Annotated in this window: 41 protein-coding genes, 3 pseudogenes and 1 riboswitch; of the genes and pseudogenes, 20 read left to right on the forward strand and 24 right to left on the reverse strand. The window is 41.6% G+C overall.

The window, feature by feature from the left end; all coding sequences use genetic code 11:
- Positions 1 to 23 precede the first annotated feature (23 nt).
- The 3 genes and pseudogenes from AAEZ02_RS13785 to AAEZ02_RS13795 form a co-directional block, all read right to left on the reverse strand.
- Positions 24 to 530 carry a histidine phosphatase family protein gene (locus AAEZ02_RS13785; RefSeq protein ID WP_351123666.1) on the reverse strand — a complete coding sequence of 169 codons (507 nt, stop codon included), beginning with the start codon at positions 528 to 530 and terminating at the stop codon, positions 24 to 26.
- A 2-nt stretch (positions 531 to 532) separates the two neighbouring features.
- Positions 533 to 1214, reverse strand: a pseudogene (locus AAEZ02_RS13790) (phosphotransferase family protein); the annotation flags it as partial.
- Positions 1202 to 1393, reverse strand: a complete 192-nt coding sequence (locus tag AAEZ02_RS13795) for an SDR family oxidoreductase (protein ID WP_351077541.1) — start codon at positions 1391 to 1393, stop codon at positions 1202 to 1204. The pseudogene AAEZ02_RS13790 and the gene AAEZ02_RS13795, both read right to left, overlap by 13 nt.
- Before the next feature lie 721 nt (positions 1394 to 2114).
- Here AAEZ02_RS13795 and AAEZ02_RS13800 point away from each other — a divergent pair.
- Complete coding sequence (locus tag AAEZ02_RS13800) at positions 2115 to 3764, forward strand: methyl-accepting chemotaxis protein (protein ID WP_351077538.1); 1650 nt, start codon at positions 2115 to 2117, stop codon at positions 3762 to 3764.
- An 88-nt stretch (positions 3765 to 3852) separates the two neighbouring features.
- On the opposite strand, the gene AAEZ02_RS13805 is transcribed toward AAEZ02_RS13800, so the two are convergent.
- Positions 3853 to 4167, reverse strand: coding sequence for a hypothetical protein (locus AAEZ02_RS13805; RefSeq protein WP_101031052.1), 315 nt, complete (start codon positions 4165 to 4167; stop codon positions 3853 to 3855).
- A 194-nt stretch (positions 4168 to 4361) separates the two neighbouring features.
- On the opposite strand from AAEZ02_RS13805, the gene AAEZ02_RS13810 reads away from it, so the two are divergent.
- Both AAEZ02_RS13810 and AAEZ02_RS13815 read left to right on the forward strand, forming a co-directional pair.
- A complete protein-coding gene (locus AAEZ02_RS13810) occupies positions 4362 to 4856 on the forward strand; it encodes a putative 4-hydroxy-4-methyl-2-oxoglutarate aldolase (protein ID WP_101031054.1) in 495 nt (164 codons plus the stop codon).
- Positions 4857 to 4882: 26 nt separating this feature from the next.
- A complete protein-coding gene (locus tag AAEZ02_RS13815) occupies positions 4883 to 6706 on the forward strand; it encodes an AsmA family protein (RefSeq protein ID WP_351077533.1) in 1824 nt (607 codons plus the stop codon).
- Positions 6707 to 7020: 314 nt separating this feature from the next.
- Here the strand turns inward: AAEZ02_RS13815 and AAEZ02_RS13820 are convergent, their stop codons facing one another.
- Together AAEZ02_RS13820 and gloB are read right to left on the reverse strand one after the other, a co-directional pair.
- Entirely contained in the window at positions 7021 to 8574 is a 1554-nt protein-coding gene (locus tag AAEZ02_RS13820; RefSeq protein WP_124013032.1) for a lytic transglycosylase, read from the reverse strand.
- Between the two features lie 142 nt (positions 8575 to 8716).
- Complete coding sequence (gene gloB, locus AAEZ02_RS13825; RefSeq protein WP_124013033.1) at positions 8717 to 9496, reverse strand: hydroxyacylglutathione hydrolase; 780 nt, start codon at positions 9494 to 9496, stop codon at positions 8717 to 8719.
- A 366-nt stretch (positions 9497 to 9862) separates the two neighbouring features.
- On the opposite strand from gloB, the gene AAEZ02_RS13830 reads away from it, so the two are divergent.
- Positions 9863 to 10642 (forward strand): methyltransferase domain-containing protein, encoded by a 780-nt coding sequence (locus tag AAEZ02_RS13830; protein WP_124013034.1) that lies wholly within the window; start codon positions 9863 to 9865, stop codon positions 10640 to 10642.
- A gap of 25 nt (positions 10643 to 10667) precedes the next feature.
- Here the strand turns inward: AAEZ02_RS13830 and rnhA are convergent, their stop codons facing one another.
- Entirely contained in the window at positions 10668 to 11141 is a 474-nt protein-coding gene (gene rnhA, locus AAEZ02_RS13835; RefSeq protein ID WP_124013035.1) for a ribonuclease HI, read from the reverse strand.
- A gap of 77 nt (positions 11142 to 11218) precedes the next feature.
- Between rnhA and dnaQ the strand changes: the two genes are divergently transcribed.
- Together dnaQ and AAEZ02_RS13845 are read left to right on the forward strand one after the other, a co-directional pair.
- Positions 11219 to 11947, forward strand: coding sequence for a DNA polymerase III subunit epsilon (gene dnaQ, locus AAEZ02_RS13840; protein ID WP_101031066.1), 729 nt, complete (start codon positions 11219 to 11221; stop codon positions 11945 to 11947).
- Positions 11948 to 12018: 71 nt separating this feature from the next.
- Positions 12019 to 13296, forward strand: a complete 1278-nt coding sequence (locus tag AAEZ02_RS13845) for a TIGR03503 family protein (RefSeq protein ID WP_351123684.1) — start codon at positions 12019 to 12021, stop codon at positions 13294 to 13296.
- Between the two features lie 479 nt (positions 13297 to 13775).
- Here AAEZ02_RS13845 and AAEZ02_RS13850 read toward each other — a convergent pair whose 3' ends face one another.
- Entirely contained in the window at positions 13776 to 15917 is a 2142-nt protein-coding gene (locus AAEZ02_RS13850) for a TonB-dependent receptor (protein ID WP_124013037.1), read from the reverse strand.
- Positions 15918 to 16181: 264 nt separating this feature from the next.
- A riboswitch (TPP riboswitch) is annotated at positions 16182 to 16281 on the forward strand.
- 209 nt (positions 16282 to 16490) lie between these two features.
- Between AAEZ02_RS13850 and thiC the strand changes: the two genes are divergently transcribed.
- From thiC to AAEZ02_RS13890, 8 genes are all read left to right on the forward strand, one after another.
- Entirely contained in the window at positions 16491 to 18509 is a 2019-nt protein-coding gene (gene thiC / locus AAEZ02_RS13855; RefSeq protein WP_351088742.1) for a phosphomethylpyrimidine synthase ThiC, read from the forward strand.
- 5 nt (positions 18510 to 18514) lie between these two features.
- Complete coding sequence (locus AAEZ02_RS13860; protein ID WP_124013039.1) at positions 18515 to 20233, forward strand: bifunctional hydroxymethylpyrimidine kinase/phosphomethylpyrimidine kinase; 1719 nt, start codon at positions 18515 to 18517, stop codon at positions 20231 to 20233.
- Entirely contained in the window at positions 20230 to 21072 is an 843-nt protein-coding gene (locus AAEZ02_RS13865) for a HesA/MoeB/ThiF family protein (RefSeq protein ID WP_164839475.1), read from the forward strand. Before AAEZ02_RS13860 ends, AAEZ02_RS13865 begins: the two co-directional genes overlap by 4 nt.
- The gene (thiS, locus tag AAEZ02_RS13870; RefSeq protein ID WP_124013041.1) at positions 21059 to 21286 is read left to right on the forward strand and encodes a sulfur carrier protein ThiS; all 228 of its coding nucleotides are present in this window, start codon (positions 21059 to 21061) and stop codon (positions 21284 to 21286) included. The genes AAEZ02_RS13865 and thiS overlap by 14 nt, the downstream gene beginning before the upstream one ends.
- Before the next feature lie 2 nt (positions 21287 to 21288).
- Positions 21289 to 22104 carry a thiazole synthase gene (locus AAEZ02_RS13875; RefSeq protein ID WP_124013042.1) on the forward strand — a complete coding sequence of 272 codons (816 nt, stop codon included), beginning with the start codon at positions 21289 to 21291 and terminating at the stop codon, positions 22102 to 22104.
- Positions 22101 to 23216 carry a 2-iminoacetate synthase ThiH gene (gene thiH / locus AAEZ02_RS13880; protein ID WP_124013043.1) on the forward strand — a complete coding sequence of 372 codons (1116 nt, stop codon included), beginning with the start codon at positions 22101 to 22103 and terminating at the stop codon, positions 23214 to 23216. The genes AAEZ02_RS13875 and thiH overlap by 4 nt, the downstream gene beginning before the upstream one ends.
- 87 nt (positions 23217 to 23303) lie before the next feature.
- A complete protein-coding gene (locus AAEZ02_RS13885) occupies positions 23304 to 23591 on the forward strand; it encodes a chemotaxis protein (protein ID WP_101031084.1) in 288 nt (95 codons plus the stop codon).
- 2 nt (positions 23592 to 23593) lie between these two features.
- Positions 23594 to 25051, forward strand: coding sequence for a putative metalloprotease CJM1_0395 family protein (locus AAEZ02_RS13890; RefSeq protein ID WP_351123670.1), 1458 nt, complete (start codon positions 23594 to 23596; stop codon positions 25049 to 25051).
- Between the two features lie 236 nt (positions 25052 to 25287).
- On the opposite strand, the gene AAEZ02_RS13895 is transcribed toward AAEZ02_RS13890, so the two are convergent.
- The 8 genes from AAEZ02_RS13895 to cmoA form a co-directional block, all read right to left on the reverse strand.
- Positions 25288 to 26187, reverse strand: coding sequence for a LysR family transcriptional regulator (locus AAEZ02_RS13895; RefSeq protein WP_124013045.1), 900 nt, complete (start codon positions 26185 to 26187; stop codon positions 25288 to 25290).
- A gap of 108 nt (positions 26188 to 26295) precedes the next feature.
- Positions 26296 to 27426: a DUF3541 domain-containing protein gene (locus AAEZ02_RS13900; protein ID WP_124013046.1), complete on the reverse strand. Its 1131-nt coding sequence runs from the start codon at positions 27424 to 27426 to the stop codon at positions 26296 to 26298.
- Positions 27404 to 29206 (reverse strand): hypothetical protein, encoded by a 1803-nt coding sequence (locus AAEZ02_RS13905; protein ID WP_124013047.1) that lies wholly within the window; start codon positions 29204 to 29206, stop codon positions 27404 to 27406. The genes AAEZ02_RS13900 and AAEZ02_RS13905 overlap by 23 nt, the downstream gene beginning before the upstream one ends.
- Positions 29169 to 30125 (reverse strand): alpha-L-glutamate ligase-like protein, encoded by a 957-nt coding sequence (locus AAEZ02_RS13910; protein ID WP_101031094.1) that lies wholly within the window; start codon positions 30123 to 30125, stop codon positions 29169 to 29171. The genes AAEZ02_RS13905 and AAEZ02_RS13910 overlap by 38 nt, the downstream gene beginning before the upstream one ends.
- Positions 30125 to 31633: a UUP1 family membrane protein gene (locus tag AAEZ02_RS13915; RefSeq protein WP_124013049.1), complete on the reverse strand. Its 1509-nt coding sequence runs from the start codon at positions 31631 to 31633 to the stop codon at positions 30125 to 30127. The genes AAEZ02_RS13910 and AAEZ02_RS13915 overlap by 1 nt, the downstream gene beginning before the upstream one ends.
- A gap of 8 nt (positions 31634 to 31641) precedes the next feature.
- Entirely contained in the window at positions 31642 to 32409 is a 768-nt protein-coding gene (locus AAEZ02_RS13920) for an ATP-dependent zinc protease family protein (RefSeq protein WP_351077504.1), read from the reverse strand.
- Positions 32410 to 32434: 25 nt separating this feature from the next.
- Complete coding sequence (gene cmoB / locus AAEZ02_RS13925) at positions 32435 to 33427, reverse strand: tRNA 5-methoxyuridine(34)/uridine 5-oxyacetic acid(34) synthase CmoB (protein WP_124013051.1); 993 nt, start codon at positions 33425 to 33427, stop codon at positions 32435 to 32437.
- Entirely contained in the window at positions 33424 to 34155 is a 732-nt protein-coding gene (cmoA, locus tag AAEZ02_RS13930) for a carboxy-S-adenosyl-L-methionine synthase CmoA (protein ID WP_124013052.1), read from the reverse strand. Before cmoA ends, cmoB begins: the two co-directional genes overlap by 4 nt.
- A 396-nt stretch (positions 34156 to 34551) precedes the next feature.
- Here cmoA and AAEZ02_RS13935 point away from each other — a divergent pair, with 396 nt between their 5' ends.
- The 6 genes from AAEZ02_RS13935 to ruvB all read left to right on the forward strand — a co-directional run bounded on the left by AAEZ02_RS13935 (position 34552) and on the right by ruvB (position 42384).
- A complete protein-coding gene (locus AAEZ02_RS13935) occupies positions 34552 to 37377 on the forward strand; it encodes a diguanylate cyclase domain-containing protein (RefSeq protein WP_351123673.1) in 2826 nt (941 codons plus the stop codon).
- A 172-nt stretch (positions 37378 to 37549) separates the two neighbouring features.
- The gene (gene aspS, locus AAEZ02_RS13940) at positions 37550 to 39325 is read left to right on the forward strand and encodes an aspartate--tRNA ligase (RefSeq protein ID WP_101031106.1); all 1776 of its coding nucleotides are present in this window, start codon (positions 37550 to 37552) and stop codon (positions 39323 to 39325) included.
- A gap of 125 nt (positions 39326 to 39450) precedes the next feature.
- Positions 39451 to 40203 carry a YebC/PmpR family DNA-binding transcriptional regulator gene (locus tag AAEZ02_RS13945; RefSeq protein WP_351123676.1) on the forward strand — a complete coding sequence of 251 codons (753 nt, stop codon included), beginning with the start codon at positions 39451 to 39453 and terminating at the stop codon, positions 40201 to 40203.
- Positions 40204 to 40210: 7 nt separating this feature from the next.
- Positions 40211 to 40732 (forward strand): crossover junction endodeoxyribonuclease RuvC, encoded by a 522-nt coding sequence (gene ruvC, locus AAEZ02_RS13950; protein WP_059743772.1) that lies wholly within the window; start codon positions 40211 to 40213, stop codon positions 40730 to 40732.
- The gene (gene ruvA / locus AAEZ02_RS13955; RefSeq protein ID WP_351123679.1) at positions 40729 to 41346 is read left to right on the forward strand and encodes a Holliday junction branch migration protein RuvA; all 618 of its coding nucleotides are present in this window, start codon (positions 40729 to 40731) and stop codon (positions 41344 to 41346) included. The genes ruvC and ruvA overlap by 4 nt, the downstream gene beginning before the upstream one ends.
- 33 nt (positions 41347 to 41379) lie before the next feature.
- Positions 41380 to 42384 (forward strand): Holliday junction branch migration DNA helicase RuvB, encoded by a 1005-nt coding sequence (gene ruvB, locus AAEZ02_RS13960; protein WP_101031112.1) that lies wholly within the window; start codon positions 41380 to 41382, stop codon positions 42382 to 42384.
- Between the two features lie 150 nt (positions 42385 to 42534).
- On the opposite strand, the gene gloA is transcribed toward ruvB, so the two are convergent.
- The 8 genes and pseudogenes from gloA to AAEZ02_RS14000 all read right to left on the reverse strand — a co-directional run.
- Complete coding sequence (gene gloA / locus AAEZ02_RS13965; RefSeq protein ID WP_124013057.1) at positions 42535 to 42945, reverse strand: lactoylglutathione lyase; 411 nt, start codon at positions 42943 to 42945, stop codon at positions 42535 to 42537.
- Positions 42946 to 43401: 456 nt separating this feature from the next.
- Positions 43402 to 43649: pseudogene (locus AAEZ02_RS13970) on the reverse strand (endonuclease III); the annotation flags it as partial.
- Between the two features lie 878 nt (positions 43650 to 44527).
- The gene (locus AAEZ02_RS13975; protein WP_101031116.1) at positions 44528 to 44977 is read right to left on the reverse strand and encodes a hypothetical protein; all 450 of its coding nucleotides are present in this window, start codon (positions 44975 to 44977) and stop codon (positions 44528 to 44530) included.
- A 581-nt stretch (positions 44978 to 45558) separates the two neighbouring features.
- On the reverse strand, positions 45559 to 46221 hold the full coding sequence (gene nth, locus AAEZ02_RS13980) for an endonuclease III (protein ID WP_101031118.1): 663 nt from the start codon (positions 46219 to 46221) through the stop codon (positions 45559 to 45561).
- 59 nt (positions 46222 to 46280) lie between these two features.
- Positions 46281 to 46976, reverse strand: coding sequence for an electron transport complex subunit E (locus AAEZ02_RS13985; protein ID WP_101031120.1), 696 nt, complete (start codon positions 46974 to 46976; stop codon positions 46281 to 46283).
- Positions 46969 to 47616, reverse strand: a complete 648-nt coding sequence (rsxG, locus tag AAEZ02_RS13990) for an electron transport complex subunit RsxG (protein WP_101031122.1) — start codon at positions 47614 to 47616, stop codon at positions 46969 to 46971. Before rsxG ends, AAEZ02_RS13985 begins: the two co-directional genes overlap by 8 nt.
- 2 nt (positions 47617 to 47618) lie before the next feature.
- Entirely contained in the window at positions 47619 to 48671 is a 1053-nt protein-coding gene (gene rsxD, locus AAEZ02_RS13995; RefSeq protein ID WP_101031123.1) for an electron transport complex subunit RsxD, read from the reverse strand.
- A 2-nt stretch (positions 48672 to 48673) separates the two neighbouring features.
- A pseudogene (locus AAEZ02_RS14000) lies at positions 48674 to 49106 on the reverse strand (hypothetical protein); the annotation flags it as partial.

Below are 49106 nucleotides of genomic sequence, written 5' to 3' on the forward strand. Positions count from 1 at the left end.
TGCTGACACGCTCGGTGATACAATTAATGATAACTTTCAGAAATTAAAACCTGCAGTTTGAATTCACTTGAGTATAAGCCACTGGCCACTCTCTGGCTAAAGTGCTGCCAAGATTCGCTGTAATCATGAGTATTAGGTGCTTGTTGCCATTGTAAAATGGCTTGGCTAAATAACTCAACAAATGCTCTCGTAGGTGAAGCTTGCTGGTGAAGATACTGCTTCATGGCTTCTGGTTTGGCTAATTCTGGGCGATAGACTGCAATCACGTTTTCATGATTAAACTCATTCCACTTTGAACTGATCTGTAATGGGTCGTGTAATAAGGGGGGTGATAAGGTGGCTAAGCACGCATCACGAGTTTGTTGATGGCGGGTCATGTTGCCACAAATAACACGATTTGGGCGAATAGTGCGTTGATTAAAATGTTCAGCCAAGAGCCTAGCTTGGGTACGTCCTAAGTTCGACAAGTTGTCGTAATTATGGGCACCAAAACTGGCTTGGCCGTGACGGATTAAATAAATGTTCGCCATGGTTATCCTTTTTGTTTCATTGCACGTTTGCAACGCCACATTAAATAATGAGGCAAAATCCAAAACGGTTTAAACGCCGGATTACGAGTTTGCTTGTGGAGGTAGCGATAATAAATTTGTTGCACAATACCCGCTAAACGGAACAAACCAAACACTGCATAAAAGCGGAAATCATCAATGATGATATCCATTTTATCGCAATAATATGCAACCACTTGTTGACGCGTTAGCATGCCGTCAAGATGTGTCGGTTGGCGGCGGGTCATCTGCGCTAAAAAATCATCATCCGCTTCAACCCAATAGGCTAGGGTGTTGCCTAAATCCATCAACGGATTGCCGAGCGTGGCAAGCTCCCAGTCTAATATTCCTTTCACCTTGCCTATGTTATCGGGGTCTAACACTACGTTATCAAACCGAAAATCATTGTGGGTTAAACAAATGGTTGTTTGTGCGGGTTTATGCTGTTGTAACCAAGCCATAACACGTTTCCTGAGGGTGCATTCCATATTTTAGCTTGAGCATAGCGCTGGCTCCAACCATCAATTTGGCGCAGGGTGTACCCTTCGCCTTTTCCTATGTGATTAAGACCAGCGGCCTCAATGTCAACGTTGTGCAATTCGATCAAACATTCACATTGGTGCACATCGTTGTGGTTTGTTGTTTATCGACTTTTAAGCCTTTAGGTCATTACCTTGTGATTGTGTCAGTAACCAAAACGGCTTATTGTTTTCGCCTTTAAAGGTTATGTCAGTCACTTGCGATGCATTAATCTGTGACTTATCAAAGCGCTTGTCCATGATTTTCCATGGGGGTAATTGGGTACGTAAACTACTGCCAAGATTCGTTTTAAAAAAACAGGCCATAATCTGCATACATTGATATTGTCATCGCAAAGCTCTAAGTGCAATGTTTCTGACTGCGGCACCACCGCGGCTTTTGAGACGTTATAGTTCGACATAAAAGGAATGGGGGAGGTTAAGGCGGCTTGTGATAACAGATATAGCGCGACAGTTAACCAATGGGGAAGTGGATTTTGCCATTGATGTGACTCGAACTGTTAATTTCCTTTTAGCCCATAAAAGCTCCTTTCTGATCCTTTTTGTGTGTTGATTGACCGCCGATGTCATAGTATCAATGTCATAGTATCGATGTGGTGGTGAATCATTTATAAGACTGTAGCAGAAGGTGACTGAGTGACAAGGTGTGAAATTGCCAATGCTTTGTTGAATGACCGTTATCAACTCGATTGGCCGATTGCTGATGTTAAGGTCACTAGATCTGTTGGGTTAGCGTCACGACACAGTAGTGATATAGTCGACTATCGGCTAATTGAACCCGCCACTGCGGCACGGTATCATGCCCGAAAACGGGCAAGGAGAATACGGTAACCCTTAGATGATAAAAAATTAAATAACTGATTATTATATTTATTTTTATATAAATATTGATAATTGCCTTGTAAACAACAATTAACCGACTGAGTACACTTTAGGCTTCTACTATTGTTGCCTAGCCTGAACCAACATAAATTCCAATTCTAATATCAAACCAGCCTAATAATAATAATAATCAAATGGTGCCTATATGAACCCAACCAATATGTTTTTTCGCAAAACGACCATTGCTAACCGTTTACTGGGGATGTTGGCATTAGCTATTATTGCCACGATTGTGGTTTTTTGGTTTTCATTAACCCGAGTTGAAAACGTGTTAATTAACGAAAAAGAAGCCAAACTGAATGCTTTGGTTGACGTCGCTACCACCATAGCAGACAAATATTATCAAGATGCGCAGTCTGGGATCATCACTGAAGATGAAGCTAAAGTCATGGCCTTGGCGGCAATCGATAAGTTGAGATATTCGGGCAATGAATATTATTTCAGCATTGATACTCAAGGGGTAATGATCCAACATCCTTTTGCCAAGAAACTTGTCGATACCAACGTGTTATCAATGAAAGACCCAAACGGTGTAAAACTGTTCGCACAGATGATCCAACGGACAGAGCAACAGGATTTTGCCCGGGTGGATTACATGTGGAACAAACCACAGCAAGAGCAAGCTAGCCCGAAAATGTCCGTGGTCAAGCGTTTTAGACCTTGGGGCTGGATCATCGGTACAGGTATTTATGTTGATGATATTCAAGCCGACAAAAACCATTTTATTACCCAATACTTAATATTACTCACGTTAGTTTGGTTACCAGTCATTTTGCTACTGTTTTTTATTATTCGAAGTATCTCTGTACCTATGATGGAAACCATCAACGCGTTTAAAAATATTGCTAAAGGTGAAGGGGATTTGACCTTACGTTTATCTGAAGAGGGAAATGATGAACTCAAACATATTGCGCATCATTTCAACGTATTTATTAATAAAATCCAGAACGTTATTGTATCGGTGAGTCAGTCGGTTGATGAATCAAGCCGTTTAGCCAAAAACATGTCAATCATTGCACAACAAGCCAATCAAATTTCGACCAATGTACAAGCCGAAACGGCAAATGTTGCGACCGCCATTAATCAAATGTCAATGACCGCATCTGAAGTGGCTTCTAATGCACAATTAGCCGCAGACAGCACCCATCATGCTGACACTGAAGCAGATAAATCTGCTACCGTGGTTGATAACGCGATGCAAAAAATTTCAGAACTATCCAATGAGTTGGCGACAACAGAAGATGTTGCAAAAGGCTTACAAGTGAGTTCCGGTCAAATTGGGCAAATTCTTGATGTGATTGTGGGCATTGCCGATCAAACTAATTTACTCGCTTTGAATGCCGCTATCGAAGCGGCTAGAGCCGGCGAGGCGGGTCGGGGTTTTGCGGTTGTTGCAGATGAAGTTCGTACTCTTGCTAGCCGAACCCAAGCTTCAACAAGTGAAATTAATCTTATCGTCGACGCAATCAGAAGTGCCATTAACAGTGTTAATGCCTCTGTTGCCAGAGCCAAAATAAAATCATCCGAAACGGTCAATGAAGCTCAGCAAGTTGTTGGTGCGCTTGATAATATTAAGTCTTCAATTGAGCAAATATCGCAAATGAATGTTCAAATCGCTGCTGCGACAGAAGAGCAAAGTACGGTTATAGCAGAGCTCAATATGAATATTACCCGTATTAATGACATGTCATTAGAAAATAGAACTCAAAATGAGCTCATTAATAATGGCAGTATGGATATTGAACAAGGTGCGATTGAGTTGCATGAGCTTGTGGATCAATTTAAGGTAAAATAACAGCTTGCTCATCGGGCTGATTGATTCAATTAGCCCGATTGATATGGTGATATTCTATAACGAAATTGACACAGTTAGTTCATCAATATTAACGTGATAATTGCACCATAATATTGATGACATCTTGATACGAGATATTGTATTTGCGTGAAAGATTAATGATTTTAGTTTTATAAGTTTGAATATGCTCTTGTTTAAGTAAGCCTATTTGTTTTTGTTCAACAATAGAATTTACCGTATCTTGCAAGATTAATAAGCGGCGCAAACTAAAGTCCAACGAATCAATATACGCCGTCATTTGCTGTTTATTACGCGCATTTCCAAGGTTTGTTGTGGTGCGTTGTTCGAAGTCTAACTCATCAAACGCATCCATCATTTGTTGTAAATTTAAATCTTCACTCATAAGTATGATTTTTTACGTTATTTTTGGAAATTATATGCATTTTTATCGAATAAGTCACTCTTTAACTTAGTTTGTGGATAGGTTCATAGACTAAGTTAACAGTACTTTTTTGAGTATAATAATGTATCGTTAACAAAACTTGTTGAATTGCCTAATAATTAGTAATCTAAGATTCAGATTTTCAAGGAGGACTTATGTTAGATCTATTACCGGACTTATTCGATCATTACCCTGAACAATTAATATTATTGTCTAATCCATGGCAATCCTTTGGTGCCAAGCCTATATTTTATGGTGAAGTGGTGACCGTAAAATGCTTTGAAGACAATTCCAAGGTAAAATCTGAATTAGCTAAAAATGGGCAAGGAAAAGTATTGGTTGTTGACGGTGGTGGTTCAACCAGACGTGCGCTACTTGGTGACATGATCGCTCTAAATGCATGTAAGAATGGCTGGGAAGGTATCATTATTAATGGTTGTATTCGTGACGCTGGAACCATCAACACCATGCAAATTGGCGTGCAAGCTTTAGGCACTAATCCAATTAAAACGGATAAAAAAGACGTAGGTGAAGTCAATGTGAAAATTGAGATTGCGGGTGTCAGTATTTTTCCTGGAATGATGATCTACGCTGATTTAAATGGTGTTGCTGTCAGTAGACAGGCATTGGATTTAACTATTTTAGCTTAAAATAGCGACAGACAAGGAAGAGCAAAATGAAAGTAATAAAGTGGTTTTTAGCGATAGTGCTAACCTTAGTGGTAGGTGTGACAGTCTATCTGACAATGTTTTTCGATTTAAATAATGTTAAACCGCAAATTGTCGATGCCGTAAAGAAACAAACTGGCCGCGACTTACAAATCACCCAAGACTTAAGTTGGAGTGTGTTTCCCTCTTTAGGAATAAAGCTCGGGGGTATTTCGTTATCTAATCCAGATGGGTTTACGCCTGCATCAATGCTTGATGTTAATGAGGCAGTGGCCAGTGTGGCACTGATGCCATTGTTTAGCCAACAGATTGAAATTGATTTATTAAAGCTAGACGGATTAACACTACATTTAGTGACTCAAAAAGACGGCAGAACCAGTTTTGATGGATTGGCGGCAAAAACCACTGCAGACAAGCCAAAAGCGACAGCAAGTAGCGACACAAAAGCAAAATTGTTGCAGACGTTGGACATTGGCGGCATTGAACTGACCAATACCAATATTAATCTCATTGATATGGCCAGCAATACCACCCAGACCTTCAGTTTAAAAAGCTTTACCTTAGGTCAATTCAGCCTAGGTCAATTCGCTGATTTTGCTTACGAGTTTTCTGCGACGCTTCCTGATATGCAGTTAACATCATCTGGCCAGGGTAAAGTTAAAGTCGACCAAGCATTAAAGAATGTCACTATTAATGATTTTGCTATGGTACACAAAGCCCAAGGCGACAGCTTACCGGGAAAAGCGGTTACCGCAGAGCTCACTACACAAATGACGCTGGCATTAGATGCCAAAACCATAGCGCTGCAATTGACCAAAATATCAGCTATGGACTTAGCCGCAACCGGTGATGTTAAGGTCAACTATGGCACTAGCATTCCGAAAATTGCGATGAATCTAGACGTTGGTGATATTGATGTGGATGCACTACTGCCACAGCAAGAAGACCAGGCCGACAAGCCAGGGGAGAAAACCGACACTGCGCCGAGCCAAGAACCTGATTTATCAGCATTAAAGAGTATGGATTTAATCTTAAATTTGACCGCTAAATCAATAAAAGTCAGTAATATGCTGACGCAAAATTGGCAAATGAAACTGGCTATTAATAAAGGTGTATTAACCTTATCGTCGCTCACTGCCAATTTATATGAAGGTAAACTAGCGCTTAGCGCTAAGTTAGACGCTCGTAAAGCGGTGCCGACGTATCAGTTTGATAAAAAATTGACTGGCGTGCAAATTCTTCCATTATTAACGGATGCGGCAGAAGTGGATTTGATTTCTGGTACAGCGAGCTTTGAAGTTAACGGCAGTGGCGCTAGTTTGATCCCCGATAATATGAAAAAAAATCTCGAAGCCGTGGGTAAGTTTGAAGTGGCAGATGGCGCGCTCTATGGGGTTAATATTCCGCAGATGATCCGCAGTGCACAGCAAAAATTAAAAGGTGATTTATCGGCAGATAAAAAAGAAGCCTTAAAAACCGATTTTACCAGTTTAACCGGCAGCTTTACGCTTAAAGACGCTGTCGTTAACAACCCTGACTTAACGATGGCTTCACCGTTAATACGTTTAAAAGGTAATGGTACGGCAAACATTGCTACTGAAGCCTTGGATTACACGTTAACCACCAGTGTGGTGGGTTCCTTATCGGGTCAAGGTGATGCTGTTGATGAATCACTCAAAGGTGTTGATATTCCATTAACCATTAAAGGCACATTCCAAGATCCTAAGTTTGGTATTGATACCAAAGCGTTATTAGAAGGCCAATTTAAAGATGAGGCCGACAAAGCCAAAGAAAAGCTAAAAGAAGGATTGTTTAAAAAGCTTGGCATTTAATTGATCGTCTTTGGATACTAGTGGCTGTAGGTCTTCTTTACGACTACAGCCTTGTGAAGGCGACTAGCGCTTATGATATACAATTGGTTATCTTGGTAAGCAAGATGTACTTAAGTCGCGGTAATGACAGTGCAGATAAAGCATCAAAACGTCATTGAGCACGATGAACAGATTAGCATTTATCTGCCCACATTTTACTGCATAAAAAAAACGGACAGGTTATCACTTGTCCGTTTTTTTATGTGAGGCTTGAAATCAGCACTGTGTCAAATTTTCAAGCTAAGATCACCACAATCACCCATTCGCTACAGTGACTAGCTATTGGTCATGATCAGTTTTAATATTTGTCCAGGTTGGATCAAGGAACTGCTTTGTAAACTGTTCCATTCGATTAATTCAGCAACGGTAACCTTGTATTTAAGGGCAATACGCGATAATGAATCACCTGATTTGACTCGATAGTTAACGGTTTTCTCATTGCTAGCGTTGCTATTGGCGACTTCATTAGGAAAAATAACTAACGATTTACCTATGGTTAATGTCGATTTTTTCTTAAGATTATTCCATTTAACTAATTGTGCCACGTTCACTTGTTGTGACTGTGCAATTTTCCATAACGAATCACCAGACTTAACGGTATAAACTTGTTTATTTGGGCTAGATTTAACCACAGTTCGGCGAGCCAGCACTTGGTCCGCGATCATCGTCGCTAAATCGGGATCTTTTGCTGCAACAGGAATAATTAAAAACCTACCGGCAATAATATTATTGCCTTTAATGCCATTACTGCTTCTTATTAACGTTGCAGTCGTCTCAAATTGATCGGCGATTTCGCTGATACTGTCACCAGACTTAATTTTATAACGAACCCAGTTAATGCGAGAGTTTGGTTCAATAGTGGCTAATGCTCGTTTAAAGGTTGCCGCTTTATCACTAGGCACAATCAATTGATGTGGCCCTTGTGGTGCCGTTGCCCAGCGCTTTAAACCCGGATTAATCGCTTTTAAATCATTGATGTCTATTTGAGCGAGATCTGCCGCTAAGTTAATGTCTAATTGGCTTTCAATATTGACCACTTCTATTTGTGGCGAATTATCGATAGCAATTAAATTGATACCGTATTTGTCAGCATGTTTAATCACATCTGCCAATGCTAATAATTGAGGCACATAGTGAGCGGTTTCTCGTGGAACAGATAATGACCAGAAATCGGTAGATTTTCCGCGAGCTTGATTATGTTTTATTGCATTGAATATTCGGCCTTCACCAGAATTATAAGCGGCAATGGTATATAACCAATTGTGATCCATTTTGGCGTAGAGGTATTCCATTAAATCTAAAGCCGCTTTTGTGGACGAGGCTATATCACGGCGTCCGTCGGACCACCAATTGGTTTTCACTCCAAAAGAAATCGCGGTCGGTGAGGTTAATTGCCATAGACCTGATGCGTGACTTGGAGAGTAGGCTAGTGGGTCAAATCCACTTTCAATAATCGGTAATAATGCGAGCTCTAAGGGTAAATTGCGTTGTTCAAGCTGTTCAACGATGTAATACAGATATGGCTTAGCACGTTGGGTCACAATCTCCAAATGCCGCGGATTATCGATGTACCATTGGCGGTAATGATCCACCAATGTATTCTCGACAATAGGGAAACGCATTTGATTGCTGATCCTGAACCATAAGTTGTTAACTTCAGCAACTTGTTCTTCAATTTGATCAAGGGATACCGTCGCCGATTTTTTACTTTTAGCGTTAGATGTAACCGTCTGGGTTGTACTATCAGAACTTGGCTCTGAAGTGTAGAGTGTTTGGCACCCTGCTACAGCCAGCATACTGCCAGCTATAATAAATAAGTTAGCTTTCATTTGAAGATACACTTCCTCAAGTTTTCAGGCATTAAAATGGAACATACCAAATGCCTTCAAGACTTTTTTGGTCATGCTAATTCAATTTCGCATTGTAGATTAATTATTTTAACTTGTCTTATTAAACTGTTTTCATGTTGATCTAAAAGTTGTTTTTCCATAATCTAATTTGTGTAAATGTTTGAATAGTATCTATTTCTTTTTCTTTTAGTTGGGCCGCAATTGCGTTCTGAGTCTCATGTAGGTGGCAACGTAAAAAAGGATTGATGGCTTTTTCTGTGCCTATTGAGCTCGGAATAGTAGGTTTTTTTTGTGCTCTTAATCGTTTGACCTTGTCTGCATAATCAATTAATTGCTGATTATTTGGTGTGACATGTAGCGCAAATTTAAGGTTTGCCTCGGTATATTCATGGGCACAATACACTTTGGTGCTATCGGGCAGCTGTGCAAGCATTGAAAGTGATTTAAGCATTTGTTCCGCGGTTCCCTCAAATAAACGTCCGCAGCCCGCGCTAAATAAAGTATCACCACAAAACAGGCTTTCCTGTAGATAATAAGCAATATGTCCTAAGGTATGTCCCGGAACCGCCATTATGGTTATTGGATCGAGATGGGGAACATTGAGAGTGGATTGTGATCCAACGTTAAGAGGATGAGTTAACGCTGCAATTTTTTCATTATCAGGACCATATACATTAAGCGCATGCTTGAAATGTTGCTGTAACATTTCAATACCGCCGGTATGATCAGCATGATGATGAGTGATTAAAATTCCGACTAATTTAAGATCTGTTGTTGAGATATAATCAATAACACTTTGACCACAGCCAGGGTCAACGACGTAAGCATAGCGACTGTTTTCTTGATGAATTAACCAAATATAATTATCGTTAAATGCAGTAATAGTATGAACGTTAAGCATGATCTTACTCAAGTGATGATTGACTATCAGTTAGGGTAACGGATATCGTGAGACAATACCAAATTCATGGGTTATCGGGTAACACTTCGGCCATTTAGTGTGATGTCACGACATCACTGGATTGAAGGCACCGTTATCCTAGGTAACCGCTTCCTTGTTGTCTTGTTTGATAAAGGCGTCACTATTATTTCAACCATGAGTGAACTAAAAAGCTTGATTGACTCTGAGTGATAACAACGTTAATCATGTTGGTATAGTGTTAATTTATGCCATGTTAGACAGTATTAATGATCGGTAGCTGAAAATTAAATAAGCTATGGTAGAGTTGACTCAGTAAATCTGACATTTTTAAAGTTGGCGGGCTCCATGTTAAAACCCCATATTTGGCAAGACTTACCTTTTGGTGAATTGTTACAAGCCGAGATAGAAGCTAAATTAGCACCTTGGTGGCCGCGCATATTTGGCTATCATTTACTTAAAGCAGGGGCGTTAAGCAGCCAGCTAAACAGTCTACATTGCAATATTGCACGACACTTTAGTGTTTATGACGGTGCGGATGCCAGTATTCAGGCCGATCCTCATCATTTACCGGTACAGCAAAGTGCCATTGATGCTGTGCTAAGTTGTTTTTTACTGGAATTTGAATCGGATCCCTATCAAATTTTACGTGAATTCGATCGGGTGCTCATTAGCAGTGGTTATATTTTTATTGTTGGGTTTAATCCTATCAGTCCAGCTTTTATCGGCAAAATCCTGCCAAAATATCAAACTCAATTACCTTGGAATGGGCAATTTTTTATGCCATCAAGAGTTAAAGATTGGCTCGGATTACTGGGTTATCAAGTTTTAGCGGATGAACGCTTAATGTACCATTCGTTATTAGGGCAAAGCGGTGTCAATATGCCTTATCAAGCCAACAAACCTCAACAAACACCATGGTGGCAAAAAAGTATTGCTAATTGGTTGCCCAGTACCGGCAGTGTCTATTTAATCGTGGCTCGAAAAATGACCACACCGCTTACGCCAATAAAAGATAAATCAAAGCTAAAAGCACCTAATTGGTCAACCGCACCAACAGCAGGCCGCACTGGATTAACTCATACCCAACGTATTAAAAAACCATTGTTAAAACCGACAAAATATTAGCAATACATAAATCATAGTTAAGCCATTACTCTGGCTTATAACCCGTATCGGCTTGTTGAGGCTTAGCTTCGGCGGCTTTTCGAGCCAATACGTCACAACGCTCGTTTTCAATATGGCCTGCATGGCCTTTTACCCAGTGCCAGTCAATTTTGTGTAATTGACTGGCCGCATCTAAACGCTTCCATAAATCGACATTTTTGACCGGTTGTTTGGTTGAGGTTATCCAACCCTTTTTCTTCCAACTATGGATCCAAGTCATAATGCCTTGACGCATGTACTGGCTATCACTGGTTAAAATAATATTACATGGTTCATATAAAGCTTCTAAGGCAATAATCGGGGCTAAAAGCTCCATGCGGTTATTGGTCGTTAATGAGAACCCATCGGCTATTTCATGGTGTTGATGTTTATATTTCATTACCACGCCATAACCGCCAGGTCCGGGATTTCCTAAGCAAGAGCCATCAGTAAAGATATTCAGCTGTTTGAGTTCGGCCATCAAATTGTTACCATAGCGAAATATTCGCGCCAGTATACTCAATTTATACCAAGGCGAGGGCTGAATGAGTAAAAAATATGAACATAATTTCCAGTGCTAGTCGTCAAGTCATTCTCGATACCGAAACAACCGGTATGAACCAAGCTGGTGGGCCAATACATATTGGTCACCGAATTATCGAAATTGGTTGTGTTGAAGTGATTAATCGTCGCTTAACGGGTCGAACGTATCACCAATATATTAATCCTGGTCAAGCGATTGATGAGGAAGCTATTCAAGTTCACGGTATTAGCAATGATCGTGTTGCTAACGAACCGCGGTTTCACCAAATAGCGAAAGATTTCATCGATTTTATCGATGGCGCTGAAATTGTGGCTCATAACGCCAGCTTCGACGTGAGCTTTATGGATCATGAGTTTTCGAAACTCAATCCTATCGGGCCGAAAACCAAAGATATTTGCAGTATTTTAGACAGTTTGGCGATTGCGAAACGTTTACATCCAGGCCAAAAAAACAATCTAGATGCACTGTGTCGACGTTATGGTATCGATAACGGTCGCCGTACGTACCACGGCGCGTTACTCGATGCAGAAATTCTTGCTGATGTTTACTTAATCATGACGGGTGGACAAATTAAGTTTAATTTGTCTAATGAAAAAGCAGGCTATGAAGCTGGCGGAATAAAAAAAATCGATCCAGTTGCGTTTAATCTTAAAGTCGTCGGTGCGTCTGCCGATGAAATACTATTACATGAACAACGACTTGATCTCATTGCGAAGTCAGGTAAATGTCTCTGGAGAGGGTAAACCAACCTTATATGATTGCCACTCGCACCGGTTATCTTGCAATTGCTTGTTTATTTTCGCTTGGTCTCATCATGGCTTGGCAACCTTATGCCCAAGCTTCAATGGTCATAGCATCCCAAGCTGCAGAACTTAAAAATCGTTTTCGAATCGATCATATGGTTGATAATCTAACCTTGGTGATTCAACGCACCTATGGTTCTGCTCCTGTGGTGGTGATTTTACCTGATGGCAGTAAATGGTATTCAAATCGTCATCCCCAGACCGTAAAATGGGTGGATGGTCTTGCTGCCGATATGATTTATATCGAAAAGCCGATGCCAGGGCCTTGGCAGTTACTCGGTAATGTGGTCCAAGGCTCGACCATCAAAAAAATCTCTAAGTTGGACATTGAGGTACAACCCTTGCCACAACCCCTATATCAAGGGGAAAGGCTGAAAGTGACCGCTAGACTCTTGGGTGATAAGTTAACCATGAGAATGCCGGGTTTAGATTACATGGTTGAGTGGACGGCTCGTTTTACCAGTGAGCGCCTTGCTAGCGATAATAATTTTGCAACAGGAACCATTATTGTTGGCGCGTATCAAGACAATGGTGAAAAGTTAGATGAAGTGCCAGACGATGGTATATTTACCGGTAACCCTAATTTACAACAACCCACCGGCCATTATGTGCTCAATGTCACAGCACGAAATGATGTGTTCGAACGCGAATATGTGATGCCTTTTGAGCTTTCGCCACAACCGATAAACGTTAAAATGGAGCCCAATAGCGACCCATTAAAAGACATATGGCAAATACAATTATCGGTTGATGAATCTGTTGTTTTGTTAGCACAAACTCATTTTGAGTTTGAATTAGTGGGGCCTGCCGGGTTAAAACTGCCGATCACATTGCAAACAGTGACCAGTTCAGATCAAATTTTATATCTACCTAAAGTGACCAAGTTTGGTAGTTATCGGGTTAAAGGTTATGTGGTGTCGACAACAGTCGATGGCCGTGAAATCGTCCTTAATTTACCAGAAATGTTTTTCAATTTAATCGAACCGGCTGCGCCTGCGCCAACAGCCCAAGCGCTGGCTGAAAAAGCGGCCATTCAGGCTGCCATTGAAGAACAAGTGGCCAAGGATAATGCCATGTTTTGGATTATTACCATTAACGGGGTACTCTTTTTAGTCGGCGTTGTTGGTTTGGTGGTGTGGCGTAAAAAGCAGACATTGGCAAAGGCGATGGCAGCGGCAGAACAAAGGTTAAACAAAAATCGAGTCGATGAAGATAAGCCCAAAGACAGTATTCTTCAAAGCGTCGACTTAGATGATATTGATTTGAGTATCCCAGACGATAAAACCTAAGCCGCCAACTCGAGTATTGTTTTACCAAATATTAGCGGCTGACAATGGACAATATGTTTTGTGTCTATCTAGCACTCCGTGAAAGGTTAGGACGCTTTATTAGAGATAGTCGGTCTATCACAAGTATCGAAGACAAATGTGTAGTCCCATAAGCTCCGTCAAAATAAGACTAAAATCTCTACATCACGATAGACGTTTTTGCTTTAACACCAACAGCAGCAGTAGCTCAGTTGGGCCCACAATGTGATTTATATTGTTTGGCCCTAATTCCATGAGTGAATTCCATGAGTGAATTCCATTCGTGGTTTTTTCGCTTCATTATTAATGGGCCGCGGTCTGTCACTAAGGGCTCTGCGGGGTCATTCATTTAAAAATCAGTGGCAGATTGGTAATGCTTCAAAAAAGTGTTACTAACGTATGAGGATGCCACGACTTAACCAAACGTAAACTTGATTTTTTTAGCACGCCTCTGGTGTCAATTAGAATGCGAAACTAACATTGAGCTCCAATGAGCGGCCTGCACCGGCTATTGGTTCAAAGCCGTTACTGCTGTCTGCTTTGTATTGTGCAACACTGACACCGCCCAGCGGCAATTGATAATAGTCATCGAGTAGGTTGTTCACTGCGATGGTCATTGTCACATCTTGCCATTGAATACTGCTGCTTAAGTTAAGCCGTGAGTAACAGTCTGTTGAGTTTTCTAAACGCTGACTATCAACGCGATCTTTGCTTGCAACCCATTGCCAGCTAACACTATTTTGCCAATCCCCCCGTTCTTGCTGTAAAGCCAACTCAGTTTGCAAAGGCTTTATTTGATATAAGGGCTCGTTACTGTCATTTCTTTCCCCGCGAGTCGCACTGACATTAGCGACCATTAGCCACTTACCACTGCTGTTTTCTGCTAGTTGATATTCAGCATCCATACGTGCGCCAAACAGGGTGGCGTCAACATTGGCAAATTGTAAAATATTACGCCGAGTATTGGCCATTGTGGTTTTGTTAAAATGACCTACCACATCGGCATCGATATAGTCTTTAATGGTGCTATACCAGGCGGTTGCACTAAAAGCTAAATCGTCTTGTACCAGCTTGTATGCTGCACTTAAGGTATGTGCCGTTTCGGCGCTAAGATCAGGATTACCAATATAGCCATTTGCATCACCGTACCAACCAATCATAGTCGTGGCCATGGTGCTTTGACCCCAGCTATAGCGTTCATATAAATTAGGCGCGCGGCTCTTTCTCGCTAAGCCTAATTCAATGACTTCGGTATCACTCAATTGATAACGCGCAAGCAGGGTAGCGTCGATAATATTGTCATTGCGCTTACGATAAAGGTCATTGAACTCGTTAGCTGCGGTAGCATTCACATTTGTCATGCCCATCATGCTCATGGTGTTGTAGGGTTGTACTTCACCTGTGCTTGTTGACACATATTCATAGCGTACACCAGCCGACAGCCACCAACGACGATTTAAGGTTTGCTGCCATTCACCATAAAGAGCTGCGCGTTGACGCTTGCCGTCATTAATATTGATATAATCATTGGGCCCCATCATGGTAGAACCATTAATAGCAGGCCAAGTATCATCAAGTTGATAAACATAATATTCTTGCCCAATCAGCAAGGTACTGTCTGAACTTATGGGTAATAGCCAATGCAGTTGGTAGCTGTAATCTTTACCTGTGGTTTCCATTGGCATCATGCCGATTTTTTCGTCAGTAAAAAATCCCATTTCATGTTCAACACTGTGCCAATTGACTTGGGACGTGAACAGACCTTCGTTATCGAGTTGCAATTGATAGCGGGCTAAAGCGCCATAACTGTCATTGTTAGTCATGTCCATATATTGGTTGGCAAAACCTTGATAAGGAATATGCTGATGTGTGAGTTTAATGGCAATTTGTTGGCTATCGTCTTGCCAAGCTGCGGTTAAGGCATGATTTTGTGATTGGTATAGCGTGTCTAATACTTTATCGCCATGACCATCGGTATAGCTGTTTGCATCTTCAAATGAGCCTTGATAACTAACACTGAGTTCTTTGCTTGCTAGGGTCGCATTGACACCAGCTAAAAAGGCGTCGCTAGCGCTGCGATAACCTGCAGCCACATTACCGCTGTGCCATGTGACCGTATCGCTATTCGCAAAAATGGGATTTAAGCTACTGATTTTTATCACACCGGCAATATTATCGCCGCCAGCACTGACAGGAGATACCCCCGCGACCACCTGCGCAGAACTGATTTGATTTGCAGACACATAGGAGAGCGGCGGATTCATGTGATTGGCACATGATGCGGTAATGTCGCTGCCATCAATAAGTATCTTAATGCGATCGCCCATCATGCCATTTAAAATAGGTAAGGCTGATACGCCACCGGCTTGTGAAAAATCGACGCCTTGTTTTTTGAGTAGATTTTCTGCTGAGCCTAACAGGTCTTTATGTGCAGTTTGTTGTCCGTGTACCGTGACGTGTTCAATGCGAGAGCTATCTTGTGCAGTGTACTGCTTAGCTATCACTTGTGGCGTAATGGCAACACTGATCGCCAATGCGATTGATGAGTAAAGCCAAGGAGTATTGCTTAATACATTAAGTGTTTGCTCAGTCGATTTTGTCAAAACGATCACCTTTTTCGGTCAAGGATATGTACCATTGATGAATGCTATTAATGGTACATATGAGATTTGAAAAAATTATAACCTGCTAATAAACTTAATAAATGCGGCATATTGTCGCACCTTTGTTTAAACTTGCGTCATAGGATGAGTTAATATTTTAATGACACATGAGTCAGGCTATCCACTACGCCGATAAGTGATGATATTGGTACTATTTACACATTAAGGTCTTGTTATTTTGATACAAGCTTGCTTATACTGGCGGACATCTTGTCGGAGTGCCATTATGGCTGAGACCGTTTATTCGGGATCCGTTGAACCTGATCAGGCTAGAACCTGCGAAGGAAACAAGCGTAATAATCATGATTATTGAGGAAGATAAATAAAGTATTAACAACAGAATAAGTGATGCTTAATCCCGGGTCTATTTATCGGTTTTGATATCCTGTTAGGTTATTATTTTACTATTTTTTACATATGATTATTAACGTGAACAATAGCGTTTGTATTGTTCACTGCTGCTATCAACACCTCTCCAGACAAGCAACTCTACTCTTAATAATGAGGTTGCTAATGTCAAATCCAAACCGTCGTCAAACTCGAGCTAACGCTCAACAATTTATAGATACCCTTAAACCGTTACAACACCCTAATTCTGAAAAAGTCTATTTACCCGGCAGCCGCGCGGACATTAATGTTGCTATGCGCCAAGTTAATCAATCTGATACCGTGATGGGTGGCAGCGATGCCGAGCCCATCAAGCAAGCTAATCCGCCTATTATGGTGTACGACTGTGCCGGTGCTTATTCTGATCCCCGAGCCAATATCAACGTCCGCCAAGGTTTGGCTAAAATTCGCCAAGCTTGGATTGATGAACGTGCTGACACCGAACAATTATCCGCAGCAAGTTCTGGTTTTACGCAGCAAAGACTCGCCGACGATGGTGTAGACCATTTACGTTTTGATGCTCTTGTTGCCCCGAAACGCGCTAAAACAGGCAAATGTGTGACCCAAATGCACTATGCTCGCCAAGGCATTATCACCCCAGAAATGGAGTATATTGCCATTCGTGAAAACATGGCTCGCAGTGAGGTTACAGACAGTGTACTGACTCAAAAAGCACCTGGGGAAGCTTTTGGCGCGCATATCGGCCAGTTAATTACCCCTGAATTTGTTCGCGATGAAGTGGCTCGAGGTCGAGCGATTATTCCGCTTAATATTAATCACCCAGAAACTGAACCTATGATTATTGGGCGTAACTTTTTGGTTAAAGTGAATGCCAATATTGGCAATTCAGCAGTGACATCTTCAATTGAAGAAGAAGTTGAAAAACTGGTGTGGTCCACTCGTTGGGGCGCAGATACGGTAATGGACTTATCGACAGGGCGCTATATTCATGAAACGCGTGAATGGCTTATTCGTAATTCTCCAGTGCCTATTGGCACAGTCCCCATTTATCAAGCATTAGAAAAGGTTAATGGGGTTGCTGAAGATCTTAATTGGTCAGTGTTTAGAGATACCTTAATTGAACAAGCTGAGCAGGGAGTGGATTATTTTACTATCCACGCCGGCGTGTTATTGCGTTATGTGCCGATGACGGCTAAACGCTTAACCGGTATTGTGTCGCGTGGCGGTTCTATTATGGCTAAGTGGTGTTTAAGCCACCATAAAGAAAGTTTCTTATATGAACATTTTCGCGATATTTGCCAAATTTGTGCTCAATATGATGTGTCGTTGTCATTAGGCGATGGCATGCGCCCCGGCTCTATTGCCGATGCCAATGATGAAGCCCAATTTGCAGAATTAGCAACCCTAGGTGAGTTAGTTAAAATTGCATGGCAATATGACGTGCAAACGATTATTGAAGGCCCTGGTCATGTGCCGATGCAGCTGATTAAAGTCAATATGGAAAAACAATTAGCCCATTGTGACGAAGCGCCATTTTATACCTTAGGCCCACAAACCACCGATATTGCTCCTGGTTATGATCATTTCACCTCGGGGATTGGTGCTGCCATGATGGCCTGGTACGGCGTGGCAATGTTGTGTTATGTCACCCCCAAAGAGCACCTGGGTTTACCTAATAAAGATGATGTAAAGCAAGGACTCATCGCGTATAAAATTGCTGCCCATGCGGCAGATGTGGCTAAGGGACATCCTGGGGCTCAAGTGCGAGATAACGCCTTATCAAAAGCACGTTTTGAATTTCGCTGGGAAGACCAATATAACTTAGGTCTTGATCCTGATACCGCACGGGCTTATCACGATGAATCATTACCGCAAGAGTCAGCTAAAGTGGCCCATTTTTGTTCGATGTGTGGACCCAAATTTTGCTCAATGAAAATCACCCATGAAGTGCGCGAATATGCCGCTAATCTTGAGCAAGCACAAGCGCTTAAGATTGAAGTTGCTTCAGCTAGCGCTTATCAAAGCCACCCTCTAGATCAACATTCAGATCAAACTCAAACCTTGAGCCAAACTGAGGCGATGGCGCAAAAGTCGGCGGAATTTAAAGCCGCTGGATCGGCGATTTATCATGAGGTTAAACCGGTTGTAAAAGCCGATATCGACTTAACGGCTGAGGTTGAATAATCACTATGAATTCAACGACGCTTGTCAGTGAATACATAACGCCAACACCACCTATTGTTTGGACTATAGCCGGTTCAGACAGTGGTGGTGGGGCTGGTATTCAAGCTGATTTATTAACCATGCAGGATTTATCGTGTCACGGGTGTAGCGTGATAACCACCTTAACCGCGCAAAACTCCGTTAGTGTAAGCCTGGTTGAGCCTGTTTCTGAACCTATGCTATTGGCACAATTTGCGAGTTTACTGGCTGACTTACCGCCAGTTGCGATTAAAATCGGACTGTTGGCATCCCAAGCTCAGGTAGACCTATTGGCGGAGTGTTTGACTCAAATGCGAATGACGCGAAAGATTAGGCCGTTTGTGATACTTGATCCTGTGATGGTCGCCAGCAGTGGTGCTAGCTTTAATCCTATGGATCTCGATTTTAGTCCTCTTATTGGCTTAATTGACTTATTAACCCCTAATCAACATGAATTACGCCGCTTATGTCGTCATTCCGTTTTGGCACAACATCGAACTGATGAGATAGATGTTGAACCGCCTGTTGAGTCATCTAATAGATCATCTATTGAAATAAACACCGTTAGCACTTTGCAACAGCAGATGATCAACAACGCTAAGTGGTTATCAGATAGCTTTAACTGCCATGTACTCGCCAAAGGAGGTGATGCCCTGTGGCAGCACCAATTTGCGATAGATATTTATGTGAGTAAAGCCGTAAAGGGCGCCAGTATTGCCCACGATAATGCATCATTTACATTAACCAGTCCGCGGATAACCTTGAGCAATAATCATGGCAGTGGTTGTACATTATCATCTGCTATTGCATGCTTTATCGCCCATGATTTGGTGGTGCATGACGCTATCGTATTGGCAAAAGCTTATGTCAGTAAAGGCTTAGCATTAGGCTTCTGTCCTGGGCAAGGTGCTGGTGTGTTAGCCCGAACGGGTTGGCCCGATGATCTAGAGGTTATGCCGTTAATCAACTTAATCACATCAGGCAATCTAGCTCAAGCTTTTACGGTTAAGCGCGCGGCGCATAATGGCTTTACAGGCTTGCTTCAACCGTTAGGTATTTATCCCGTTGTTGATGATCTTAATATCCTAAAACAACTGCTAGTAGTAGGTTGCAAGACAATCCAATATCGCACTAAGCTCGATCCAGATGCAGACTGTCAGCCGCGATTACCACTGGAAAACAATATCATCACTGCGATTAAACTGGGTCGCGAGTTTCATGCTCAGTTATTTATCAATGACCATTGGCAATTAGCGCTTAAACACGGTGCTTTTGGGGTTCACTTAGGTCAAGAAGACATGGCAAGTGCAGATTTAAGCGCGATTGCCGATGGTGGACTTGCATTAGGCTTATCCAGTCACAGTTATTTTGAAGCCTTGTTAGCCCACCAGTATTCACCATCCTATATTGCCCTCGGGCATATTTTTGCCACCACCACTAAAAAAATGCCATCAGCCCCCCAAGGGGTCAACAAGCTGACTCGTTATGTCAGCTTATTTTCGCGTCATTATCCAACCGTAGCGATTGGCGGAATCAATCTCAGTAACCTTGCGTTAATTGCTAAGACAGGGGTGGGTGATGCTGCGGTTGTCAGGGCTGTGACCACTGCTGTAGATCCCGCCAAGGCTTATCTAGCCTTGCATCACAAATGGCTACAGCTTACACGGTCGTTACCGCAAGTGAATTTATCTGCGGAGGGCGTATGAACACTTTATCTGATAGGCACTATATCCAGTACTCGCGCACCATGTTACTGAGCAATATAGGGGAAGCGGGTCAACTTGCCATTATGAATAGCGCGGTGGTGATTGTCGGCGTTGGTGGATTAGGCCATGTAGTGGCGCATTACCTCGCGGCAGCAGGTGTTCAGCACATGCTGTTAATTGACCACGATGTTGTTGAGTTATCAAACTTACCAAGGCAACTGTTGTTCACGGCCGCAGATATTGGCCAAGCAAAAGTCAAGGTTGCAAAAAAGGTGCTAAGTGCTGCTTACCCTGAGATCAACATCGATGTGCTAGCGGGAAAAGTCACGGCCCAGCATTTTAATAAGCTTGCCAAGCAACAGATGAGTAAAACCGTGGTGTTTGACTGCACTGATAATGTCAGTGCTAGGCAGCTTATTAACCAAATGTGTGTTGAGCATCAATTGACACTGGTTAGTGGGGCGATCAGTGGTTATCAAGGACAAGTGTTTTGTATTGATTTTTCATGTTCAGGCTCAGATTCAGACCCATATTCAGACCCAGGCTCAAATTCACCATGCGGTTGCTATCGTTGTTTATATCCACTTGATATGGACATGGCGCAAAATTGTACCCAAGCAGGCGTGCTTGGGCCTGCTGTGGGTATTATTGCCAGTATGCAAGCGCTGGTGGGCATACAACATATCAGTAATACCTTTACCCAATACGGTATTTTACATCATTTTAATGCTAAGGATTTACGCTGGCAGCATGCCAATATGACTCGAGACCCAGACTGTGAAATGTGTCATCAGCAGGCATTAACTCAGCATGCGGAGCAGCCTAATGACACATATTGATAGCCACTCTCAGATAACGTTGCAACTCAATGGGGTCGAACAAATCGTTCGGGCTAATTTGAATGTAGCCGAATTATTGATTTTATGTGATTTACCCACTCAGTCTGTTGCCATCGTCGTCAATGATAGTGTTGTACCACGAAGCCGTTGGATGCATATATTGTGTCAAGCGAACGACAATATTACGGTCTTTTCTGCCGTTGCTGGAGGTTAATAATGTTGACGATAGCCGATCATCAATTCTCGTCGCGTTTATTTACCGGAACGGGAAAGTTTGCAGATCACAACACTATGTTACAAGCGATAGCCAGTTCGGGGTCGCAGTTAGTGACTTTGGCCATGAAGCGTATCGATTTAACACGCGGCCATGATAATTTACTCGGGCCATTGCAAAGTCTGGGGGTAAAATTACTGCCCAATACTGCTGGGGCGCGTAATGCAAAAGAAGCTATTTTTGCCGCTGAGCTGGCTTATGAAATGCTCGGTACTAAATGGATTAAACTCGAAATTCATCCCGATCCTAAATATCTACTGCCCGATCCCATTGAAACACTGATAGCGGCCCAATACTTGTGTGAGCAAGGCTATATTGTTATGCCTTATGTGCATGCCGACCCTGTGTTATGTCGGCGACTAGAAGAAGTCGGTTGCGCCGCAGTCATGCCTCTTGGCAGTCCCATTGGCAGCAACCAAGGCTTAGCGACGGAAACCTTTTTACGCATCATCATCGAACAAGCCACTATACCAGTGATAATCGATGCTGGAATTGGCGCGCCATCACAAGCTTGCAGGGCCATGGAAATGGGCGCCGCTGCAGTATTGGTTAATACCGCGATTGCCAGTAGTGCTTATCCTCAGAAAATGGCCAAATGCTTTGCTGATGCGGTTGCTACCGGAAGACAAGCATATCTTGCCGGATTAGGCGCAGTAAACCATCACGCTGATGCGACAAGCCCATTAACGGCTTTTTTGACTGATTCATCAATAAAGGTACCAATCCCGACAGCTCATATTATGAGAGATTCAACATGACGTATTCTACGGTCTTTTCGCAATTGGCTCCCGATGCGTTATCGATGAAGCTGTATTCGACTACCGCCAAAGAGGTCGAGTTAGCGTTACGTAACCCTAGCGGCAATATAGACAGTCTTTTAGCGTTATTATCGCCGGCGGCAATGGCATATATTGAACCAATGGCGCAGCAAGCTGCCCAGCTTACACGGCAACGATTTGGTGCCAATATTGGTCTTTTTTTGCCTTTGTATTTGTCTAACCTGTGCGCTAATGAATGTGATTATTGTGGTTTTAGTATGAGCAATAAGGTCAAGCGTAAAACGCTTACTCAGGAAGAGTTAGCCGCAGAAATTGCGATTATTAAACAACGAGGCTTTGATTCGATATTATTGGTGTCTGGCGAGCATGAAACCAAAGTTGGAATGGGATATTTTGAGTCGATGTTACCGATAGTTAACTCGGCTTTTAATTACGTGGCGATGGAAGTTCAGCCGCTGGATACTCATCAGTATCAACGTCTAGGACAGTTAGGGGTCGATGCCGTTATGGTGTACCAAGAAACTTACCGGCCACACACTTACGCTAAACACCATACTCGCGGTAAAAAACAAGATTTCATTTACCGTTTAGATACCCCAGACCGAGTGGCAAAAGCGGGGATTGATAAAATTGGCTTAGGGGTGTTACTAGGACTCGATGATTGGCGATTAGATGCATTACTCATGGGCTTTCATCTAGATTACTTAGAGAAAACCTATTGGCGCAACCGATACAGTATCTCGTTACCTCGTTTACGCCCCTGTACTGGCGGTATTACGCCGAAAGTTGAATTAACCGATGCAGGCTTAGTACAAATGATTTGTGCATTTAGATTGTTTAATCCGCAGCTTGAAATCAGTTTGTCGACTCGCGAGCTACCGTCGTTGAGGGATAATTTACTCCCTTTAGGCATTACCCACATGAGTGCAGGAAGCTCAACTCAACCAGGTGGTTACATGACACCAGACAGTCAGCTTGACCAATTTGAGATCAGTGATAGTCGCTCTGTTGAACAAGTTGTTACTCAAATGAAACTACGGGGGATTAATCCCGTATGGAAAGATTGGGAGATGGGTTGGGTTAAAGGCTAAAATATAGGTTAGTTGTGTTTGAAAACTATACATATTAGTCGATTTAGCCCATACTAAATCGACTTTTTAGGATCAGGAGCGGTTATTATGCAAGTTCAATCAGCGTATGCATCAGGTGTACAAGGATTGCAAAGTGCTCAACAAGGTTTAGCCCAAGCGACAACATCTGTTGCAATGCCAGATCAACAAAAACCGGCGGTGCCTAGCTCATCGACACAAGAGACTGTGACATTAAGCTCTCGTGCTGTTGGACAAACAGATACCACAGCGGCCTTAGTGTCTGCGACTGAATCATCCAATCAAGCTCAAGCATCCTCGAAAGTGATTGAAGTGGCATCTGAGACAGTTGGTAGCTTGATTGATATCCAAGTGTAATCATGAGTGCGTTAATGGTTTCCGCTAACACAGGGTCAGTTATCAATGCTGCCCAAATAAACCATCGCAATTCATTATCCGCACCAGAGGCTCAAACGACTGGCTCTCAAGCAACTAGCTCTCAAGTAAGTAGCACTAAAATAAGTAGTTCTAAAATAAGTAGCACTCAAACAAATAACGCTCAAATCAATAACGCTCAAATCAATAACGCTCAAGTCAATACTACCCAAGCGATAACAACTAAATCCATAGACACCCAATCTGCAGCCGTTCAGTCTAATTGGGTTAACAATAGTTTGGTTAACAATAGTTCGCTTAAATCCAGCTCTAACTCAATTCAAGCAGCGGCTACATCGACATTTAACGCGTCAAAAGACCTCAAGGTTAATTTACCCAGTACGGATACTCAGCCGGGTTTTTCGTCTAGCATCTCAGACAAAAATGACATTCAGTCTAAAAAAAACGTCGGTGCTGATCCACTCCACAGTTACCATTTTAAAAGTGGCCCACTCAATCTGGCTGGTGTATTGAATCGTTCACAAACTCAAGTGCCGGCTCCGGGCGTTGTTGCACCAACATCAGTTGGTACAGGGATATCAACCAGCACGAGTAAAAGTGATACGGCTAATACACAACAACCAGCGGTTAATCATATTAATAAGCCATCGGTCAGTTCAGCTACACCCATAAATGACACTGCGGGAACTGCATTGTTAGATGATTCCAAAGCAACTGCAGAGCCTCAAGCATCAAACACCCAAGATGAGGCCGCAGCAAAACAAGTTGAGCAAAAGGTAGCAACAAAACAACAGCAAATAGAGCGAGCTGAAACAATACAGATCGACCAACTCACGCAGCGAGATACCGAGGTTAAAACGCACGAAAAAGCCCACGCAGCAATAGGTGGCAGTTTAGCCCAAAGTCCAAGTTATCAATATGAAAAAGGCCCAGATGGGCGTCGCTATGTTGTCGATGGTGGAGTCAATATTGATGTGTCGACCGTAGATGGCGATTCCCAAGCAACGTTAAGTAAAATGCAGAAAGTGTATGCAGCAGCAATGGCCCCTGTGCAACCGTCAATGGCGGACATTCATGTTGCGGCGCAAGCATTAAAAAACATCAATGATGCAAACCAAGAGTTAATTCAACAAAGCCAACAAAACACTGGGTCTACACAAAAAAGTCAAAATACCTCTGAGTCCGGTAACCTTTTTACGGCCTCAGATAATCAGTCAGGATCCACTTCAATAACTCATTCCCACAATCCTATCACGCCTAATAGCCGTACTTTAACGATAAATGACACCCTTGGTGCCGATGAGACTAATATGAATTTATTATCCTCCAGGCGGCCATTATCAGCAGAGCAGGGCCATCTTACTGTTGCAAATGAAACGGTTGTAAAGGGTACCCATAAGGCTGAAATAAACTCAGCTCGTCAAATCGAAATTTACGTGTAATACCCACCTTTATCTATGCCTCATCAGGTATTAAGTTAACATTCGCTAAGCCTAGAAAAGCTACCATGCTGAGTGGTTAGATTATGTTGCGTATTGTGAGTCTATTGCAAGTCAATGCAACATAAGTAGCTGAACAAGTGGCTGTTTGATAACCGTTTATTATCCCGACCGAGGTTAACTAGATTAAAGTGACATTTAGACTTACTTAATGGGAAGAAAACATCTTCTGCTGATAATTAATCATTAAATGGTAAATTATGTTGTTTTAAAATTAAGTTTTCTAATAATTTACAGGCCGGCCCTTGCTGATCGCGATTCGGTATTACTAAGTTAAGCATTATTTTTCGCTGATAACTGCCGCGCAAATGTAATCGGATGAGTTGTTTATTAGCAATTTCTTGTTCGACTAAAAAACTGGGTATCCAGCAAAAACCTATATTACGTGCCAAAATTATTTTTGCTTCATGAAAGTTAGATACGGTCCAACGCTGTTCTGCTTTTAACCAACCAATATCATTGGTGGCATTTATTCCTGTATCTTTAATCACAATTTGCAAGTGCTGGGCTAATTGCTTGTCATCTTCAATTAACGCGAGTTGTGACAGTGGATGCTCGGGATGACACACAAGTTCAAAACTTAATTCACATAACGGTTCAGCAATATGGCCTTTAGGGGGGGTGGCACAGATAGCAATATCGACCTGATTATTTTTTACTAATTCATGAGTGCCTGAAATCACCGAATCAATAATCGTTACACGAGTGCCGCGACTTTCAGGTAAAAATGCTGTTAATGATCCAACAAGATCGTCCATCGGATAAACAATCTCTCTGGCAATGGTTAGGTTAGGTTCCCAACCTTGGCCTAAATTGCTGGCTAATTGTTCAAGCTCTTCAACCGATTGAGTTAAATGACGGGAACGACGCAGTAATACTTCACCTTGTTCAGTTAAATAGGCTTTGCGGCCTTTTACTTCGAGTAGGTTAATGCCTAATTGGTGCTGTAACTTGGACACGGCATGGTTGAGTGACGATTGGCTTTTATTGAGTTTCTCTGCTGCCTGCGCATAGCCTCCAAAATCAACGACTGCTTGGACGATCCGCCATTGCTCTAGCGTTGATTTTGCTCGGCTCATTAAGTGTTCTCTTTACAGGTGACAGAAATTGAAGGAAAAAACCATAACATCTTTTTATGTAAACAAGACAAATGGGGCACATTTGTCTTCAATATATACAGGTCTTATTTAGTGTAATTTAGTATCACTCGCAGATGCTTTAGGCTTAACTAATTTAGGTAGATGTTTCTTAGTACTAGCAATATCATTTAAATATGGGCCTTTATGTAATGTGTCAGGCCAATCTAGTAACATCATTGCCAACACATTTCTGTGTTCGCCGCTGGATAAGTCCGCTTTACCATGAGGTGATAGGATCATCATAGTGTTTGGATCGTAGGCTGCAATGACATGTTTTTTCACTTTATCGACAACAGGATTTGAACCATTGCCAGTGATCAAGAAACTAATACCCACTTCAGTAATAATATCTTCTGTAGTGTCCGTTAAAATACGATCGATATTCTTTTCGAAGTAATCTAAAATCCACTGATGTTCTTTTGGATCAACTGGGTATTGATAATACCCGCTGGCTGAAAAAATAAAGTGAGTCATGCCATAAATTTTATTTTTGTATTGGCCTTTTTCAAGCTGATCATCTTTGCTGTTTGGGTATGTGTTAATAAAGGCCTTTTTGTAAGCCTCATAATAGTCGCCAACACCAATTTGTTTCGCCCAGTACACATAGTTTATTAATTGTGCAGCCCAAGCTTGGATCATCTGTTTATCGGTTAACGCGGGTGCTAAGTTGGCATTTTTTAGGGTTTTTATCATTAAATCATGACAAGGTCCGGTAAAGCCAAACTCATCGACACGGCTGGCATAACGTAATAAGACATTGCTATACAACATAAAGTTAGGGTAGGGGGCGATGGCTTTTTTACGTGCTTGGCCACGTGGGCCGTTACCTAATTTATCCACTGCAATTTTTGATTCACTTTTAATAAAACCTGGTTTATCCAGATTACAGGAATAATAGGCTTGGCGTTCAGCAATGGTGAGTAGGTCGATTAATGACCCGTTGGCATATTTGGTTTCACCCGTCATACGGAATTGACGAATGGCATAATGTCCTTGGACTCGTGGGGGTAACGAATAAAGATTGGTCTCTAAATTGGCTTTAATCCCATGATAAACTTGTTCAGACGTTAAATTATGAGCTACTTTTTCAACGGGCTTTGTTGCGAAAACCACACTACTAAACAACGTAGCTGACAATAGTAAGTACCAGAGTGCTTTACTCTTGTGTAGTACCAGCATGTTTAAATCTCCTGATGAGTGAATGTGGGTCAATCGGTGGGCCAATAAGCTGCTCAAGTTTATCGTTTAAGGTTAAATCTGTTTCGTTGACAACTAATAAATTAAATATATCCCTGGTCGATATTGTAGGGGGGGTCTGGGCAATGACTAATTGAGCCAATGCAGTTTGCCATAGAGGAAGATAATGATTAATGCCTTCATTAGCAATAGCTTGATAACTATATATTGCATCAGTAGCATTAGGCCATGGCTGGCCAAAACTTTGTTCAAATTTGTCTGATAGTTGCTGATTATAAGCTAACCAAATATCTTGATCAGTCCGCTTCAAATCACCTTCATACTGATAAAATGCCAGCGCGACTTTTGCTCTAAATACCCACAGTTGTTTCTGGTAATTTGCGGCGAGTTCGCTACGTTCAGACTGTAAGGGCAAGCTAAGTTGCTGCTTAATGTAGTGAACTAACCATTGCGTTGCAATAGCATGGGCATCGCTGTTTTGGCCTCGATGGTTGAGAAAATAAAACTGGCCACCTTGAGCTAAGGATACTATTGCTTGGCTCAAGGCGTTAATTAATTCGTGTTGTTGTGTTGTGCGAGTTAATTGTTGTGGAAAACTGAGCACATATTGACCAAATTGATGACCAACCACAGTTTGTTTTATCAGTTGACCATCTACGTTGACACCAGGTTGTAACTTACCTGGTGGGTAGGTAAAAATCTCACCCAATAATCTTTGTTGATGCCAAACTCGAATAATTTGCGTGTCACTCAAGGCCCTATGTTGACTATCATCAGTGGAGGGATCTTTGTCTATAGTCGATTTTTCTACAATGATTAGCTCAAACTTGAGATCTAAAGGCTTAAGGCTTTGCAATATTTGCTGTAAAAATGCATTCGCAGTTACCGTATCCATGTTCGATGATTTACTGGCACGGCCTAAAGCTTGGGCAATATTCCATGGCGCGATATTTAGATTGGTTGTTTGCTCGGCTAAAAATTGCGCTAATAATAGAGGGGTTAAACCATGAGATGACAGCTGTGCCTGTGCTGTATTGCCATATTCTTGAAGCATTGCATGCTGCTGTTGCAGTTGATGGATCAATGCCAGTGCAGGGGCTTGTTGGTCTTTAGTTCGAACTTGATAGGCGAGCCAGGCTTGTTTTCTGCAGAGTTCATTAGGTTGTTTAATTAAATACTTGGCAATACTAATATCGATATTGGTAGTACTTTCATGCTTAATTGCTTCATCAGTATTGGCTGCATTGGTTAATACACAATCTTGCTGATTAAATTGCAATGTAAATTGCCGCGATGACAATGCTTGATTAATGCTGGCCTGGGCGCTGTGCAGTTTTGACTTTTTGATTAAAGTCCATTGCGACCGTTTTATCGCAACTAAACGTTGTGCAAACTGATTATAAGGTGGTGCAAGGTGTTGTAACTGATCGATTAGGGATTGGGTTTTCGGGGCTGTAGCTAAAGCATAAAATTCATCGGCAAGGTGGAGTTGGCACCATAATAAGCCTTGTCTACTGAGGTTATCATTGGCAAAAGGGCGGTAGTATTGAATTCTGTCGTTGATATTATTTAACGCAATTGTGCGTTTTTCAAATTCAACAGCTTGTTGTTCAAACGACTGAAAAGTGACAAGGCTATCTTGTCCTAAGTCAGGTTGATATTGTAAGCACTGTTCAATGAACAGTGCTAATGGACCCGCCACCGCGTTTGAGGTGGCTAATAGATTAAAAAATAGGGTTGCTACAAAAATGCTTTTTAGCATAAGCCACACGTTCCTCAACTGACATTGCTGAGCTTTTCATCGCTTCAACATGCTTAAGTCGAGGTAACATCCCTCTACCATTGGCAATTTGAATGGTTAAACCTGGGCGAGCATTTAATTCAAGTAATAATGGGCCTTTGTTTTTATCTAACACCATGTCAGTACCTAAATACCCTAACTCACACATTTCATAGGCACTCGATGCCGTATGAAGTAAAGTTTCCCAATGAGGAACTGTGATGTCCGACAGAGGGAAGTGAGTATCAGGATGTTTATCAACGGGTAAGTCAAATTGCACTGCATGTAAACTGTTTCCGGTGGCGATATCTAAACCCACACCCACAGCGCCTTGGTGTAAGTTTGCCTTGCCATCAGATGCTGAAGTCGATAAACGTAACATTCCCATGACAGGAAAGCCTTTAAACACAATTAAGCGGATGTCAGGGACACCTTCATAGCTTAGGCCTTCAAACACCGGATCAAATTCAATTAACCCTTCTACAATCGCGACATCTGGCTTACCACCCAGTGAAAATAATCCACTTAAAATATTTGATACATGACGATAAATTTCGCTATGCGTCACTTCATGACCATTGGACTTGTAATAACAGCCATTGCTCACTCTGGTGATCACCATAATGCCTTTACCGCCAGAACCTTTTGCCGGTTTTATCACAAAACCGCTACGGTCTAGGACCATAGCTGGAATTTCTTGGATTTTATGTTGTTGGTGAACAACCCCAATTAAATCGGGAACCGCAATGCCATTAGCCAGCGCAAGTTGTTTAGTAATCAGTTTGTCATCAACGCGCTTATAAAACTTGCGCTGATTGTAACGACCAATATAGCTAATATTGCGCCTGTTCATGTTGAGTACACCGCTACGGCTCAATTCCCAGGGCCAGGCGTACTTCATTATTGCTCTCCAACTAATGGTTTAAAGCGTTTTAGCTCAGTTAAACGGTAACCAGTGTACTGGCCCATCACTAATACCAAGGCTAAGATCACTAAATGAATACCCAAGAAGTTAAATACCCAATATTGGACTATTTGATTGTCCATGGCTAGGTATGCCAATGTTGCTACAAACAAGCTGCCGCCACCTGAGACAAAGACTTTCTTAGGGCCTTCTTCTTCCCAGAGAATCGACATACGCTCAATGGTCCACGCTAGGATGATCATTGGGAAGAAGGTTACAGTGAGTCCTTCATTTAAGCCTAATTTGAATGAGATTAAGGTAAATAACCCAATAATGAAAATCACCACAATAATCACCGCCGATATTCGGGAGATCAGTAGTAAGTTGAGGGTCGACAGATAGGAACGGATCATTAATCCACAGGCTATAATCAGTAAGAAACCAATTAAGCCTGTTAATAAGGTGGTTTGAATAAAGGCCATGGCAATCAATACCGGCATAAAAGTACCCGATGTTTTGATGCCGACAATGACGCGCAAGAAAACCACCACTAATACCCCAATAGGAATTAATAGAATGCCTTTAAAGGTGCTTTGTTCTTCAAGCGGTAACTGATACAAGGAAAAGTCCCACGCATCGTCATTCATCATCATGTCAATAGAGGTTGCCAATGCGGAGCGAGTATCCTTTAACATTGAGAAATTCACTAATGAATTAGTCCCCCCCATAACATCAAGCACTGAGTGTCCGGAATATTCCCATAACACTAGCGTATTATCACGGCCTTTCTTGTTGTTTGGAACGTCAAAAAGTATCCATTCACCATCATTATAAATCTGAACGTATGATGTGAGCTGCTGACGACGTCGTTGATCTTCGAGTTGCAAACCATTAATGATCCGTGCCGGCACGCCTTTTGAGTGCAACATATGCACAAACAAATTTGTTGAGGTGTTGGCTGATAACAACAACGCCATATTTTGGCTTTGATCATTATCATTAATTAAATTCATTAACTGCTGTGCAAAAGACAAGTTTGTTGCACTGCGGATCCATACTTCTTCAATTATTTGGTCTGCTGCTGATTTTTCTGTTGCAGGCCATAAATAAGGTTCAGGCGTAAGGGGTTCTTCATCTGTTTCAATATTGAGTTTGCCTGTTGGGACTAGCGTGACTCGATAATACAGTGCTTGTGGGCCTGAAGCTTCGCGAATTGACCAAACGGCACGGCGATTATCGGTGTCAGCGGAAATATTTAAGCCATAACCTGATGACGAAGCATTCTCGACCAATATGTCAAAGGCAGGATCGTTAGGTAATGAAAAATTAACTTCGGCGGGTTGGTTTGTACCATTAAAACTGACCTTGGCATCTATGGCCCAACTTTGCACTTGTTCACCCGGTAAAAAAGGCACATTGTGCTCAATACCACGGTAAATACTGGCACTTATCCCTGCGATAAACAGCAGTACAACGAATATGTAAAACGGTTTACGAGAATGCATTACGGATCCTACTTAATTAACGTGGTAATTTGGTTTTTAGCTTTGCCATGAATGTACATTTGGCCCACATCAACAATGGCAATGTCTTTCATAAACTTGCGACCTAGTAATAAAGGATAATCTAGGTGGCTTCGATCTGTTAGGTTTAATTCTGTTTCAGCGGAATATTTACCTATTTTTAAATGGGCATGGATAACGGGACGACGATCATTACCGGTATCAACATCTTGTTTAATACGAATGAAGTGTTCAACTTCTGATTCAAACGTATTGCCAGGTTGATCAAACCCATTAGTCATTACGTCAAAACGAACCCATTGTTCGCCTTCTCGTTCAAATAATACAATATTGCGCGCATCTAAAGATGATGACTCTGCACCGGTATCGATACGGGTCGCAAACTTGACTTTCAATTCATCAATAAAGACACTTTCGACTTCACCGAGTAGAAATTTTTCACCCATAATGCTTTCTGGGCATTGTTTAACCTCGGCCATCTTTGGCATTGGTGGTTGAACCATAATCGTTTCCGATTTTTGTCTCATCGCAGTACTTACCTGAGTCTTCAGTTTTCTGATTTCGGTGGAAAGCGCGCTAATGTCGTTTGTCTGTTGGCTATTATTTGAATTAATTGCATCAATAATAACGGTTTGCGAAACTTGCAGACCGTTATTAAAATCAGCATTGGTTAGCGGAGGTGTTATCGGTTTTTGAGTGACGCTGCAACCTGCGATGAGGGCCGCTACAACGGATAGAGCAATTACCTGCTTTAACATGTCAATTCCTGTTGAATAGTATTATTTATACCAAATCGTGGTTAGGTTGGTTTTTCGTCGCAATAATGATCGCCCTTTTAGGCGCAGGATAACCTTCTACGGTTAAACTCACATCATTTGGATCGAGATAATCAACTAGAGATTCATTTTTCATCCACTGGGTGCTGCGTTGTTCTGCTAATGAGGTGATATCAATGTCAACACAACGAATATCGGTAAACTCGCATTTTTCTAACCATAACATTAAGGCGGCAACTGAAGGCAAAAACCAAACGTTGTTCATTTTTCCATATCTATCTTGTGGAACCAGTACCGCATTTTCATCGCCATCGATCACCAGAGTTTCAAGTACAAGTTCACCACCGACTCGCAGTTGGTCACGTAATTGTAGTAAATGATCAATGGGTGAGCGACGGTGATAGAGCACGCCCATTGAAAATACAGTATCAAAGGCATCTAAAGCCGGTAACTCTTCAATGCCAAGAGGCAGTAAATGCACTGGGTGCTGATTACCTGCGATTCGTTTTAGGGCTTCAAATTGGCATAAAAATAATGGTGAAGGATCTATCCCTACTACGCGAGAGGCTCCCGCACCATACATCCGCCACATGTGGTAACCACTTCCACAGCCCACATCTAAAACGGTACGATTATTTAAAGGCGAAATAAACGCTTTAACTCGATCCCATTTCCAATCACTGCGCCATTCAGTATCAATTTGGATACCATGTACTGAAAAAGGCCCTTTGCGCCACGGCTGAAAAACGGCTAATAAATTAGTCAGTTTCTCTACTTGACCAGGGCTTAATTGTTCTCCACTGCCAATGGTTACGCTGCTAGTAAAATCAACTTGATCAGGTTGTGGGTAATGTAATTTATTGAGAACCTTTTCCCATTTAGGCAAATTGCCGTGTTTATGATCTCGTTGCCATTGCCCCAAAATTGCCGGTAATGTTTCCAGCCAATGTTGCAGGTTTGAATCGGCAATATCTTTGTAAAAAGAGCTAAAATTGATCATTTAATCGCTACCATAGATGCAAAGTTAAAACATTGAAACCAGACTGAAAAGTGCGAAAAACCATTTTCAGTAAAACGCTGTTCATGTACATTCAAGCTATCTGGGCGCATCACGTTTTCTAACGCACTGCGTTTTTGACTTATTTCGAGTTCACTATACCCATTTGCACGCTTAAAATCTAAATGCTGTTGATCCAGTAATTGATGTATATGATTATCTTCAAAAAACAACTTCTCTGAAATGACTAATATACCACCAGGCAACATTCCGTCATAAATGCGTTTTATCAAGGCATCACGATCGTGAGTAGGCAAAAATTGTAGGGTAAAGTTTAGCACTACCATCGATGCTTTATTAATGTCTACATCTCTTATATCAGCGCACAGCAGGTTAACTTGAATATCACTCACATAAGCCGCGAGATTTTCGGTACAACGTTCAATCATTGATTGGCTGTTGTCTACCGCATAAATCTGGCATCCTCGTCCTTCAATCTGGCGACGAATACTTAATGTTGCCGAGCCTAACGAACTGCCAAGATCGTATATATTGCTTTGAGGTGTGACAAATCGATTAGCAAAATCACCTATGGTATTGATGATTTGTGCATAGCCAGGAACAGAGCGGCGGATCATGTCATTAAAGACACCTGCAACACGTTGATCAAATTGAAAATCTGCTATTTGGTTTGTTGCATTAGCGTATATCGTATCTTGTTGAGAGTTCATGAGTTGCAATGTGAAAAAATTAAGTTTGTATTTTAGCTAATCATGGTGAACCACAGCAAGTATCTAACGGGCAATTTATGAGTTTTTTTTCAAATAGATCACGATGATGTCAATAAGATAGGCTTAAACTGCTTATTTTTGCTGGCATTATGTACAATATGTTCAAAAATTAATTTCTATTCATAAAATTAGCACGACACAAGCTGGAAAAATGATATTATTTAGCCTTGTTACAAAGTAATAACAATAGATGTCTGCTAAACCATTCTCAACCATCTTTGGCTAACATCATCAATATTGATCTTTTACCACATTCTGCTGTTCTATCAGTCAATTACTATGAACCCGTTTATTCGGTGAATACAGTATAAAAAGTGAAAGTATTAGGGAAAAAACTTGAAATTTATACCTTGGATATTAGCATTAGTATTTGCGTGTTTTTCAATACCTGCGCAAGCATTACACTCAGATAAAATCGATAAGCCCGTTGAAAATAAACCCTTGATCATTGTTATGGGGGAAGATACGTATCCGTTTGAATATTTAGATGAGAGGGGGACTCCTGCCGGTATTTTAGTTGATTTATGGCGCGAGTGGTCAATCATCACTGACACTAAAGTGCAATTTGTGTCTCGGCACTGGCAGCAGTCAATGAATCAACTCGAACAGAAAAAAGCAGATGTTCATATTGGTATGTCTCAAAACCAAGCACGGTTAAAAAAGTTTGATTTTGCTAAATCATTTACCTCATTAAATACCTATTTATACATTCATAAGTCTATAAATAGTAAAAAGAAAATTAGCGATTTAATTCCCTATCAAGTCGGTATTGTGACGGGCTCATCCCATGAAGCAACATTATCAGCATTAGAACCCAAGCTTAGTTTTAAGCGTTATCAAAATCGTGAACAATTGTTACAAGCGGCGGTTAACGGAGAGTTGTTTGTTTTCGCCGGTATTGAAGGATATCAACGCAACTTAGCACTAGAGCAAGATATCGCGGCAAATTTTTACAGCTCATCACGTATCTTAATTAAAAAAATCAACCTTGCACCGGCAGTAGTGAAAGGGGATCAGGCGCTTGTTAACAAAATAAATAATGGTTTTGAATTAATACCCGCCGAGGTTATCCAGCAAATAGAGCGTCACTGGTTAGGTTATCATCGACAAACATCGGGTGTGATTATTGCGATGCAAAATGGTGTCGAACCCTACGTAGATATCGATGCTGATGGTTTTCCACATGGCATGCTAGTTGACTTATGGACATTATGGTCAGAAAAAACCGGTATCAAAATTGATTTTGTTGCAGGCGACATGAATAGCAGTATTGATGACGTCAAACGTGGCGTGGCAGACGTTCACATTGGGTACCCTGAAAGCCAAGATATGCGAACGGGTCTCAAGCAAGCTTGGCATATTATTTCAGTCAAAAGTCGTTTTTTTAGTTCAAACCCGAAATTAACTCATATTGAAGATATTGCCATGCGCATCGGGGTGTTTCCTACAGCACCGTATATTAGTGATATAAAAAAAATGTTTCCTAAGGCACAGTTACGTTTTTATGACACCTTAGAAAGTATGGTGAAAGCGGGTCGCAATGACGAAATTAGCGGTTTTGTGTCGTCTGCCGCCATGACGTCACATTATTTGTTGGCTAATAAATTATGGGCAGAGTTTCGACAATATACTGATATCGAATTTACGACAGATATGTATGTGTTAACACGTGTTGACGACAGTGGATTAGCGGATCGAATTCAAGCAGGATTTAATTTAATTTCTGTCGAAGAACAAATTCAAATTGAACGTAAATGGTTAATTAATCCAGACGATCGTTTTTTTGCAGGTTCTGCCAATAAAATAAAACTAACAACTCAACAAAAGCAATATGTAAGTAGCTTAGGCGCTATCAAAATGGGTTACCTAAAAAATTGGGCACCTATGGAATTTCAAGGGAAAAATGGTGAGTTTTTAGGGGTGAATGCAGACATTAAAAATTTACTGGTTAAACAACTCAATTTAACCATTATCCCAGTGGCTTACGATGATTTTGGTAAAATGGTCAGTGACCTTGTTAAAGGAGAAATTCATTTAGTTGCCAGCATGGCTAAAACATCAGATCGAGCAAACACTCTTGCATTCTCATTAGCATATTGGCCGTCACCTTGGGCGATAATCACTTCGTTAACTCAACCTCCCATTTTTAATGTCTCACAAATTGCGGGTAAACGACTGGCTGTTGTTGATGGCTACCATATTGTGGATCAGCTTCGTCAACAATACCCAGAAATAAAGTTAGTGGTTGTGTCAGATACCAAGCAGGGTACGGAAGCGGTGGTTAATGGCAGCGCGGATATGTTTGTTGAACAAGTGGCTACATTGGCGACTACTTTAAAAGGTGGTCAATATCCGAGTTTAAAAATGTCGTTGTTAACCGAGTTTACCGAGCAGCATAGCCACATTGGTCTATTCCCAGGGCTGAAAAAATTAGTTCCTTTGATTGATAGAGCGATTGCGACGATAGATGAAACCGAGCAACAGAACATGTATCAAAAATGGGTATCGTTAGATCTCAATAGTGACACATTACGTTACCAGCGTTGGTTTAAATTATTGGTGATCGGTTTGTTAATTATCACTGTGATCGCCATCGTGATATTGATTTCAAATCGACGCTTAAATGTCGAAATCCAAAAGCGCTTTAAAGCTGAAGAAACGCTTAAGTATATGGCAGATCATGACAATGTTACCGCACTGCCTAATCGCAGTTTACTTGATGATAGATTAACGCAAGCAACACTGACTCATCATAGAGATAAATTAAAATTTGCATTGTTGTTTATTGATTTAGATGGCTTTAAAGCGATAAATGATCAGCACGGTCATCATATGGGTGATAAGTTACTACAACGCATAGCCGTGTTATTAACTCGGCATGTAAGAGAATCAGACACTGTGGCTCGTTTTGGTGGTGATGAGTTTGTGGTGTTATTAAATCACATAGAAGCTAAAGAAAATGCCCGTCAAGTGGCTGATAACATCTTAATCGCATTAAAGAAGCCGTTATTAATCGATGATATCAGTGTCACTATTTCGGCCAGTATCGGTGTGGCTATCTTCCCTGATGATGCCGATAGTGGGGCTTCATTATTGAAGAAATCAGATCAGCTAATGTATCAGGCTAAAAAAGTCGGCGGTCATCAATACAAAATGAATTAGTTTTACCTTGATGGTTTTTCAGTCAATCGGTCGAGATTATTTGCTCTAGGTCTAGTTAATTCACCCAATCTGATTGATACTTCAATGCATAAGTTTGAGTCACGGTATATAATGCCGTTTTTGTGGTTTTCGATTTCCAAAATACCGCTTTGTGGATAAAGGATAGAGTTCAATGCGCAGTCATTATTGTGGAGACGTTAATAAGTCTCATCTAGGTCAAGAAGTTACTTTAGTCGGTTGGGTAAACCGTAGTCGAGATTTAGGCGGAGTCGTATTTTTAGACTTACGCGATAGAGAAGGGCTAGTGCAGGTTGTTTATGACCCAGATCTAAAAGATGTTTTTGATATAGCAAGCACGTTGCGCAGTGAATTTTGTGTTCAGGTCAAAGGGGTTGTTAGTGCCCGTCCAGCAAGCCAAGTCAATTCAAACATGAAGACTGGCGAAATTGAAATTTTGGGTAAGCAATTGACCATTATTAATGCCTCTGCTCCGTTGCCATTGAGCATGGATAATTACCAAAATAACAGCGAAGAACAACGTTTAAAATACCGTTATTTAGATTTACGTCGTCCAGAGATGGCCGAGCGTCTTATTTTTCGTGCAAAAGTGACCAGCTCAGTGCGTCGCTTTTTAGACAGCAATGGCTTTTTAGATATCGAAACGCCTATTTTGACTAAAGCCACCCCAGAAGGTGCGCGTGACTATTTAGTTCCTAGCCGGACTTATAAAGGTCAGTTTTTTGCTTTACCTCAATCACCACAGCTGTTCAAACAGCTGCTAATGATGTCTGGTTTTGATCGCTATTACCAAATTGTAAAATGTTTCCGTGATGAAGATTTACGGGCAGATCGCCAGCCTGAATTTACTCAAATCGATATTGAAACTTCGTTTATGTCTTCTGAACAAGTCATGGAAAAAACTGAGCAAATGATGCGCGGTTTATTCCAAGATTTATTGAATGTTGATTTAGGCGATTTTCCACGCATGTCATACGCAGAAGCAATGAAACGTTACGGTTCTGATAAACCCGATTTGCGTAACCCGCTTGAGTTAGTTGATATTGCCGATTTAGTTAACAATGTCGAGTTTGCCGTTTTTAATGGCCCGGCAAACGATGTAGAAGGCCGCGTAGCAGCGTTACGTATTCCAACTGGCGCATCATTATCACGTAAGCAAATTGATGACTACACTAAGTATGCTGGTATTTATGGCGCTAAAGGCTTAGCGTGGATGAAGATAAATGACTTAGCAGCAGGTATCGAAGGTATTCAATCTCCAGTACTTAAGTTTTTAACCGAAGCTATCGTTAACGACATTATTAGCCGTACTGGCGCACAAACCGGTGATATCATTCTATTTGGTGCAGACAAAGCGACCGTCGTGGAAGAAGCCATGGGCGCGCTGCGCTTAAAAGCAGGTGAAGATTTCAAGCTACTTGAAGGTGAATGGCGCCCATTATGGGTGGTTGACTTCCCAATGTTTGAACAAATTAATGGTGGTTTCCACGCCGTTCACCATCCATTTACCGCCCCTCGTGGGATTAGTGCTGAACAATTGGCCGCTGATCCCGCTGTGGCAATTTCAGATGCCTACGACATGGTGTTAAATGGTTGTGAGTTAGGGGGTGGTTCAGTACGTATCCACAACGCAGAAATGCAAAGCACAGTATTTGGCATTTTAGGCATTGAAGCAGAAGAAGCGAATGAAAAATTCGGATTCTTACTTGAAGCATTACGTTATGGTACCCCACCTCATGCTGGTTTAGCCTTCGGATTAGATCGTATTATTATGTTAATGACAGGGGCAAGCTCAATTCGTGACGTGATGGCTTTCCCTAAAACCACCACAGCGGCGTGTCCGTTAACCAATGCGCCAGGATTTGCTAACCCAGTTCAACTCGCTGAGTTAGGCATTGCTGTGGTTGAAAAGGTTAAAACAGAAGAGTAAAACGCTAACGTTAGCCATTTGCTCGCTCTTAAATGGGCACTATATACCGAGGCTTTTGCCTCGGTACGTTTTTGACAAGTAGACTGTTTCACTTGAAAAATTCTATTAAATAGTAAGGAGATATAATGGCAGGACACAGTAAATGGGACAATATTAAACACCGTAAAGCGGCACAAGATGCTAAACGCGGTAAGTTATTCACCAAATTTATTCGCGAGCTCAATGTGCCGGCCCGCGAAGGCGGTTCTGATATTGATGCTAATCCCAGATTACGCGCTGCAGTCGATAAAGCCTTATCCAATAATATGACCCGAGATACCGTTGAACGCGCAATCAAACGTGGTGCCGGTGAAATGGATGGTCAGCAATTAGAAACCATTATTTATGAAGGCTATGGCCCCGGAGGGACTGCTGTGATGGTTGAAACCATGACGGATAATCGTAATCGTACTGTTTCTGGCGTGCGAAATGCGTTTAATAAGTCTGGAGGCAACTTAGGTACCGACGGTTCAGTGGCGTATCTGTTTACTAAATCTGGCATTATTTCTTATGACACTGATATTGATGAAGATAGCTTAATAGACAGTGCGTTAGAGGCGGGTGCTGAAGATGTTGTCACTCATGACGATGGTTCTATCGATGTGTTTACCACTCCAGATACCTTTGGCAAAGTCAAAGATGCACTTGATAGCGCGTCCTTTGACTCTGTTCATGCTGAAGTGACCATGGTTGCGTCATTAAAAGCTGAACTTGATGCTAACACCGCTGAAAAGTTTTTACGTTTAATCGATAACTTAGAAGATAATGATGATGTACAAGAGGTATATCATAATGCTGATATTTTAGATGACGTTATGCAAGTATTAGACAACGCATGAGGCATCAATGGCCATTATTTTAGGGGTTGATCCCGGCTCCCGTATTACAGGCTATGGTGTGATCCAATGCCAAGGCCGGCAACAGATTTACCTTGGCAGCGGCTGTATCCGAACATCTGCCGATGATTTACCCCAACGATTACAACAAATTTATGCGGGTCTATGCGAAATTATTACTCAATATCAGCCTGATGAGTTCGCCATTGAACGGGTGTTTATGGCAAAAAATGCCGACTCTGCCCTAAAACTGGGTCAAGCAAGAGGCGCGGCGATTGTCGCGGCAACATGTGCCGGACTGCCTGTTGCTGAATATAGCGCGACACAGATAAAAAGTGCAGTCGTAGGGACGGGTCGAGCCCAAAAAACACAAGTTCAACATATGATTAAGCAATTACTTAAACTACCTGCTTCACCACAAGCCGATGCGGCGGATGCGTTAGGGGTAGCAATATGCCATTTTCATACTTATCAAAGCCTTATCGCTATGGGTGGTAAAGCTAGCAGCAGAACATATGGAAGATACAAATGATAGGTCGTCTAAGTGGTATTTTAGTTGAAAAACACGCGCCTGAAGTGGTGCTCGATGTCAATGGTGTCGGTTATGAGTTGCAAGTGCCCATGACCAGCTTTTATGAGTTGCCAGCGTTAAATCAAGCTGCGATGTTATTTACCCATTTTGTGGTGCGTGAAGATGCGCAGTTACTTTATGGCTTTATCACTAAACAAGAGCGGGCATTATTTCGTTTATTGATTAAAACCAACGGCGTTGGCCCTAAGTTAGCGTTAACAATTTTATCGGGTATGACAGCATCGGATTTTGTTTCATGTGTCGAACGTGACGACATTGCCACCTTAGTCAAGTTACCTGGCGTGGGTAAGAAAACCGCTGAACGCTTAGTCATTGAAATGCGTGATAAGCTTAAAAGCTTGCTTGAAGCATCAGCGGGTTCTGAGCGCGAATTTATGTTGCAGAGTAATTATACACCGGCTCCGACAGCAGACAGTGCAGAGGAAGATGCCATTTCCGCGTTATTATCGTTAGGCTATAAACCAGCACAAGCCAGTAAATCAGTTTCTGCGGCTTTTAAACAAGGTATGAGTTCTGAAACGTTAATTAAAGCTGCATTAAAATCAATGTTATAAATATGATGATATGCATAAACAGGGTACGTAAAAATGATTGAAGCTGATCGTCTAATCCAGCCACAGGAACAAGGTCAAGATGAACTTATTGATCGTGCTATGCGCCCTAAAATGTTGGATGAGTATACAGGTCAAGATGATACTCGAGCCCAGCTTAAGATTTTTATTCAAGCAGCGATAAATCGTCGCGAAGCACTTGATCACATGCTAATTTTTGGTCCTCCAGGTTTAGGTAAAACAACCTTGGCGATGATTGTAGCCAATGAAATGGGAGTGAATATCAAATCCACTTCTGGCCCTGTGCTTGAAAAAGCGGGGGATTTAGCGGCTTTACTGACTAACCTTGAAGAGGGGGATGTGCTGTTTATCGATGAAATTCATCGTCTAAGCCCTGTAGTCGAAGAGATCCTTTATCCGGCGATGGAAGACTACCAACTTGATATTATGATTGGTGAAGGTCCTGCTGCGCGTTCGATTAAATTAGATTTGCCGCCATTTACACTTATTGGCGCTACCACGCGTGCCGGTGCATTAACCTCACCATTGCGGGCTCGTTTTGGTATTCCATTACGGTTAGAATTTTACAATGTGAAAGATCTTACCACCATAGTGATCCGTTCAGCTAAGGTGATGGAACTTGAGATAGATGGTCAAGGCGCGATTGAAATAGCCAAGCGCTCACGCGGCACCCCGCGAATTGCCAACCGTTTATTACGCCGGGTTCGCGATTATGCTGAAGTCAAACATGATGGCAAAGTGACCCAAAAAGTGGCCGAATATGCCCTCGATTTACTCGATGTTGATGAGCAAGGTTTTGATTACTTAGATCGTAAACTCTTGCTTGCCATTATTGATAAATTTATGGGTGGCCCTGTAGGGTTAGATAACCTCGCGGCGGCCATCGGTGAAGATAGAGAAACGATTGAAGACGTACTGGAGCCTTTTTTAATTCAGCAAGGCTTTATTCAGCGCACACCAAGAGGCCGTATTGCGAGTCAAAGAGCTTATGATCATTTTAGTCTTGTTAAGCCCGAATAAGCCCAATCTTATCCACTTGCTTTAGTGAACATACGCAATTAGACCAATATCGTTTTAGATAAAAAAACCAGCTTTCGCTGGTTTTAATCTTACTAGGTGAGCGATATATGATCAGGACTAGCTATTTAACTTGTGGTGATAAGGATGGATCTAACCTAACGCTTCAGTCGCCGAACTCTTTTGAATTAACTCAATTTTGTATCCGTCAGGATCTTCAACAAAGGCAATTTCAGTTTTGCCGCCGGCAACCGGACCCGGTGCTCGAGTAATGTTACCGCCAGCGGCAGCAATCGTCTCGCAACGGGCATAAATATCGTCTTCGCCTATGGCTAAATGCCCAAAGCCATTACCCAAATTATATGTATCGACACCCCAATTATAAGTTAACTCTATAACGGCTTGGCCTGTTGTTTCCTCACCAAAACCAACAAAAGCGAGGGTGTATTTGTACTCTGGGTTTTCAGATTGGCGTAGTAGTTTCATTCCCATGACTTGGGTATAAAATTGAATGCTACGTTCAAGGTTGCCTACACGGATCATCGTATGAAGTAATTGCGACATGATATGCTCTCTTATAAAATTTATCTGACTTTAACAAGCTCAGATGACAATGAAAAGTTTTGCAGTTCTGATTGATTAAAATTTAAAACGAACAAGGTGAGGTTGCATTGTTTTACTTGAGTGGATAGCCAGTTGTTCTCGAATAGACAATAATCATATTTTGCTTTGGCTCACATTTATGATGTTATCTTTTGGGCATTTGGCCTAAAAGCGTTATTATTTCGTTATACACATATGGAGGCAAGACAATGAATACAGAATTAAAAATGGCCTTAGGCACGACTGTCGTAATCGCAATTTGTTTTAGCGCGTTTTTTGTGTCGATGTTTTAAGCACCATCATAAAATAGATAGCCCCATTTGATCCACCGCTAAATAAATGTATTGCATGTTAATTGATGAGTTAACATTCAATACATTGATATAAATACCCCAAAACACCTTAGGTGATTTGGGGTTACTCTTCTGGATAGACCTTGTCTTTAAACTCACATAAGTCTTCAATAATACAGCTGCCACAACATGGTTTTCGCGCTAAACAAGTGTAACACCCATGTAGATAAACCAAGGATTTACATCCACTTTAAACTCACTTGGCTTCACTTTAAGCATATTCAGTTCAACTTGGTCAAGATTTTTGCCAGGAGCAAACTTAGTGCGATTCGCAAACCTAAAAATATGAGTGTCGACCGCAATCGTGGGCCAACTTTAAGTGGTGATAATTATTGCATATATTTAATATGGAAAGAATACTCTATTGGGTTGTTTTGTGCTTAACGGAAGTTAACAGCAGCAATATCAAAACTTCCGTTTATCGCTAAAACAGTCATTGATACTGTAATTTTAATTGCTGATTTCTGTTGTAAGCGCGAGCCTAACTCTCATCACTCTCATTGCGACTTAAAAGCCTACCAAACTATGTCAAATTAACGATGTCACTTCACTCTCGACTTCACAGATGCTAATTGTCCGTTAAATTCAGTAGCCGTTATCACAGCGAGCCACATCTATCTGCTGTACTTAATGAAATGAAAAATGCTCTATTGCTCTTGCTTACCTATATATATCAATAGATCAAACTACTTCAGTCCAAACTCCCAACTCAATATTATAACGTCCACTTTCGTCTCTATGTTAGCGTTAGGTGAGGTTATGTCGAATAACAAAAATCGACCGCTTTGAGGTCATCGTGACGCTTAGCATCATATATTGGAATGAAATGTTGTTAACTCTAAAAGACTGACAAATATACTCATTGCGAAAGTGACTAGTAGCAACACCAAATCTTCTTCTATCCTATCTAAATAGTTCTTTCAAAGGCAGATTTTTAGTATCAGAAACTATCCGTTTTGTGGCGTAGAGCAAACATTAAGTGGGCAAGCTTTCTATTGACGATAGTCGGTAGGCCTTTTGTTTAGTTGGCGATGTTCTATGGTGGAGATTTGGGTATGTGCAGCTTGTTTGGCCTTATAGATGCTGACGGTTTGTTTGCTGTTGTGAATGAGTGATGTGTGAGTGTTGTTTTCTCGATAAAAAAAGTAGGGTAATGAAGCTCCCCCTACTTTTTTGGTAACAGTTAAGTCTTAATCTCGATATTTCATCTCTTGCAGCAATGAAGTACTCATGATGGTTCGAAACTCAGCACGGTTACCGCTTTCAGATTCCATCTTTTCCATACTTTTCTTTGCCCACGCCATATACGTGGTACGACGCTTTTCATTTTCAGCAACGGATGCCATGTTTTCGAATACACGAACCAAGTAAAGGTCAGGCTCATCCATTCTTGGGTGTACATTACTAATAACTTTAGCATCTATTAGCCAGCCTTGAGATTTGGCATAATCGCTGTTTTTACGCCATTCGCCCGCAAGCCACGTCGAATATTTAAGGCCAGCACCATCGGATATTTTTATACCTGTAACTTCCCAATACTCACCACCAATAAAAGGTGGTTCTTCTGCTGCATATACATTTTGAATAGCGAATAAGCTTAATACACAAAACAATAATCCTTGGATTGAATTTGTTTTCATTTTTTGTATTTCCTAATGACTCGTGAACATGAGTGTTCACAGTGATATAAAAATAGTTCAATGTTTTTACTTTGTCTAATTTTGATTTGCTTAACATACAGGTGATCATATGACCGCAATAGCTTGGGGAAAACTGCAGAAAAATCGGGCTTAATAGGTGCAGGAACACGAGGTCATGTTGGTGCTACTTTTGGTTTAGAGGCGGGCAGATTAATTGGCATACCTATCGGTGCTTATATAAGTAGAAAATTATAGTGGCATAATAAAACTGGGCTGCAATATAAATTTAAACAGAACTCGATACGTAAGCTTTAGTATGTAAACAGTCTATTTTGAATCCGTTTTACATTCAGGAAAGAGTCTCCTCTTTGGAAGCTACTAACCTTAACTTTTTATTCGATAAATTCAAACTTGCAATATTTTTCTGGATATCTCGAAAGTTCATTTCAGTGTCAGGAAAATACTAAATAAGTAATAACAGAACCACTTACTCTTCGTGGCAAGAGTGAAGATAGATCAAGCTATGATAATGATTACCTACCATAGCTGACGATGAGATTATAAATGGGTTAAGTAAATCTTTAGTCTTCAGTCTTCTCTTTAAATTCACACAAGTCTTCGATAATACAAGAACCGCAGCGAGGCTTTCGTGCTATGCACGTGTATCTACCATGCAAAATTAACCAGTGATGTAGATCATACATAAATTCAGTTTTGTTAGGGGTGTTCTTAATGATGGCTTGTTCGGTTTCTTCAACAGTCTTACCTTTAGCGTAGCCTGTGCGATTAGCTACTCGTTGAATATGTGTATCAACAGCAATAAAGTATCTACCTTCATTATCTTTTAGCCAGCCAAATGCCGTATTGAGAACGACGTTTGCTGTTTTTCGACCCACGCCAGGTAAAGCTTCTAGTGCGTCTCTGTTTTCTGGTACCGCACCATTATGCAAATCCAGCAGCATTTTACAGGCGTTAATCACATTAATAGCTTTGTTATTGTATAGGCCAATGGTTTTAATGTATTGCTTAAGCCCGTCAACACCTAAGTCAAATATGGCTTGAGGCGTATTGGCAACAGGAAACAGCTTATTGGTCGCTTTATTGACACTGACATCGGTCGCTTGTGCTGATAATGTCACAGCAACTAATAACTCAAATGGGCTTGAAAAGTTCAATTCAGTTTCAGGCTTAGGGTTATTGTCTCTTAATCGGTTGAGAATTTGGATACGTTTATCTTTATTCATATTAATCGGTCAATTCATCGTTAAGTTAACGGCCGTTTTAGAGTAACAGCGGAGTCGTGTTAGTTGACTTTAGTGATCCGAGCACGCGTCACGCCAACACTTTCAGCTTTAGGCTGCTGTGCTTTTACTCGGCTATCGATGACATTTTTAAGGGCAATTAATAATCCCATCGCTATAAATGCTCCCGGCGGCAACATCGCCAATAAAAATGGTGTGTCCACATGCCACACATGAATCGTTAACACACTCGCCCAATCACCTAATAATAAATCAGCACCACCAAATAGGGTCCCTTGACCGAGTAATTCTCGGCTGGCACCTAAAACAACTAGTACAGCAGTAAAACCTAACCCCATCATTAATCCATCAAAGGCCGAGTGGGCTACAGAGTTACGAGAGGCAAATGCTTCAGCGCGGCCGATGATGACGCAGTTGGTCACAATCAGTGGTAAAAAAATGCCTAACGACAAATATAGATTATAGGCATAAGCGTTGATCAGTAATTGTACGCAAGTGACAAGTGCGGCAATGATCATAACAAATACTGGGATACGAATTTCTTTAGGAACAATATCGCGTACCAAGGAAACTAAAACATTGGATCCAATTAGTACCAACAAAGTGGCAACCCCCAAACCTAATGCATTTGTGATTGTTGCTGTCACAGCAAGCAGCGGACATAAACCTAATAGTTGGACTAATCCTGGGTTATTCTTCCATAACCCTTGAGCCGCGATTGCACGATAATTACTCATGGTTGGCCTCACAGGCATAATGACTTTGGTAGAGCGCTTGGCGATGTTGTTCAACAAATGTCATCGCATTTGCAATGGCTTTAACATAAGCGCGCGGAGTAATGGTCGCACCGGTAAATTGATCAAATTGTCCGCCATCTTTTTTCACTTTCCAGTCGCTTGAATTTCCAGTAAAACGTTTGCCGCTGAAATGAGTGACCCAATCAGACTTTCGTAAATCAATTTTATCGCCTAAGCCAGGCGTTTCTTGATGGAAAAGGGTACGAACACCCAATATTGTCCCGGTGTTATCAACGCCAATAATGAGTTTTATTGCTCCGTTATAACCATCTGGAGCAATGGCTTCAATCGCGATGGCAACAGGTTGTTCGCCTTTATAAGCAAGATAGGCCGGCAAATCGGCTTTAGTGCCTAATAGCTGCGGAGAATTAACCAAAATACATTGTTCACTGAGTACATTATCGTGTAATTCGGTCGGAATAATTTGGTTAAGCGTTAGGGTTAATTGTTTTTGCTGTTGCAATAATATTGTGTCACTGGTTAAGGCATTCACCAACGCGACGAGGCCGGTGCAACATAAGGCAAATAGGCCGAGTAACAGGCCATTTTTAATCATCGGGTTAGTTGTTAAAATAGACATAATTAATTTCCTGCTCGATGACCATAGCTACGCGGGCGAACATAATAATCAATAAAAGGTGCGCACATGTTAGCTAACAATACGGCAAATGCGACGGCATCAGGGTAGCCACCAAAGGTGCGTATTAAGTAAATGAGTAAGCCTATCATGGCGCCAAATATCAGTCGACCGCGAGGACTCGCTGCTGCAGTGACTGGGTCGGTGGCAATAAAAAATGCCGCCAACATGGTACCACCGGAAAATAAATGCATCATTGGACTGACGAAGGTATCCGGACTGATTAAAAATCCGCCACTGGCGCAAATAAATAATGTCAGTAAAATAGAGACGCTGATGTGCCAGCGTATAACATGAAGCTTGAGCATGATTAGCCCACCTACAAGGTAAGCCAAATTCACCCAAAACCAACCGACACCGACACTGCCATTGAAGATGATTTTAGCCAAACTTTCTGTCGTGGTCATGCCCATTGAAAGATCGGTCTTAAGTGTGTCCAGTGGTGTTGCCATTGTGGTGCCGTCAATCGCAAGCCGAAAAAAATCTGCCGAATAGACGCTGTTTAATTGAAAAATACTGTTAATAGTATTGATTAAATCTGCGCTATTGAGCGTGAGCGTTTGCGGTGCGACCCATGATGTCATTTGCACTGGGAATGAAATCAACAATAGAACGTAAGCGGCCATAGCCGGGTTAAAGACGTTATTACCCAGCCCGCCGTAAAGCTGCTTAACGATGACAATGGCAAATACTGTGCCTATTACAATGAGCCACCAAGGTGCTAAAGGCGGAATCGCAACCGCAAGTAAGCTTGCAGTAACCAATGCACTATTATCAGATAACGTGGCGGTAATATTTTTGTTTCGTAACTTCATTACGGCAGATTCAGCTAAATAAGCCACTGTAATGGCAAGTAATAACTGTACAAGAGTACCATAACCGAAATAATAGCTTTGTACTGCAATACCCGGTATTAGGCATAGCGCGACACGTTTCATCACTTTATTGGTGTGCAATGTTGTGCTGACATGTGGAGATGAGGCAATTTTAAATGCCATAGTTATTGTTCCTCTTGCTTAGCACTGTTAGCGAGCTTTTTCGCTTTCGCTTTGGCGACAGCGGCAGCAATTTTAGCTTTTTTGTCATCTACAGCTTGAGTGGTGGCTGAATGAGTTACTTCAGCTTCGCTCGCATTGTTGCTGTCATTATCGGTAATAGTCTCCTTTTTGCTAACGACAGCATGTTCAGTCACCACAGTGCTTTTTGTATCGGCAGTACTTGTTGTCGCGGAGCCATTGGCTAATGCGGCTTTTTTGGCTTTAGCACGTGCAACCGCCGCAGTAATTTTAGCTTTTTTGTCATCTACAGCTTGGGTGGTGGCTGAATGAGTTACTTCATCTTCGCTCGCAGTGTTGTTGTCATTATCGGTAATAGTCTCCTTTTTGCTAACGACAGCATGTTCAGTCACCACAGTGCTTTTTGTATCGGCAGTA

The sequence above is a fragment of the Shewanella sp. T24-MNA-CIBAN-0130 genome (assembly GCF_040310185.1).
GTDB classification, from domain to species: domain Bacteria; phylum Pseudomonadota; class Gammaproteobacteria; order Enterobacterales; family Shewanellaceae; genus Shewanella; species Shewanella psychromarinicola.

What these genes read in the sequence shown, in the direction of transcription:
- AAEZ02_RS13785 (WP_351123666.1), bottom strand. Translation starts at nt 530, where the DNA reads ATGGCGAACATTTATTTAATCCGTCACGGCCAAGCCAGTTTTGGTGCC.
- AAEZ02_RS13795 (WP_351077541.1), bottom strand. Translation starts at nt 1,393, where the DNA reads ATGGCCTGTTTTTTTAAAACGAATCTTGGCAGTAGTTTACGTACCCAA.
- AAEZ02_RS13800 (WP_351077538.1), top strand. Translation starts at nt 2,115, where the DNA reads ATGAACCCAACCAATATGTTTTTTCGCAAAACGACCATTGCTAACCGT.
- AAEZ02_RS13805 (WP_101031052.1), bottom strand. Translation starts at nt 4,167, where the DNA reads ATGAGTGAAGATTTAAATTTACAACAAATGATGGATGCGTTTGATGAG.
- AAEZ02_RS13810 (WP_101031054.1), top strand. Translation starts at nt 4,362, where the DNA reads ATGTTAGATCTATTACCGGACTTATTCGATCATTACCCTGAACAATTA.
- AAEZ02_RS13815 (WP_351077533.1), top strand. Translation starts at nt 4,883, where the DNA reads ATGAAAGTAATAAAGTGGTTTTTAGCGATAGTGCTAACCTTAGTGGTA.
- AAEZ02_RS13820 (WP_124013032.1), bottom strand. Translation starts at nt 8,574, where the DNA reads ATGAAAGCTAACTTATTTATTATAGCTGGCAGTATGCTGGCTGTAGCA.
- gloB (WP_124013033.1), bottom strand. Translation starts at nt 9,496, where the DNA reads ATGCTTAACGTTCATACTATTACTGCATTTAACGATAATTATATTTGG.
- AAEZ02_RS13830 (WP_124013034.1), top strand. Translation starts at nt 9,863, where the DNA reads ATGTTAAAACCCCATATTTGGCAAGACTTACCTTTTGGTGAATTGTTA.
- rnhA (WP_124013035.1), bottom strand. Translation starts at nt 11,141, where the DNA reads ATGGCCGAACTCAAACAGCTGAATATCTTTACTGATGGCTCTTGCTTA.
- dnaQ (WP_101031066.1), top strand. Translation starts at nt 11,219, where the DNA reads ATGAACATAATTTCCAGTGCTAGTCGTCAAGTCATTCTCGATACCGAA.
- AAEZ02_RS13845 (WP_351123684.1), top strand. Translation starts at nt 12,019, where the DNA reads ATGGCTTGGCAACCTTATGCCCAAGCTTCAATGGTCATAGCATCCCAA.
- thiC (WP_351088742.1), top strand. Translation starts at nt 16,491, where the DNA reads ATGTCAAATCCAAACCGTCGTCAAACTCGAGCTAACGCTCAACAATTT.
- AAEZ02_RS13860 (WP_124013039.1), top strand. Translation starts at nt 18,515, where the DNA reads ATGAATTCAACGACGCTTGTCAGTGAATACATAACGCCAACACCACCT.
- AAEZ02_RS13865 (WP_164839475.1), top strand. Translation starts at nt 20,230, where the DNA reads ATGAACACTTTATCTGATAGGCACTATATCCAGTACTCGCGCACCATG.
- thiS (WP_124013041.1), top strand. Translation starts at nt 21,059, where the DNA reads ATGACACATATTGATAGCCACTCTCAGATAACGTTGCAACTCAATGGG.
- AAEZ02_RS13875 (WP_124013042.1), top strand. Translation starts at nt 21,289, where the DNA reads ATGTTGACGATAGCCGATCATCAATTCTCGTCGCGTTTATTTACCGGA.
- thiH (WP_124013043.1), top strand. Translation starts at nt 22,101, where the DNA reads ATGACGTATTCTACGGTCTTTTCGCAATTGGCTCCCGATGCGTTATCG.
- AAEZ02_RS13885 (WP_101031084.1), top strand. Translation starts at nt 23,304, where the DNA reads ATGCAAGTTCAATCAGCGTATGCATCAGGTGTACAAGGATTGCAAAGT.
- AAEZ02_RS13890 (WP_351123670.1), top strand. Translation starts at nt 23,594, where the DNA reads ATGAGTGCGTTAATGGTTTCCGCTAACACAGGGTCAGTTATCAATGCT.
- AAEZ02_RS13895 (WP_124013045.1), bottom strand. Translation starts at nt 26,187, where the DNA reads ATGAGCCGAGCAAAATCAACGCTAGAGCAATGGCGGATCGTCCAAGCA.
- AAEZ02_RS13900 (WP_124013046.1), bottom strand. Translation starts at nt 27,426, where the DNA reads ATGCTGGTACTACACAAGAGTAAAGCACTCTGGTACTTACTATTGTCA.
- AAEZ02_RS13905 (WP_124013047.1), bottom strand. Translation starts at nt 29,206, where the DNA reads ATGCTAAAAAGCATTTTTGTAGCAACCCTATTTTTTAATCTATTAGCC.
- AAEZ02_RS13910 (WP_101031094.1), bottom strand. Translation starts at nt 30,125, where the DNA reads ATGAAGTACGCCTGGCCCTGGGAATTGAGCCGTAGCGGTGTACTCAAC.
- AAEZ02_RS13915 (WP_124013049.1), bottom strand. Translation starts at nt 31,633, where the DNA reads ATGCATTCTCGTAAACCGTTTTACATATTCGTTGTACTGCTGTTTATC.
- AAEZ02_RS13920 (WP_351077504.1), bottom strand. Translation starts at nt 32,409, where the DNA reads ATGTTAAAGCAGGTAATTGCTCTATCCGTTGTAGCGGCCCTCATCGCA.
- cmoB (WP_124013051.1), bottom strand. Translation starts at nt 33,427, where the DNA reads ATGATCAATTTTAGCTCTTTTTACAAAGATATTGCCGATTCAAACCTG.
- cmoA (WP_124013052.1), bottom strand. Translation starts at nt 34,155, where the DNA reads ATGAACTCTCAACAAGATACGATATACGCTAATGCAACAAACCAAATA.
- aspS (WP_101031106.1), top strand. Translation starts at nt 37,550, where the DNA reads ATGCGCAGTCATTATTGTGGAGACGTTAATAAGTCTCATCTAGGTCAA.
- AAEZ02_RS13945 (WP_351123676.1), top strand. Translation starts at nt 39,451, where the DNA reads ATGGCAGGACACAGTAAATGGGACAATATTAAACACCGTAAAGCGGCA.
- ruvC (WP_059743772.1), top strand. Translation starts at nt 40,211, where the DNA reads ATGGCCATTATTTTAGGGGTTGATCCCGGCTCCCGTATTACAGGCTAT.
- ruvA (WP_351123679.1), top strand. Translation starts at nt 40,729, where the DNA reads ATGATAGGTCGTCTAAGTGGTATTTTAGTTGAAAAACACGCGCCTGAA.
- ruvB (WP_101031112.1), top strand. Translation starts at nt 41,380, where the DNA reads ATGATTGAAGCTGATCGTCTAATCCAGCCACAGGAACAAGGTCAAGAT.
- gloA (WP_124013057.1), bottom strand. Translation starts at nt 42,945, where the DNA reads ATGTCGCAATTACTTCATACGATGATCCGTGTAGGCAACCTTGAACGT.
- AAEZ02_RS13975 (WP_101031116.1), bottom strand. Translation starts at nt 44,977, where the DNA reads ATGAAAACAAATTCAATCCAAGGATTATTGTTTTGTGTATTAAGCTTA.
- nth (WP_101031118.1), bottom strand. Translation starts at nt 46,221, where the DNA reads ATGAATAAAGATAAACGTATCCAAATTCTCAACCGATTAAGAGACAAT.
- AAEZ02_RS13985 (WP_101031120.1), bottom strand. Translation starts at nt 46,976, where the DNA reads ATGAGTAATTATCGTGCAATCGCGGCTCAAGGGTTATGGAAGAATAAC.
- rsxG (WP_101031122.1), bottom strand. Translation starts at nt 47,616, where the DNA reads ATGTCTATTTTAACAACTAACCCGATGATTAAAAATGGCCTGTTACTC.
- rsxD (WP_101031123.1), bottom strand. Translation starts at nt 48,671, where the DNA reads ATGGCATTTAAAATTGCCTCATCTCCACATGTCAGCACAACATTGCAC.